Source organism: Caulobacter sp. FV2ps19 (assembly GCF_058681035.1).
Map to the genome: position 1 here is coordinate 1793694 of NZ_CM178729.1, position 56715 is coordinate 1850408.

Annotated in this window: 47 protein-coding genes, 1 other RNA gene and 3 pseudogenes (1 of these 51 cut by a window edge); 42 read left to right on the forward strand and 9 right to left on the reverse strand. The window is 66.8% G+C overall.

Going from position 1 to position 56715, the window contains the following annotated elements:
- Positions 1 to 234 precede the first annotated feature (234 nt).
- From ACW18B_RS08580 to ACW18B_RS08590, 3 genes are read left to right on the forward strand one after another with little or no spacing between them, the layout of a single operon-like run.
- A complete protein-coding gene (locus ACW18B_RS08580) occupies positions 235 to 1044 on the forward strand; it encodes a crotonase/enoyl-CoA hydratase family protein (RefSeq protein ID WP_492051175.1) in 810 nt (269 codons plus the stop codon).
- Positions 1045 to 1046: 2 nt separating this feature from the next.
- Entirely contained in the window at positions 1047 to 1697 is a 651-nt protein-coding gene (locus ACW18B_RS08585; RefSeq protein ID WP_492051176.1) for a DUF3052 domain-containing protein, read from the forward strand.
- 48 nt (positions 1698 to 1745) lie between these two features.
- Positions 1746 to 2606, forward strand: a complete 861-nt coding sequence (locus ACW18B_RS08590) for a DMT family transporter (protein ID WP_492051177.1) — start codon at positions 1746 to 1748, stop codon at positions 2604 to 2606.
- A 13-nt stretch (positions 2607 to 2619) separates the two neighbouring features.
- On the opposite strand, the gene ACW18B_RS08595 is transcribed toward ACW18B_RS08590, so the two are convergent.
- Positions 2620 to 4089, reverse strand: a complete 1470-nt coding sequence (locus ACW18B_RS08595; protein WP_492051178.1) for a flavin-containing monooxygenase — start codon at positions 4087 to 4089, stop codon at positions 2620 to 2622.
- Between the two features lie 162 nt (positions 4090 to 4251).
- On the opposite strand from ACW18B_RS08595, the gene ACW18B_RS08600 reads away from it, so the two are divergent.
- The 15 genes from ACW18B_RS08600 (at position 4252) to murG (ending at position 20190) form a co-directional block, all read left to right on the forward strand.
- Entirely contained in the window at positions 4252 to 5145 is an 894-nt protein-coding gene (locus ACW18B_RS08600) for a DMT family transporter (RefSeq protein WP_492051179.1), read from the forward strand.
- Positions 5142 to 5867, forward strand: a complete 726-nt coding sequence (locus ACW18B_RS08605) for an N-acetylmuramoyl-L-alanine amidase (RefSeq protein ID WP_492051180.1) — start codon at positions 5142 to 5144, stop codon at positions 5865 to 5867. Before ACW18B_RS08600 ends, ACW18B_RS08605 begins: the two co-directional genes overlap by 4 nt.
- Entirely contained in the window at positions 5867 to 6481 is a 615-nt protein-coding gene (locus tag ACW18B_RS08610; protein WP_492051181.1) for an FMN-binding negative transcriptional regulator, read from the forward strand. Before ACW18B_RS08605 ends, ACW18B_RS08610 begins: the two co-directional genes overlap by 1 nt.
- 293 nt (positions 6482 to 6774) lie before the next feature.
- Positions 6775 to 7159, forward strand: an RNA gene (rnpB, locus tag ACW18B_RS08615) — RNase P RNA component class A.
- A gap of 300 nt (positions 7160 to 7459) precedes the next feature.
- Positions 7460 to 7939: a division/cell wall cluster transcriptional repressor MraZ gene (locus tag ACW18B_RS08620; RefSeq protein ID WP_492051182.1), complete on the forward strand. Its 480-nt coding sequence runs from the start codon at positions 7460 to 7462 to the stop codon at positions 7937 to 7939.
- A 17-nt stretch (positions 7940 to 7956) separates the two neighbouring features.
- The gene (gene rsmH, locus ACW18B_RS08625; RefSeq protein WP_492051654.1) at positions 7957 to 8892 is read left to right on the forward strand and encodes a 16S rRNA (cytosine(1402)-N(4))-methyltransferase RsmH; all 936 of its coding nucleotides are present in this window, start codon (positions 7957 to 7959) and stop codon (positions 8890 to 8892) included.
- Positions 8889 to 9320: a cell division protein FtsL gene (gene ftsL / locus ACW18B_RS08630; protein ID WP_492051183.1), complete on the forward strand. Its 432-nt coding sequence runs from the start codon at positions 8889 to 8891 to the stop codon at positions 9318 to 9320. Before rsmH ends, ftsL begins: the two co-directional genes overlap by 4 nt.
- On the forward strand, positions 9317 to 11080 hold the full coding sequence (locus tag ACW18B_RS08635; RefSeq protein WP_492051184.1) for a peptidoglycan D,D-transpeptidase FtsI family protein: 1764 nt from the start codon (positions 9317 to 9319) through the stop codon (positions 11078 to 11080). Before ftsL ends, ACW18B_RS08635 begins: the two co-directional genes overlap by 4 nt.
- On the forward strand, positions 11077 to 12534 hold the full coding sequence (locus tag ACW18B_RS08640) for a UDP-N-acetylmuramoyl-L-alanyl-D-glutamate--2,6-diaminopimelate ligase (RefSeq protein ID WP_492051185.1): 1458 nt from the start codon (positions 11077 to 11079) through the stop codon (positions 12532 to 12534). The genes ACW18B_RS08635 and ACW18B_RS08640 overlap by 4 nt, the downstream gene beginning before the upstream one ends.
- A complete protein-coding gene (locus ACW18B_RS08645) occupies positions 12527 to 13915 on the forward strand; it encodes a UDP-N-acetylmuramoyl-tripeptide--D-alanyl-D-alanine ligase (protein WP_492051186.1) in 1389 nt (462 codons plus the stop codon). The genes ACW18B_RS08640 and ACW18B_RS08645 overlap by 8 nt, the downstream gene beginning before the upstream one ends.
- On the forward strand, positions 13915 to 15027 hold the full coding sequence (gene mraY / locus ACW18B_RS08650) for a phospho-N-acetylmuramoyl-pentapeptide-transferase (protein ID WP_492051187.1): 1113 nt from the start codon (positions 13915 to 13917) through the stop codon (positions 15025 to 15027). Before ACW18B_RS08645 ends, mraY begins: the two co-directional genes overlap by 1 nt.
- Before the next feature lie 13 nt (positions 15028 to 15040).
- Positions 15041 to 16456, forward strand: coding sequence for a UDP-N-acetylmuramoyl-L-alanine--D-glutamate ligase (gene murD, locus ACW18B_RS08655; RefSeq protein ID WP_492051188.1), 1416 nt, complete (start codon positions 15041 to 15043; stop codon positions 16454 to 16456).
- An 85-nt stretch (positions 16457 to 16541) separates the two neighbouring features.
- On the forward strand, positions 16542 to 17249 hold the full coding sequence (locus ACW18B_RS08660) for a DUF4145 domain-containing protein (RefSeq protein WP_492051189.1): 708 nt from the start codon (positions 16542 to 16544) through the stop codon (positions 17247 to 17249).
- 681 nt (positions 17250 to 17930) lie between these two features.
- Positions 17931 to 19103: a putative lipid II flippase FtsW gene (gene ftsW / locus ACW18B_RS08665; RefSeq protein ID WP_492051655.1), complete on the forward strand. Its 1173-nt coding sequence runs from the start codon at positions 17931 to 17933 to the stop codon at positions 19101 to 19103.
- Position 19104: 1 nt separating this feature from the next.
- Complete coding sequence (murG, locus tag ACW18B_RS08670; RefSeq protein ID WP_492051190.1) at positions 19105 to 20190, forward strand: undecaprenyldiphospho-muramoylpentapeptide beta-N-acetylglucosaminyltransferase; 1086 nt, start codon at positions 19105 to 19107, stop codon at positions 20188 to 20190.
- 11 nt (positions 20191 to 20201) lie between these two features.
- On the opposite strand, the gene ACW18B_RS08675 is transcribed toward murG, so the two are convergent.
- Entirely contained in the window at positions 20202 to 21041 is an 840-nt protein-coding gene (locus ACW18B_RS08675) for a DUF6065 family protein (RefSeq protein WP_492051191.1), read from the reverse strand.
- 129 nt (positions 21042 to 21170) lie between these two features.
- On the opposite strand from ACW18B_RS08675, the gene ACW18B_RS08680 reads away from it, so the two are divergent.
- Positions 21171 to 21500 (forward strand): hypothetical protein, encoded by a 330-nt coding sequence (locus ACW18B_RS08680; protein ID WP_492051192.1) that lies wholly within the window; start codon positions 21171 to 21173, stop codon positions 21498 to 21500.
- A gap of 97 nt (positions 21501 to 21597) precedes the next feature.
- Complete coding sequence (locus ACW18B_RS08685) at positions 21598 to 23943, forward strand: beta-L-arabinofuranosidase domain-containing protein (protein ID WP_492051193.1); 2346 nt, start codon at positions 21598 to 21600, stop codon at positions 23941 to 23943.
- 646 nt (positions 23944 to 24589) lie between these two features.
- Here the strand turns inward: ACW18B_RS08685 and ACW18B_RS08690 are convergent.
- Together ACW18B_RS08690 and ACW18B_RS08695 are read right to left on the reverse strand one after the other, a co-directional pair.
- Complete coding sequence (locus ACW18B_RS08690; protein ID WP_492051194.1) at positions 24590 to 26212, reverse strand: anti-phage dCTP deaminase; 1623 nt, start codon at positions 26210 to 26212, stop codon at positions 24590 to 24592.
- An 842-nt stretch (positions 26213 to 27054) separates the two neighbouring features.
- Positions 27055 to 27534 (reverse strand): hypothetical protein, encoded by a 480-nt coding sequence (locus tag ACW18B_RS08695; RefSeq protein ID WP_492051656.1) that lies wholly within the window; start codon positions 27532 to 27534, stop codon positions 27055 to 27057.
- A gap of 52 nt (positions 27535 to 27586) precedes the next feature.
- Between ACW18B_RS08695 and murC the strand changes: the two genes are divergently transcribed.
- The 9 genes and pseudogenes from murC (at position 27587) to ACW18B_RS08740 (ending at position 38076) form a co-directional block, all read left to right on the forward strand.
- Positions 27587 to 29008, forward strand: a complete 1422-nt coding sequence (gene murC, locus ACW18B_RS08700; RefSeq protein WP_492051195.1) for a UDP-N-acetylmuramate--L-alanine ligase — start codon at positions 27587 to 27589, stop codon at positions 29006 to 29008.
- Positions 29009 to 29159: 151 nt separating this feature from the next.
- Positions 29160 to 30065, forward strand: a complete 906-nt coding sequence (gene murB, locus ACW18B_RS08705) for a UDP-N-acetylmuramate dehydrogenase (protein ID WP_492051196.1) — start codon at positions 29160 to 29162, stop codon at positions 30063 to 30065.
- 350 nt (positions 30066 to 30415) lie between these two features.
- A complete protein-coding gene (locus ACW18B_RS08710) occupies positions 30416 to 31831 on the forward strand; it encodes a M20/M25/M40 family metallo-hydrolase (RefSeq protein WP_492051197.1) in 1416 nt (471 codons plus the stop codon).
- Positions 31832 to 32047: 216 nt separating this feature from the next.
- Positions 32048 to 32291, forward strand: a pseudogene (locus ACW18B_RS08715) (D-alanine--D-alanine ligase); the annotation flags it as partial.
- A complete protein-coding gene (gene ftsQ / locus ACW18B_RS08720; protein WP_492051198.1) occupies positions 32260 to 33171 on the forward strand; it encodes a cell division protein FtsQ in 912 nt (303 codons plus the stop codon). The pseudogene ACW18B_RS08715 and the gene ftsQ, both read left to right, overlap by 32 nt.
- Before the next feature lie 27 nt (positions 33172 to 33198).
- Positions 33199 to 34524 carry a cell division protein FtsA gene (gene ftsA, locus ACW18B_RS08725; RefSeq protein ID WP_492051199.1) on the forward strand — a complete coding sequence of 442 codons (1326 nt, stop codon included), beginning with the start codon at positions 33199 to 33201 and terminating at the stop codon, positions 34522 to 34524.
- Between the two features lie 306 nt (positions 34525 to 34830).
- Positions 34831 to 36381 carry a cell division protein FtsZ gene (ftsZ, locus tag ACW18B_RS08730; protein WP_492051200.1) on the forward strand — a complete coding sequence of 517 codons (1551 nt, stop codon included), beginning with the start codon at positions 34831 to 34833 and terminating at the stop codon, positions 36379 to 36381.
- A gap of 253 nt (positions 36382 to 36634) precedes the next feature.
- The gene (locus ACW18B_RS08735) at positions 36635 to 37105 is read left to right on the forward strand and encodes an Lrp/AsnC family transcriptional regulator (protein ID WP_492051201.1); all 471 of its coding nucleotides are present in this window, start codon (positions 36635 to 36637) and stop codon (positions 37103 to 37105) included.
- Positions 37106 to 37194: 89 nt separating this feature from the next.
- Positions 37195 to 38076 carry an AraC family transcriptional regulator gene (locus ACW18B_RS08740; protein ID WP_492051202.1) on the forward strand — a complete coding sequence of 294 codons (882 nt, stop codon included), beginning with the start codon at positions 37195 to 37197 and terminating at the stop codon, positions 38074 to 38076.
- Here ACW18B_RS08740 and ACW18B_RS08745 read toward each other — a convergent pair.
- A pseudogene (locus ACW18B_RS08745) lies at positions 38068 to 38234 on the reverse strand (hypothetical protein). The gene ACW18B_RS08740 and the pseudogene ACW18B_RS08745 sit on opposite strands and share 9 nt — an antisense overlap.
- Positions 38235 to 38464: 230 nt before the next feature.
- On the opposite strand from ACW18B_RS08745, the gene hisC reads away from it, so the two are divergent.
- The 5 genes from hisC (at position 38465) to ACW18B_RS08770 (ending at position 43474) form a co-directional block, all read left to right on the forward strand.
- Positions 38465 to 39586: a histidinol-phosphate transaminase gene (hisC, locus tag ACW18B_RS08750; protein ID WP_492051203.1), complete on the forward strand. Its 1122-nt coding sequence runs from the start codon at positions 38465 to 38467 to the stop codon at positions 39584 to 39586.
- Between the two features lie 23 nt (positions 39587 to 39609).
- A complete protein-coding gene (gene hppD / locus ACW18B_RS08755) occupies positions 39610 to 40686 on the forward strand; it encodes a 4-hydroxyphenylpyruvate dioxygenase (RefSeq protein WP_492051657.1) in 1077 nt (358 codons plus the stop codon).
- Between the two features lie 93 nt (positions 40687 to 40779).
- Entirely contained in the window at positions 40780 to 42066 is a 1287-nt protein-coding gene (hmgA, locus tag ACW18B_RS08760) for a homogentisate 1,2-dioxygenase (protein ID WP_492051204.1), read from the forward strand.
- A gap of 20 nt (positions 42067 to 42086) precedes the next feature.
- Positions 42087 to 43094 (forward strand): fumarylacetoacetate hydrolase family protein, encoded by a 1008-nt coding sequence (locus tag ACW18B_RS08765; protein ID WP_492051205.1) that lies wholly within the window; start codon positions 42087 to 42089, stop codon positions 43092 to 43094.
- A 2-nt stretch (positions 43095 to 43096) separates the two neighbouring features.
- A complete protein-coding gene (locus tag ACW18B_RS08770; protein ID WP_492051659.1) occupies positions 43097 to 43474 on the forward strand; it encodes a Rieske (2Fe-2S) protein in 378 nt (125 codons plus the stop codon).
- A 122-nt stretch (positions 43475 to 43596) separates the two neighbouring features.
- On the opposite strand, the gene ACW18B_RS08775 is transcribed toward ACW18B_RS08770, so the two are convergent.
- A complete protein-coding gene (locus ACW18B_RS08775; RefSeq protein WP_492051206.1) occupies positions 43597 to 45102 on the reverse strand; it encodes a spinster family MFS transporter in 1506 nt (501 codons plus the stop codon).
- A 439-nt stretch (positions 45103 to 45541) separates the two neighbouring features.
- Between ACW18B_RS08775 and ACW18B_RS08780 the strand changes: the two are divergent.
- Both ACW18B_RS08780 and ACW18B_RS08785 read left to right on the forward strand, forming a co-directional pair.
- Positions 45542 to 45630, forward strand: a pseudogene (locus tag ACW18B_RS08780) (hypothetical protein); the annotation flags it as partial.
- Between the two features lie 223 nt (positions 45631 to 45853).
- Positions 45854 to 46930 carry an ISAs1 family transposase gene (locus ACW18B_RS08785; RefSeq protein ID WP_492047290.1) on the forward strand — a complete coding sequence of 359 codons (1077 nt, stop codon included), beginning with the start codon at positions 45854 to 45856 and terminating at the stop codon, positions 46928 to 46930.
- A gap of 173 nt (positions 46931 to 47103) precedes the next feature.
- Here the strand turns inward: ACW18B_RS08785 and ACW18B_RS08790 are convergent, their stop codons facing one another.
- Positions 47104 to 48438, reverse strand: a complete 1335-nt coding sequence (locus ACW18B_RS08790; protein ID WP_492051207.1) for a spinster family MFS transporter — start codon at positions 48436 to 48438, stop codon at positions 47104 to 47106.
- 100 nt (positions 48439 to 48538) lie between these two features.
- Between ACW18B_RS08790 and ACW18B_RS08795 the strand changes: the two genes are divergently transcribed.
- Entirely contained in the window at positions 48539 to 49171 is a 633-nt protein-coding gene (locus ACW18B_RS08795; RefSeq protein WP_492051208.1) for a glutathione S-transferase family protein, read from the forward strand.
- Positions 49172 to 49223: 52 nt separating this feature from the next.
- On the opposite strand, the gene ACW18B_RS08800 is transcribed toward ACW18B_RS08795, so the two are convergent.
- Entirely contained in the window at positions 49224 to 49703 is a 480-nt protein-coding gene (locus tag ACW18B_RS08800; protein ID WP_492051209.1) for a DUF421 domain-containing protein, read from the reverse strand.
- A gap of 165 nt (positions 49704 to 49868) precedes the next feature.
- Here ACW18B_RS08800 and ACW18B_RS08805 point away from each other — a divergent pair, with 165 nt between their 5' ends.
- The 3 genes from ACW18B_RS08805 to ACW18B_RS08815 are packed head-to-tail and all read left to right on the forward strand — an operon-like array spanning position 49869 to position 53720.
- On the forward strand, positions 49869 to 51371 hold the full coding sequence (locus tag ACW18B_RS08805; protein WP_492051210.1) for an NAD(P)/FAD-dependent oxidoreductase: 1503 nt from the start codon (positions 49869 to 49871) through the stop codon (positions 51369 to 51371).
- Between the two features lies 1 nt (position 51372).
- Positions 51373 to 51813 (forward strand): GtrA family protein, encoded by a 441-nt coding sequence (locus ACW18B_RS08810; RefSeq protein WP_492051211.1) that lies wholly within the window; start codon positions 51373 to 51375, stop codon positions 51811 to 51813.
- Complete coding sequence (locus ACW18B_RS08815; protein WP_492051212.1) at positions 51810 to 53720, forward strand: hypothetical protein; 1911 nt, start codon at positions 51810 to 51812, stop codon at positions 53718 to 53720. Before ACW18B_RS08810 ends, ACW18B_RS08815 begins: the two co-directional genes overlap by 4 nt.
- On the opposite strand, the gene ACW18B_RS08820 is transcribed toward ACW18B_RS08815, so the two are convergent.
- A complete protein-coding gene (locus tag ACW18B_RS08820) occupies positions 53690 to 53866 on the reverse strand; it encodes a hypothetical protein (RefSeq protein WP_492051213.1) in 177 nt (58 codons plus the stop codon). The two genes, ACW18B_RS08815 and ACW18B_RS08820, sit on opposite strands and share 31 nt — an antisense overlap.
- Positions 53867 to 54129: 263 nt before the next feature.
- On the opposite strand from ACW18B_RS08820, the gene ACW18B_RS08825 reads away from it, so the two are divergent.
- On the forward strand, positions 54130 to 55479 hold the full coding sequence (locus ACW18B_RS08825) for a sugar MFS transporter (RefSeq protein ID WP_492051214.1): 1350 nt from the start codon (positions 54130 to 54132) through the stop codon (positions 55477 to 55479).
- Positions 55480 to 55684: 205 nt separating this feature from the next.
- On the forward strand, positions 55685 to 56715 hold the 5' portion of the coding sequence (locus tag ACW18B_RS08830; protein ID WP_492051215.1) for a dicarboxylate/amino acid:cation symporter. The gene runs 313 nt beyond the window's last position; the window shows 1031 of its 1344 coding nt (coding positions 1-1031); it begins with the start codon at positions 55685 to 55687; its stop codon lies beyond the right edge, outside the window.

Here is a 56715-nt window from a genome sequence, read left to right on the forward strand (position 1 = left end):
GTTCACCGGTTTTCAGGCGATTTTTGAGCGGTGAGGCTTCGCCCGACCATTGCTTGCGATCTCGAGTTGGTAGAGCATTCGCCGCCGCTGCATCGGGCCAGCAAATGCTCCGACGACCGTACCGGAATTGAGGACGATTCTTTTCGGTTCGGCGATCCCGCGACGCCCTCTTAAGGCGACGACCTGGGGCAATCCGCGCTATGCAGGCGAAAAAGCCCGCAGGAGCGTCCGCCCATGTCGCAAGACACCCCCCTGATCCTGACCGAAAAGCGCGGTCACATCGCCATCCTCACCCTCAACCGTCCCGACGCCATGAACGCCCTGGGGGCGCCCGGCGACGGCGATCAGGTGGCCGCCGCCTGCGAGGCGATCAATGACGATCAGGATATCCGCTGCGTGATCCTGACCGGCGCGGGCCGGGCCTTCTCGGCCGGTGGCGACGTCAAGGCGATGAAGGCCCGCGAGGGCGCGTTCGGCGGCAGCGGCGTCAAGATCCGCGACGGCTATCGCAAGAACATCCACCGCATCGTCCGCGCCATCTATGGCCTGGAAGTCCCCGCGATCGCCGCCGTCAATGGCGCGGCCATCGGCCTGGGCTGCGACGTGGCCTGCATGACCGACATCCGCATCGGGGCCGACACCGCCAAGTTCGGCGTCACCTTCCTGAAGCTGGGTCTGATCCCCGGCGACGGGGGGGCCTGGCTAATGCCCCGCACCATCGGCATGAGCCGCGCCGCCGAGCTGCTGTTCACCGGCGACGTCATCGACGCCGCCAAGGCCGCCGAGTGGGGCCTGATCAGCAAGGCCGTTCCCGCCGACACGCTGATGGACGAGGCCCTGGCCCTGGCCACGCGCATCACCGCCCAGCCGCCCCACGCCCTGCGCATGGCCAAGAGCCTGCTCCGGCACGGAACGACCGCCAGCTTCGACACCATCATGGAGATGAGCGCCGCGGCCCAGGCCATCGCCCACCACACCGAGGACCATATGGAAGGCGTCGACGCGATTCTCGAAAAGCGCGCGCCCGCGTTCAAGGGCGCATAGGGATGGGCAAGGAAGCCAGTGGCGTCTGGGGCCAACTCGCGGACGGCGAGAGCGAGGGCAAGCTTCTGTGGGAGCATCCCAAGCTGATCTTCCGCGGGGCCTATCGCGGCATCTATCAGGGCCACGCCCTGCGGGGCGTCCGCGCCGAGGGCGAGGACCTGGTGCTCAGCGACGGCACGCGCTTCACCCTGCCGCCCGGCCAGGCCGACAAGTGGCTGCACGCCATCCTCAACCCGCCCGGCCGCCTGGACAAGCTGGGCGTCAAGCCCGGCCAGACCGTGGTGGTCGAGGGTCTGGACGATCCGGAGTTCCTGGAGGAGCTGTCGAGCCGTGTCGAGCCGGTCGAGGCCTTCGAGGACATCGACCTGCTGTTCCTGGGCGTCGAGGATCTGGCTGATTTCGATCAGCTGGAAGACCTGGTCGGCGGCCTGGGGCCCAAGGGCGCAATCTGGATCGTGGCCCAGAAGGGCAAGGGCGCGCCGCTGAAGGATGTCGAGATCCTGGCCGCCGCGCGCGGTCACGGCCTGGTCGACACCAAGGTCTGTTCGTTCTCCAAGACCCACTCCGCCCTGCGGTTCGTCAAGCGCAAGGCTGGCGCGCCGGCGGCGGCCAAGTCCGTCGAGCCGGCCGCGGAGTTTGACGACGAGGTCTGAGTCTTCAAGCCCCTCGCCAAGCTTCACTGAATGCGGCAAGAGCCGCCCATGAACCGTCTGGCCCTTCTCGCCCTCGTCGTCGCAGGTCTCTCCTGGGGGCTGGGCTTTCCGTTGGGCAAGCTGGTGCTGCGCGAGACCGACGCCGCCACCATGGTGATGCTGCGGTTCGCGGTGGCGGCGATCGTGGCCGCGCCGTTCGCCCTGATGCGGGCCGAGGCGCGGGCGCTGTTCCGCTCGCCAGTGATCCTGCTGGCCGGGGTGCTGTACGGCGTGGCGTTCCTGGTGCAGTTCGAGGGGCTGGCCCATGTCAGCGTCACCCTGGCGGCGCTGCTGGTCGGCGCCATGCCGGCCCTGATCGCGGTCACAGCCAAGCTGCTGGGCGAGCCGGTCAGCCGCGCCTCGTGGGCGGGCGTGATCGCCGCCACCGTGGGCGCGGCCCTGATCGCTGGAAAGCCGGACGGCGCGGGATCGCCTCTGGGCGTGGCCCTGTCCCTGGGTTCGCTGCTGATCTTTCTGGCCTGGCTGACCGTGATGCGTCGCGCGCCCAAGACCCAGTCCGCCATGGCCATTCCGGCGGTGACCATGATCGTGGCGGCGATCACCGTCCTGCCCGTCGCCTTTTTCCAGGGACCGCCACGGCTGGATCTGAGCGCGACGGCGTGGGCCGGGGTGCTGGGACTGGGCGTGCTGTCCACCCTGCTGGCCACCGCCGCCTGGCAATATGGTTCGGCCCGCGTCGGCGCCGCCAGCGCCGGGGTGTTCATCAATATCGAGCCGCTGATGGGCGCGGTGATCGGCGTGATGCTGTTCGGCGACCACCTGACCCTGGCCCTGTGCGCCGGCGGCCTGCTGATCCTCACCGGCAGTTTCGCGGTGGTGCTGGGCGAGCGGGCGGTCGAGGCGGCCTAGGGCCGGAGTGGGCTCACGCCGCTTCCTTCGCCTTCTTCTTGCTGAACGTCATCGCCCCGTCGTCCACCTTGCCCATCCGCAGGGCCATCAGGTCCAGGGCGTAGTTCTGATAGGCCTTCCACGGCTTCTTGCTGCCCTGTTTGGGGAATTTCTCCATCGCCCGCTGGACGTAGCCGGACGAGAAGTCCAGCCAGGGTTCGGCCTCCATGCCGGCGTCATCCAGGCGCGGGACGCAATAGGCCAGACCGTGGCGGTCCATGTGGTTGATCAGCTTGCAGACATATTCCGAGGTCAGGTCGGCCTTCAGCGTCCATGAGGCGTTGGTGTAGCCGAACGCCGAGGCCAGGTTGGGCACGTCGCTGAACATCATGCCCTTGTAGCTCATCGACTTGGAGAGATCGGCGACTTGGCCGTCGACCACCACCTCCATGCCGCTGAACAGCTGCATGTTCAGGCCGGTGGCGGTGACCACGATATCGGCGTCCAGGGTCTGGCCGGACTTCAGGGTCAGGCCGGTCTTCGTGAAGGTGTCGATATGGTCGGTGACCACCGAGGCGGCGCCCGACTTGAGCGCGTCGAACAGGTCGGCGTCGGGCACCAGGCACAGGCGCTGGTCCCAGGGATTGTAGCGCGGGGTGAAGTGGGTCTCGACGTCGTAGTCCGGCCCCAGATGGCCGCGCACCAGATCGATCAGCTGCGCCTTGGTCTTTTCCGGCTTCTTGCGGGCGATGTTGAAGAACAGCATCTGCATCAGCACGTTCTTCCAGCGCGTGATCCCGTAGGCGGTCATGGCCGGCAGCTTGGCCCGCAGCCAGTTGGCGATGGGGTCTTCGGCCGGACGCGACACCACATAGGTCGGCGAGCGCTGCAGCATGGTGACGTGGCTGGCGGTCTTGGCCATTTCCGGCACCAGGGTCACGGCGGTGGCGCCGCTGCCGATCACCACGACCGTCTTGCCGGCATAGTCGAGATCGGCGGGCCAGTGCTGGGGGTGGACGATGCGGCCGCCGAAGGTCTCGACCCCGGCGAAGTCGGGCGTATAGCCGGCCGCATAGTTGTAGTAGCCGGCGCACATATAGAGGAAATGGCAGCTGACCTTGACCAGCTTGCCGTCGTGCTCGGCCTCGACGGTCCAGGTCGCGGTCTCGGAAGACCAGGACGCCCGTTTGACCTGGTGGCCGTAGCGGATCTTGCGGTCGATGCCGTATTCCGCGGCGGTCTCGCGCACATAGTTCAGGATCGAGGGGCCGTCGGCGATGGCCTTGGCCTGGCGCCACGGCTTGAACGAATAGCCCAGGGTGTACATGTCGCTGTCGGACCGAATGCCGGGATAGCGGAACAGGTCCCAGGTGCCGCCCATGGCCGCACGGCCTTCGAGGATGGCGTAGGTCTTGCCCGGGCAGTGGGTTTGCAGGTGATAGCCCGCCCCGACGCCTGACAGGCCGGCCCCCACGATCAGAACGTCGAAATGCTCGGTCGCCATGCCGTTTCGTCCCCGATGGATCGGTCCGGCGGTCCCGGACGCGTCTGTATCTGATCAGTGTTCAGCAACAAACGATCGTTTGAACCCAGCGTCAACCGTCGCGACGGGGCGGGGTGATGGTTTTTGTTTGGCGCCCTTCGGTGTCCCGCGTATGCGAGGATCATGTCCCTTCGCGATTTCGGTGTCCTGATCCTGATTTGCCTGGTCTGGGCCGGCAACAACATCATCTCCAAGATCGTGGTCGCCCACTGGGGCGTGCCGCCGCTGTTCTATGCCTCGGTGCGGTTTGCGCTGGTCGCCCTGGCCACCTTGCCGTGGCTGCTGCCGGCCCCGCGCCCGACCTGGCGGATCATCGCGGTGGCGCTGCTGATGGGCGCGGGCAATTTCGCGCTGCTGTTCATGGGCTTCAAGACCGCCTCGCCGTCGGCCGCTTCGGTGATCATCCAGCTGGGCGTGCCGTTCACCACCCTCCTGTCGATGTTCATGCTGGGCGAGCGCGTGCGCTGGAAGCGCGGCCTGGGCATTGCGCTCACCCTGTCGGGGGCGGTGGTGGTGATGTGGAGCCCGCATGGCCTGCAGCTGTCGGCCGGGCTGTGGCTGGTGGCCGCCGCCGCCCTGACCGGCTCGCTGGGCGCGGTGATGATGAAACAGATCGCGGGCGTGAAGCCGCTGCAGTTCCAGGCCTGGGTCGGCTTCTGCTCGGTCTGGCCCCTGGTCCTGCTGAGCGCGGTGACCGAACCGGGCGCGGCCACGGCGGCCCTGCACGCCGGCTGGCCGTTCGTGGCGGCGGTGCTGTTCTCGGCCCTGGTGGTGTCGGTGGTGGGCCACACGGCCTATTACGGCCTGATCCAGCGCTATGAAGCCAATCTGATCGCGCCCTTGACCTTGATGACCCCGCTGATGACCATCGGCCTGGGCGTGCTGATCACCCACGATCATTTCGACCTGCGCATGGGCGTCGGCGCCACCCTGGCCCTGCTGGGCGTGCTGATCATCGCGCTGCGCAAGAACCAGGTGATGCCGCTGCTGATGTCTCTCCGGAACCGTATTCAATGAGCCTGTCGCTGATCGAGGCCCCATCGCCCAATTTCGACGCCCGCAAGGCCGTGCCCGACAGTGTGATCCTGCACTATACCGGCATGGAAACCGGCGAGGGCGCGATCGCGCGGCTGCGCGATCCGGAGGCCAAGGTCTCGGCCCACTATGTGGTCGAGGAAGACGGCCGGATCTTCGCCCTGGTGCCCGAGGAGCGCCGCGCCTGGCATGCCGGGGCCGCCTTCTGGAAGGGCGTCAAGGACATCAACTCGGCCTCCATCGGCATCGAGATCGTCAATCCCGGCCACGAGTTCGGCTATCGCCCTTTCCCCGACGCCCAGATCGCCTCGGTGATCAACTTGCTGGCCGATGTGCGCACCCGCTGGATGATCTCCGACAGCCGGATCCTGGGCCATTCCGACATCGCGCCGGCCCGCAAGATCGATCCGGGCGAGCTGTTCCCCTGGAAGCGCCTCGCCGAGAGCGGCCACGGCCTGTGGATCGAGCCGCCGCCGTCGCCCGGCGCGCCGCTGGGCCAGGGCGAGGAGGGCACGGGCGTCTTCGCCCTGCAGGCTGGCCTGACCCGGCTGGGCTATAACTGTCCGCCGTCGGGCAAGTACGACGAATGGACCACCACCATCGTCTCGGCCTTCCAGCGCCACTGGCTGCAGAGCCGCTTTGACGGCATCGCCGACGGGGAAACCCGCGCCCGGCTGGTGGGTCTGCTGCGGGCCGGCGACTGATGCATCCGGCCCGTCCGTTCAGGGTCGAGGATCGCGACGCGCTGACCGCCTTCCTGCGCGCCCATCCGTTCGTGACGATCGCCGCCGGCGTCGGCCGCCGTCCGATGATCGCCCAGGCCCCGGCGGTGGTGCGGGCTTTGGGCGATGAGCTGGTCATCGACTTCCACCTGTCGCGCGGCAACATCCTGGCGCCGCACCTGGTGCAGGGTTTCCGCGCCGTAATGCTGGCGACCGGTCCCGACGCCTATGTCAGCCCCGACTGGTACGAGAGCGCCGACCAGGTGCCGACCTGGAACTATCTGTCGGTCGAGGCCGAGGGCTCGGTCGCCGTGCTCAGCGAGGCCGAACTGGTCGCCCAGCTCGATGATCTTTCGGCGCAGGAAGAAGCCCGCCTGCTGCCCAAGCCGCTGTGGACCCGCCACAAGATGGCGCCCGGCAAGTTCGACGCCCTGCTGCGCGGCATCCTCGGCGGCCGGCTGTTCGTCGACCGTCTGGAGGGGACCTTCAAGCTGTCGCAGAACAAGAACGCGGCGGACCGGCTGGGCGCGGCCAAGGGGCTGGGGCGGCATCCACTGGCGAAGATGATGCGGGGCAAAGGAACCCCTCTCTCATAGAGAGAGGGAGGGGCCCATGCGCAGCATGGGAGGGTGAGAGGTTTCACCCTCTGCCGGAAAATCCCTGACCCTTCCGCAGCGCTCAAGAGTGAACTCTAGAATCCATCTCTTGGCAGGGCCTTCACCACGCGCCGTCTTCACCGGAGCTCCGTTCTGAGAGTTTGTAACCTCTCACCCTCCCACCGCTTCGCGGCGGGCCCCTCCCTCTCTCTATGAGAGAGGGGTTCCGAGGGCCGCTTTTGGCGGATGAAAAGTTGACCTCCGCCCCATCCCCCGTCAAACACCGTCCCGGACCAGACGGTCGGGCGGTCGCGGTCCTCGCAAGAGGGTCGAGGAAAGTCCGGGCTCCACGGTGACAAGGCGGCGGGTAACGCCCGCCGGGAGCGATCCCAGGGATAGCGCCACAGAAAGCAAACCTCCTCCCTACGGGGCGGGAAGGGTGAAAGGGTGGGGTAAGAGCCCACCGCGGACCTGGCGACAGGGACGGCATGGCAAGCCCCGCCTGGAGCAAGACCGAATAGGGACCCCGCGTCGGCCTCGCGTCGACTAGGCCGTCACTGGCTGAGTAGGGTTCGGGTAGGTCGCGAGAACCGTCCAGCAATGGGCGGTCCAGAGGAATGATCGTCGCATCCTCGCAAGAGGGTGGCACAGAACCCGGCTTATAGACCGTCTGGTCCGTCTCCTTCCCCGTTCCCTCAAGAGGGGGAGCGGGGAGAGGGCGCTGACCTCCAATTCAACATCATCAAGAATCCAGACCGCTCGCTGCGCACTGCCTAGCCTGACCCTCAACACTTAACAGTTCTGTGTATGTTCTGTTGATAGCTTGTGGCTTCTAGTCACGAAGCGGTGCGACATCTTTGTTTTCGCGGCGAAACGGCGGTTAGTGTCATTGTTTCCCAATTCATCCCATGTTAACCCAGTTTGGTCAGCGGCGATCGGATTTCGCGCGCGGGGCGGGTCTGGCAAGGGTAGGGCGGGGTGTTCCTCTCGACGTTCGAGAAGCAGGTGGACAGCAAGCGGCGCATCGTTGTGCCGCAGGACTTCCGCGCGGCGGTCTCGGGCCCCTTTGACGGCGTGTTCTGTTTCCCCTCCATCGAGGCCGATTGCCTGGAGGGGGGCGGAAAAGCCCTGTTCGACCGTTATCTGGGCGTGATGGAGGAGATGCCGTTCGGCGATCCCGTGCGCACCGCCCTGGAGACCACTGTGCTGGGCGGCATGGCCAAACTGTCTTTTGATACAGCTGGTCGCATTACCTTGCCCGATCACCTGTGCGACATGTTCGGGCTGAGTGATTGGGTGACTGTCGTGGGTATGGGTGAGCGTTTTCAGATCTGGTCGCGCGAGGCCTTCCAGGCCCATCGCGCGGCGCAACGCGAGCTGGCCCGCGACGGTCTGGCCGCCCTGCGCACGCAGCAGCGCACGGCGCGGCTGGGCCCAGGTTTGGGAGCCGGGGCATGACCGAGGCTCCCGCCGAGATTGACGCCCCGGCGCATATCTCCGTCCTGCTGGCCGAGGTGGTCCAGGCCTTGGGCGCGGCCCCGGGCGAGACCATTCTGGACGGCACCTTCGGGGCGGGCGGCTATAGCCGCGCCATCCTGGCGACCGGCGCGACCGTCGTGGCCTTCGACCGTGACCCCACCGTGGCCCGCTTCGCCGAGGGTCTGCCGGCCGACCGCTTCCGCCTGGTCCAGGACCGCTTCTCGCGGATGGCCGAGCATTTCGAGCCCCAGTCGGTCGATGGCGTGGTGCTGGATATCGGCGTGTCGTCGATGCAGATCGACGAGGCTGAGCGCGGCTTTTCGTTCATGCGCGACGGCCCGCTGGACATGCGGATGAGCGACACCGGGCCGACGGCCGCCGATCTGGTCAATGGGCTGGATCAGGTGGAACTGGCCCGCATCCTTTATGTGTATGGCGAGGAGCACGCCTCGCGCCGCATCGCCAGTTTCATCGTCCGGCGTCGCGAAGAGCGGCCGTTCGAGCGCACCCTGGATCTGGCCCATGTGATCGAGCGGGCCCTGGGTGGCCGCAAGGGCGCCAAGGTGCATCCGGCCACGCGCTCGTTCCAGGGGCTGCGCATCGCGGTCAATGAAGAGCTGGCCGAGCTGGAGGCGGGTCTCGCCGCCGCCGAGCAGATCCTCAAGCCGGGCGGCCGCCTGGCGGTGGTGACCTTCCACTCGCTGGAAGACCGCATCGTCAAGAATTTCCTGGCCGAGCGGGCCGGGCGCACGCCGGGCGGCTCGCGCCACCTGCCGCAGGCGCCCGCCGGCGCGCCGGCCAGTTTCCAGCTGATCGCCAACAAGGCCATCGCCCCGGGCGAGGCCGAGCTGGCCGTCAATCCGCGCGCCCGCTCCTCCAAGCTGCGCGCCGCTGTCCGCACGACCGCCCCGATCTGGGAGGCGACGCCGTGAGCGTCTCGGGCCTGTTCAATCGCCGGATGCGCGGCTTTCGCGTGGTCGAGGTGGTCGGCATGGGCCTGCTGCTGACCCTGGTCACGGGCGTCTATCTGGCCAAGACCGTGGCCGGCCGCGAACGCAACGAGATCGCCCAGATCGAGCAGCAGATCGAGGACGAGAAGGCCCGCAAGCGCCTGCTCGAGGCCGAGGTCGCCTTCCTGGAACAGCCGCGCCGCATCGAGGCCCTGGCTGTGGCCATGGGTCTGCAGCCGATCGCGGCCAATCGCGAGACCACCGAGGACGCCCTGGTCGACGTGGCCCGTCACCATGAACTCGCCGCGCCGGTCGAGCTGCGCAGGCCGCCCGAAGACCCCTCGGTCCTGGCCGCCGACGCGCCCGAGCCGACGCCGGATGACGACGCGCCGCCGGAGCCGCACCAATGAGCCTGGCCAATCTGGGTCCTTCCGGGTTCCAGCCCGGCGCCTGGCGCTGGCTGATCGAGCGCGTCTGGCGCCTGGAGCACGCCTTCGAGCGCTCGCGCGCCGCGGCCAAGCCCGAAGATGACACCCGCATCCGCATCTTTTTCGTCATGGCCTTCTTCGCCGTGTGTTTCGTGGTGCTGGGCGTGGGCGCGACCATCGCGGCGGTGTTCAAGGACCCCAGCCGGGGCGCCGGCTATCTGGCCTCGACCGAGGGCGCGCGCGGCGACCTGGTGGATCGTGACGGCCGCCTGCTGGCCGTCGACCTGACCCACTACGCCCTCTATGTCGACCCCCGGGACGTCTGGGACAAGGTCGAGGCGCGCCGCGTCCTGGGCAAGGCCCTGCCTGAAGTCGCGGCCAAGCGGTTGGACAAGGTGGTGTTCGGCGATCACCGCACCTTCGTGGTGGGCGGCCTGACGCCAGCGCAGAAGGACGCCATTTTCGATCTGGGCCTTCCGGGCGTCTCGTTCGAGGAGCAGGGCCAGCGCATCTATCCGCTGGGGGCCACGGCGGCGCATCTGGTCGGTTTCGTCGACAGCGGCGGCAAGGGGCTGGCCGGCGCCGAGCGGGCCCTGGACAAGCCGATCCGCAAGGCGGCGGGCAGCGGCGCTCCGACCGTGCTGTCGATCGACATCCGCGTGCAGGCCGCCCTCGAGGACGAGGTGCGCAAGGCCGCCCTGGAGTTCCAGCCCAAGGGCGCGGTGGGCGTGGTCACCAATGTCCATACCGGCGAGATCCTGGGCCTGGCCAGCTATCCCGACTTTGACGCCAACAAGGCCGGGACCGCGTCCGACGAGCAGCGGCTGAACCGCGCGGCGGCGGCGGTCTATGAGATGGGCTCGACCTTCAAGGCCTTCACCGTGGCCATCGGTCTGGACACCGGGGTCGCCACCCCGGCCTCGACCTTCGACGCTCGCGAACCGTTCAAACTGGGCTATCGGACGATCCACGACTACCACGCCGCCAAGGCGATCCTGACCCTGGTTCAGGTCTTCAAGCACTCGTCCAACATCGGCACCGCCAAGCTGGCCGAGAGCGTCGGCGCGACGCGGCTGAGCCAGTATTTCGCCAAGCTGGGCCTGACCGAGCCGGCCCAGGTCGAACTGCTGGAATCGGCGCGCCCCCTGGTGCCGCGCAAGTGGGACATGGACGCTGTGGCCTCCACCTCGTTCGGTCACGGCATGAATGTCAGTCCGTTGGCCCTGGCCGGCGCCATGGGCTCGTTGCTGAACGGGGGAACCCATCCGCCGCTGACCATCCTGAAGATGCCTGCCGGCGTACGTCCCGAGGCCCCGCGCGTGGTCTCCGAAGAGACCTCGCAGCAGATGTTGCGCATCATGCGGGCCAATGTGATCCCCGGCGAGGGCGGCAGCGGCGGCAAGGCCGACGTGCCCGGTCTGTCGGTGGGCGGCAAGACCGGCACCGGCGAGAAATATGACCCGGCGATCAAGGGCTATAACCATCAACGTCAGGTCTCTTCCTTCGCGGCGGTGTTTCCGACCGAAGGCGCCTTGGAGGCCGACCGCTATTTCGTGCTGATCCTGCTGGACGAGCCCAAGGGCAACGCCGCGACCCATGGCTATTCGACCGGCGGCTGGGTCGCCGCGCCGGCGGCCGGCCGGGTGATCGCCCGCATCGCCCCGTTCCTGGGCGTGCGTCGCCGCGCCGAGATCATCACCGTCTCCAACACCACCAACACTGATCCGGGGACGGGCCTGTGAGTACGACGCTTTCCCAACTGCTGAACCTGAAGCTTGACGCCGATCCGGTGATCACCGGCGTCACCGCCGACAGCCGCAAGGTCGGGCCCGGAACCCTGTTCGCGGCCCTGCCCGGGACCAAGGTCGACGGCGCCCAGTTCGCGCCGGGCGCCATCGCCGCCGGGGCGGCCGCCGTTCTGGGGCCGCTCAGCCTGGAAACCTTCCCGGTCCCCACCGTCAAGGTCGAGGATCCGCGTCGCGCCTACGCCCTGGCCTCGGCCGCCTTCTGGGGCGCCCAGCCGGCGACCTGCATCGCGGTGACCGGCACCAACGGCAAGACCTCGGTGGCCGGCTTCTGTCGTCAGATCTTCGCCAAGTTGGGCCACAAGGCCGCCAGCATGGGAACCCTGGGCGTTGTGGTCAGTGGTCCCGGCCTGACGGACCAGCAATTGACCCCTCCGGGCCTGACCACCCCCGACGCCGCCGACGTGGCGGAGATGATGGCCAAGCTGGCGGGGATGGGCGTCACCCATCTGGCGGTCGAGGCCTCGTCGCACGGCGTCGACCAGCGCCGCCTGGACGGGGTGAGCCTGAAGGCCGCCGGCTTCACCAACTTCACCCAGGATCACCTGGACTATCACGGCTCGATGGAGAGCTATCGCGACGCCAAGCTGCGCCTGTTCGACGCCCTGCTGCCGATGGGCGCGACCGCTGTGCTCAACGCCGACAGCGACGCCTTCGAGGTGTTCGCCGCTCAGGCCGTGACCTCGGGCCAGAGCGTCTGTTCGGTGGGTGAGGGCGGGCAGGGGCTGAAGCTGGTCAGTCGCACGCCGACGCCGCAGGGCCAGACCCTGGTGGTCGAGGTCGCCGGCGCGACGCACGAGATCGCCCTGCCGCTGGCGGGCGCCTTCCAGGCCAGCAATGTGCTGGTCGCGGCCGGGCTGTGCATCGCCACCGGCGAGGACGCCACCGCCGTGCTCAAGGCGCTGGAGAGTCTTGAAGGCGCGGCCGGACGTCTTCAGCGCGTCGGACGCGGCGCCCGGGGCGGCGAGGCCTATGTCGACTACGCCCATACGCCGGACGGCCTGGAGACCGTGCTGGAAGCCCTGCGTCCGCACACGGCCGGCAAGCTGATCGTGGTGTTCGGCGCGGGCGGCGACCGCGATCGCGGCAAGCGACCCTTGATGGGCGAGATCGCCGCGCGGCTGGCCGATGTCGCCATCGTCACCGACGACAATCCGCGCTCCGAAGAGCCCGGCTCGATCCGCGCCGCCATCCTGGCCGCCGCGCCGGGCGCGAGCGAGATCGGCGACCGCCGCGCCGCCATCCGCGCGGCCGCCGCCCAGATGTCCGAAGGTGACGTGTTGGTCGTGGCCGGCAAGGGTCACGAGCAGGGCCAGATGGTGGCCGGCGTCAACCACCCCTTCGACGATGTGACCGAGACCCTGGCCGCGCTGGAGCAGGCCGATGTCTGAGCCGCTCTGGACCAGTGATGAGATCGCCGCCGCCACGGGCGGTGAGGCGCTGGCGCCGTTCGCCGCCACCGGCGTCTCGATCGACAGCCGCAGCATCGAACCCGGCGACCTGTTCGTGGCCCTGACCGGCGCGCGGGACGGCCACGAGTTCGTTGTTCAGACCAATGACAAGGGCGCGGCGGGCGCGCTCGTCTCCAAGCCGGTGCCCGTGCCCGCCGTGCTGGTGGAAGACACCTTCCGGGGCCTGGAGCGTCTGGGCGAAGCGGCCCGAATGCGCGCGACCCAGGCCCGTCGCGGCGCGATTACCGGCTCGGTCGGCAAGACCAGCGTCACCCGCGCCGTCGAGGCCGGCCTGCGCCTGGCCGGCAAGGCCCACGCCTCGGTCAAGTCGTACAACAACCATATCGGCGTCCCCCTGACCCTGGCCCGCATGCCGCGCGACACCGAGCGCGCCGTGTTCGAGGTCGGCATGAACCACGCCGACGAGATCACCCCGCTGTCGCGCTTCATCCGCCCGCATGCGGTGGCCATCACCACGGTGGGCCCGGTGCATCTGGAGAACTTCCCCAGCGGCGAAGAAGGCGTGGCCCGCGCCAAGGCCGAGATCTTCGCCGGTCTGGAGCCCAATGGCGTGGCGGTGCTGAACGCCGACAATCCCTGGTTTGGCCTGCTGAAGGCCGAGGCCGAGAAGGCCGGCGCGGCGGTGTGGAGCTTTGGGCTGTCGGCAGACTGCACGGCCCAACTGACCGGCTTCGAGGTTCAGCCCGGCGGCGCGACCGTTTCGGTCACGCTGCGCGGCGAAGAGATCCGCTTCCCGATCCTGCAGACCGGCGTCCACTGGGGCCCCAACAGCCTGTGCGTGCTGCTGATGCTGGAGGCCCTGGGCGTGTCGCGCGAGATCGCCCTGCAGGCTCTGGCGACCTTCGAGCCCATCGAGGGGCGTGGCGCCGAGAAGACCGTCCGCATCGAGGGCGGCGCCTTCACCCTGGTCGACGAGAGCTACAACGCCAATCCGGTCTCGATGCAGGCGGCGCTGACGACGCTGGGCGCCCGCAAGGTGGCCGGCAAGCGCATCGTCGTGCTGACCGACATGCTCGAACTGGGCGAGGGCAGCGCCCGTTTTCACGCCGAACTGGCAGGCCCGATCGCCGCCGCGAACATCGATCGTGTTTTTCTTGCAGGCGTCCACATGAAATCGCTGTGGGAGGCGCTTCCGCCGACTCGGCAGGGCGGCTACGCGGAAGTTACCGAAAGGTTAACGCCGCTGCTGGCTGCGGAGATCGCGCCGGGCGACGTTGTGATGGTGAAGGGGTCTAACGGCTCCAGAGCAGGGGCGGTCGCCCAGGCTCTGGCGGCGATGGATCTCGGGGGACGGGGCTGATGCTGTATTTTCTGTATGAGTGGCTGGCGCGCTCGCAAGAGCACGTTCCCGCGCTGAATCTGCTGAAGTACCTGACCTTCAGGACCGGCATGTCGATGCTGACCGCCTATGTGGTCGCCGTCGCCATGGGCTCGCGCTTCATCCGCTGGATGAAGAGCAAGCAGGGCAAGGGCCAGCCGATCCGCACCGACGGCATCGCCCGCCACATCACCGAAAAGGCCGGCACGCCCACCATGGGCGGCTTCATGATCCTGGCCGGCCTGTTCGCCGGCGCCCTGTTGTGGGCCGACCTGCGCAACATCCATGTCTGGGTGGTGCTGCTGATCACTGGCAGTTACGGCGTGCTGGGCTTCATGGACGACTATGCCAAGGTCACCAAGCAGACCACGGCCGGCCTCTCCAGCGGCCAGAAGCTGGTGGCCCAGTTCGTGGTGGCCATCGCCGCCACCGTGCTGCTGATCCTGTTCGCGCCCAAGTCGCCGATGACGCCGGGCATGGAGACCAGCCTGGTCTTCCCGATCTTCAAGGCCCTGGTGATCAATCTGGGCTGGTTCTACGTGATGTTCGCGGCGGTCACGATCGCCGGCTTCTCCAACGCCGTGAACCTGACCGACGGCCTGGACGGCCTGGCCATCGTGCCGGTGATGATCGCCGCCTCGACCTTTGGCCTGATCACCTATCTGGTCGGCAACTACAAGTTCGCCGAATATCTGAACCTGCACTTCGCGCCGGGCGTCGGCGAGCTGGCCGTGCTGTGCGGCGCGATCATCGGCGGCGGCATGGGCTTCCTCTGGTACAACGCGCCCCCCGCCAAGATCTTCATGGGCGACACGGGCTCCCTGGCCCTGGGCGGGGCCCTGGGCGCCATCGCCGTCTGCGCCAAGCACGAGCTGGTGCTGGGCATCGTCGGCGGCCTGTTCGTGGCCGAGGCGCTCAGCGTCATCATCCAGGTCGGCTACTTCAAGAAGACCGGCAAGCGGGTCTTCCTGATGGCCCCGATCCACCACCATTTCGAGAAGCTGGGCTGGGCTGAATCCACCGTCGTGATCCGCTTCTGGATCGTGGCGATGATGCTGTCCTTCGTCGGCCTCGCCACCCTGAAGCTGAGATAGGGAGCGCCGTATCATGATCCCCGTCCGAGGTTTCGAGGGCAAGACTGTCGCGGTGTTCGGCCTGGGCCGAACCGGCCTGACGGCCGCGCGCGCCCTCGTCGCGGGCGGCGCCCATGTGGCGGCGTGGGACGAGAAGATCTTCACCCGCGAAGCCGCCAAGGCCGAGGGCTTCACGATCGTCGATCTGCGCTCGGCCGACTGGAGCCAGTTCTCGGCCCTGATGCTGTCGCCCGGCGTGCCCCTGACCCATCCGCAGCCGCACTGGACGGTGAAGAAGGCCAAGGAGGCCGGGGTCGAGATCCTGGGCGACATCGAGCTGTTCGCCCGCACGGTCAACTCCGCCCCGCCGCACAAGCGGCCCAAGATCATCGCCATCACCGGCACCAACGGCAAGTCGACGACCACGGCCCTGATCGGTCACCTGTGCGCCTCCGCCGGGCGCGACACCCGGGTGGGCGGCAATATCGGAACCGGCGTCCTGGGCCTGGACGACATGCATGGCGGCGCCGTCTATGTGCTGGAACTGTCGTCCTACCAGCTGGACCTGACCAGCAGCCTGAAGGCCGACGCCACGGTGCTGCTGAACATCTCGCCCGACCATCTGGACCGTCACGGCGGCATGGAAGGCTATATCGCCGCCAAGCGCCGGATCTTCCTCAACCAGGGCAAGGGCGACACCGCCATCATCGGCGTCGATGACGCCTGGTGCCAGCAGATCTGCACCGAGATCACCGCCGCCAACCGCCGCACCATCTGGCCGATCAGCGCCGGCAAGGCCATGGGCCGTGGCGTGTACGCCCTGCAGGGCGTGCTGTACGACGCCACGGGCGAGCGGGTCACCGAGATGGCCGACCTGCTGCGCGCCCGCAGCTTGCCGGGCCGCCACAACTGGCAGAACGCCTGCGCCGCCTATGCCGCCGCCATCGCCATCGGCATCCCGACCCATGACGTGGTCGAGGGCCTGCTGACCTTCCCGGGTCTGGCCCACCGGATGGAGACCGTCGGCAAGATCGGCAAGGTCAGCTTCGTCAATGACAGCAAGGCCACCAACGCCGACGCCGCCCGTCAGGCGATGAGCAGCTATCCCAAGTTCTACTGGATCGCCGGCGGCGTGCCCAAGGCCGGCGGCATCGGCGGCCTGTCCGACCTGTTCCCCCGCGTGGCCAAGGCCTATCTGATCGGCGAGGCCGCCGAGGCCTTCGCCGTCAGCCTCGAGGGCAAGGCCCCGGTGCGGATGTGCGGCTCGATCGAGGTCGCCACGGCGGCCGCCTATGCCGACGCTCTGGACAGCGGCGAGGACGCCATCGTCCTGCTCTCACCGGCTTGCGCCTCGTTCGACCAGTTCCCGGACTTCGAAGCGCGCGGCGAGGCGTTCCGCGCGGCGGTCGAGGGGCTGGGGAAGATCGGGGCTAAGGCGGCGCGGGGGTAGGGCCGCAGGTCACATCCAACGATTACGTTGCGAGGGGTAGACGGAGGAGGGCTATGGTGAGTGGTCGTCCTCGCGGATTCTCCTCATGCCCTCCAACGAATACCCTCATTTCATCGCTACCTGTCCGCGCTGTGCCAACAACTTGGTGACCTTCGAGTTGATGGCGCATGTCCAAGATTACGATTCTCCCTCCGCAACCTGGGAAGTATTCGGGCGATGCAGAAAATGCTTCAAACCATCTATGTTTCGCGTCGAGCAGGAAATTCGTAACGCGCCTCAATTCTCTGATCTTCAGGGAGACTTTGTAGAGGGGTGTTACGGTATTCGGGATGTCGTTGTTGTAGTGCCGAATGTCGAATCCTGTCCGCTACATTCTCCAATTGAGCTCGAGAGACTCTTCAATGAGGCGACGCGCTGCCTGGCGGTGCAGTGCTACGATGCAAGCGGAGCTATGTTTCGTAAGGTTCTGGACGCAGCTACCCGAGATTTATTGCCAGAACAGCCCAGTGACACGAGCGATCCAACGTTCATTGCCTGGAAAGTCCGCAAAGACCTTGGATTGCGCTTGGCGTGGCTCTTGGATCGAGGGAGGTTGCCCGAACATCTTCGCGATCTGGCGACCTGCGTTCGAGAGGACGGCAACGATGCGGCGCACGACCTTGCAGGAATAGATAAAATGGAAGCGGAGGACCTTCGTGATTTCACGGTGGTGCTGCTAGAGACGCTCTATACGATCCCGGGTCAGATTGAGGACAACAAGCGACGCCGGATAGCGCGCCGCGAAGGTAAGTGATTGATCCGCTGGTCGACCTAGCCAACGTGAACATTGCCCATTTTTGACGGCCTCACTCGCCAACGCGGGTGCAGCCCGTCCTAAAACCCTTGGTGGAATTGGAGCTCTGGCTGACGGCCTCGTCAAGGACGGCCCCTGCGGGGCCGCCGCCTCGCGGCGACGCGAGAGCGTCGTCCTTGACGAGGCCGTCAGCCAGAGCAAGCTCGCCTCCAAGGGCTTCAGGGCGCGGCCTGGCCGCTTGGGCCGTTCTAGCGAAGCTCAACCCTATCAACCGTCATTCCCGCCCTTGTGGCGGGAACCCCTCTATCCGTTGCAGGCGCAGTGGGGGCGAAGGGCGCGCGCCCTTCGCTGGCGTCTCACGCGTCAGCTGAACCAGGGGTTCCCGCCACAAGGGCGGGAATGACGGCGGGGTGGGCGGTCGAGCGCGGGGATCGGCCGCATGACGATTACCCGAAACATCCGATCCTTCTCCCGCAAGGTTAGAAGGGCGGTCTAGTGTCCGCTGGCAAGGGCGTCGGCGTTCTTGGCGACGGCCGGCTCAAGGGGTTCAAGCAGGCCCATGGCCGCAATCGATGGGAAAGCGCCCATCCATGCTCGTTTCCCGCAAGCTTTCGCTGAATGCCCACCGATGACGAGCTTCACGGCAACGATCGATTAACCCTGCGGTCCGACTCTCCGGACATGGCCACCCAGACGACCCACGCCTTCGCCAGAACCGACCGCACCGCGCTGGGCATCTGGTGGTGGACCACCGATCGCTGGCTGCTTGGCGCCACCGCGCTCTTGGTCACGCTGGGGGTGCTGCTGTCGTTCGCCTCCAGCCCGGCGGCGGCGGCGCGGATCGGCATCGACGACCAGTTCCATTTCGCGGTCCGCATGTGCTTCTTCGCCACCATCTCGACAGGGGTGATGCTGGCGGTGTCGATGCTATCGCCCAAGGGCGTGCGACGCACGGCGTTCTTTGTCTATGTGGCGGCCATCGGCGTGATGATCGCCCTGCCGTTCATCGGCCACAACGCCAAGGGCGCCACCCGCTGGCTGCAGTTCGCCGGCTTCACCCTGCAGCCGTCGGAATTCATGAAGCCGGCCCTGATCGTGCTGGTCTCGTGGATGTTCGCCGAGGGCCAGAAGGGCGAGGGCGTGCCGGGCGTGTCGATCGCCTTCCTGCTGTATTTCATCGCCGTGGGCCTGCTGCTGGTTCAGCCCGATGTGGGCCAGACGGTGCTGATCACCGTGGCCTTCGGGGCGGCGTTCTGGATGGCGGGGGTGCCGATCAGCTGGATCATGGGGCTGGGCGGCGTGGCCGTGGCCGGACTGATGTCGACCTATTTCCTGTTCGACCACGTCCATGCCCGGGTGCAGAAGTTCCTCAGCCCCGACCGCGCCGACACCCACCAGATCACCCGCGCCGCCGAGGCCATCCACGCCGGCGGCCTGTTCGGGCGCGGACCGGGCGAGGGCGTCATGAAGCGCCACGTGCCCGACCTGCACACCGACTTCATCTATTCGGTGGCCGCCGAGGAATATGGCCTGGTGTTCTCCCTGGCCCTGATCAGCCTGTTCGCCTTTGTTGTGGTGCGCGGCCTGATGAAGGCCATGAAGCTTTCCGACAGCTTCGAGCAGGTTGCGGCGGCCGGATTGTTCGTGCTGGTGGGCCAGCAGGCGATGATCAATGTGGCGGTGAACTTGAACATGATCCCGACCAAGGGCATGACGCTGCCATTCATCAGCTACGGGGGATCATCGATGATCGCGATGGGATTGACGCTGGGCCTGGCCCTGGCGCTGCTGCGCAAACGCCCCGGCGCCTATGACGCCTCGGGCGAGTTCCTGCCTGACCACGCGTTCGACTGAGATGAGCAAGCTGGCTGTCGTCGCCGCCGGGGGAACCGGCGGCCACATGTTCCCCGCCCAGGCCCTGGCCCAGGTTCTGACCAGCCGCGGCTGGCGCGTCGTGCTGGCCACCGATGAGCGCGGCGCGATCTATGCCGACAAGTTCCCCGCCGAGGAGCGCCTGGAGCTGTCGGCCGCCACCGCCAGGGCCGGCGACCCGATCGGCATGATCAAGGCCGGTTTCGTCGTCGCCCAGGGCGTGCTGCAGGCTAGAGCCGCCTTCAAGCGCCTGGACCCGGCCGTGGTGGTGGGCTTCGGCGGCTATCCCGCCCTGCCGGCCCTGCTGGGCGCCCTGACCCAGGGCCGCAAGACGGTGATCCACGAGCAGAACGCGGTGCTGGGCCGGGTCAACCGCTTCCTGGCCCCCAAGGTCAATGCGGTGGCCTGCGCCTTCCCGATCCTGGAAAAGGCCACGCCCAAGGTCAAGGCCCGCGCCCATGTGGTGGGCAACCCCGTGCGCCCGCCGGTTCAGGCCCTGTTCGAGGTGCCCTATCTGTCGCCCGAGGTGCAGCTGCGCATCATGGTCACCGGCGGCAGCCAGGGCGCGCGCCTGCTGTCCGAGCTGATCCCCGAGGCGGTCGCCAAGCTGCCCGAGGATATTCGTGGCCGGCTCAAGGTGTTCCAGCAGGCCCGGGCCGAGAGCCTGGAGCACGCCCGCAAGGTCTATCGCAACGCCATGGTCGAGTGCGAGGTGGCCCCGTTCTTCCGCGACATGGCCGGCTATCTGCGCCAGTCGCACCTGGTGATCGGCCGCTCGGGCGCCTCGACCTGCACCGAGCTGGCGGTGGCCGGCCGGCCGTCGATCCTGATCCCGCTGAAGATCGCCGCCGACGACCACCAGCGCTTCAACGCCCGCCAGCTGGAAGAGGCCGGGGCGGCGGCGGTGTGCCTGGAGGACGAGCTGACCGTCGACGCCATGGCCGGGGCGCTGAACGCCCTGCTCAAGGACCCCGAACGCCTGGGCCGCATGGCCGCCGGGGCCCGCAGCGTCGCCCGACCCAAGGCCGCCGAGGACCTGGCCGATCTGGTCGAGTTCACGGCGCGCTAAAGGTTACGCCGTCAGTCGTGCTTCTTGACGGGGCACACGCGTCGCGAGCCGGTCTGGCGGAACGGCGACAGCCGCAGCTTGGACTCGTGGTCGGCCGCGCCGGCATGGCCCTCCGGGTGCAGGCCGCGATAATAGAGCTTCTGCCATTGATCGGCCGGGGTCTTGGGCTGGTTCTCCTGCACCCAGGCCTGGAAGGCGGCGCGCGAGGCGCTCCAGGCGTCGAAGGACTGCAGCAGCTCGGGCTGGTCCTCCATGGGCCGCAGCTCGGGCTTCAGCCGGTCCAGCACCCCGCGCGGGGTGGGGAAGAAGAAGCAGAACGGCTCGTTCTCCTCGAACCGGATCCAGTGGTCGGGCCGGGTGAAGCGCCAGTTCATCGTAAAGGTGTAGGGCGACCAGTCGGTCTCGATCACCCCGCCCATCGGGGCGATACCGTCCTTCATGGCGTTGGGCGGACCGCCCACCCACAGGTTCCAGCCCTCGGAGGTGCGCAGAATGCCTTCGACGTGGAAGGTCAGCGTGCCGCTGCCAAACAGCGAGACCGGGGCCTTTTGCGGGTCGGCCCCCTTGTCCAGCACGATCTCGACCGAGCCGGGGCCGACCTCGCCGGTCCAGCGGGCCGAGAAGCCGCAGGGGCTCAGCATCTCCCAGCCATGGGTGTTGGCGATGGCCAGGGGCAGGCAGCGATAGGCGAAGCTCTCGGGGGTGTCGGTCATCCAGTCGCGCTTGGGCGAGGCCGGCGCCACGCGCGGGGCCCAGCCCTCGCGCACATAACAGACCAGCTCGGTCTCGGCCGCCCGGGCGGGCGCGCCCCGGGGGCGCTCCGGCGCCGATCCCTTCAACCGCTTCCTCATCTCAAGCCCCCCAAGCACGCGACGCGGCCTTATGCCATGGGTCGCGCGGGCGAGTAAGGGCGGGGAGGCCTGGGCGGGGAGGGACCGGGCGGGGTGGTCTGGGGCGGCGCGCTGGGCTAACACCCTGAGATGGCGAGAAACAAGCAAGTTCCCGGGTTCGAGATCGTGGTCGACGGCGAGACCTATGTCTGGCGGCTGCACCGCCAGCCCGGCTGGTCCAGCGACAACGGACAGCGCCACGGCATGGCCATCGCCGTGCGCCACAAGGACTGGCAGCGCGAGGCTGTGGTCGAGTTTCCGCCCGGCCCCGAGCCCAAATACGGCGCGCCGCTGCTCAAGCCCGCCCAGATCGCGCCGATCCTGGTGACCAACGCCATCACCTCGGCCATCGCGGCGGGCTGGGACCCGGCCTCGCGCGGCAAGACCGTGGCGATCGTGGTCGACGCCTCCGGGGGCTGAGGAGCGGCCCGCGACCGCGCGGCAAGGCCGGTCTTGAACGGCCTCGAGACCCATGCTCTTTTGTCGCCAATTGTCAGACAAAAGGCGGGGCGGGACCATGGAACAGCAAGCAGCCGCGGCGGGCCTGACCCGTCGGACGATCCTGCTGGCCTCGAGCGCCCTGGGCCTGGCCGGGGCCACGGCGGCGTTCGCTGAGCCGGCGGCCAGCGGCCGAGTGCTGGCCGAGCCTGTCCCGGCCCGCCATGTCAGCCTCAAGCCCTCGATCTTCGCCCAGGCCCAGAGCGCCAACCGCGCCTATCTGGCGTCGCTGGAGCCCGACAGGCTGTTGCACAATTTCCACCTGGGCGCGGGCCTGCCGGTCAAGGGGCCGGTCTATGGCGGCTGGGAGGCCCAGAGCATCGCCGGCCACACCCTGGGCCACTATCTGACCGCCTGCGCCTTGCAGGTGGCCCATGACGGCGACCCGGTCCTGACCGATCGCCTGACCTATACGGTGGCAGAGCTCGCCCGGGTGCAGGCCGCCCACGGCGACGGCTACGCCGCCGGCACGACCCGCTGGGGCCAGGCCGACCCGGCCGGCGGCAAGGCGGTGTTCGAGGAGCTGCGGCGCGGCGACATCCGCGCCACGCGCTTCAGCCTCAATGACGGCTGGGTGCCGATCTACACCTGGCACAAGGTCCATGCCGGCCTGCTGGACGCCCACCGCCTGGCGGCGACGCCGGGCGCGCTGGACGTCGCCCTGGGCCTGGCCGGCTATCTGGGGACCATTCTCGAGGGGCTGAGCGACGACCAGGTGCAGGCGATCCTCGTGGCGGAGCACGGCGGGCTCAACGAGGCCTATGCCGAGACCTACGCCCTGACCGGCGATCAACGCTGGCTGAAGATCGCCCGCCGCCTGCGCCACCGGGCCGTGGTCGAGCCGCTGGCCGAGGGGCGCGATGCCCTGGCCGGTCTGCACGCCAACACCCAGATCCCCAAGATCATCGGCCTGGCGCGGCTGTATGAGGTGGCCGGCGATCCGGGCGAGGCGCGCACGGCGCGGTTCTTCCACCAGACCGTCACCGGCCGCCACAGCTATGTGATCGGCGGCAATTCCGACCGCGAGCATTTCGGCCAGCCCGGCGTCATCGCCGCCCACCTGACCGAGACCACCTGCGAGGCCTGCAACAGCTACAACATGCTCAAACTGACCCGGCGCCTGTGGAGCTGGGCGCCGGACGGGGCGCTGTTTGATGATTACGAGCGCACCCAGCTCAACCACATCATGGCCCACCAGCGGCCCAGCGACGGGATGTTCGTCTATTTCATGCCGATGGCGGCGGGCGGACGGCGCAGCTATTCCACCCGCGAGGACAGCTTCTGGTGCTGCGTCGGCTCAGGCATGGAAAGCCACGCCAAGCACGCCGACTCCATCTGGTGGCGGGGCGGCGACACCCTGTATCTGAACCTGTTCATCGCCTCGCGGCTGGACCTGCCCGGCGACGACTTCGCCATAGATCTGGATACCGCCTTCCCGCAGTCGGGCCAGGTCGACCTGACCGTGACGAGGGCCCCGCGCGCGGCGCGCGAGATCGCCTTGCGCCTGCCGGCCTGGTGCGCGGCGCCGCGGCTGTCGGTCAATGGCGCGCCTGCGTCCACCCAGACCCGGGGCGACGGCTATGCCCGCCTGTCGCGCCGCTGGAGTGCCGGCGACCGCGTCACCCTGCTGTTGCCGATGCGCGTGCGGGCCGAGCCGACGCCCGACGATCCCAACGCGGTGGCCTTCCTCAGCGGCCCGCTGGTGCTGGCCGCCGACCTGGGTCCCGCAGAGCGCCCGTTCGAGCAGCCGGTCCCGGCCCTGGTGGGCGCAGGCGCGGCGGAGGCCTTGCTGCAACCGGCGGCGGGCCGGCCCCACGTCTTCTCCGCCGCCATGGCCCAGGGCGGCACGGCGACCTTCTCGCCGTTCTACGCCCAGTATGACCGCCGCACGGCCGTCTATGCGCCGGTGTTCACGCCCGCCCGCTGGACGGCGGAGGGCCCGGCCTTCCTGGCGGCCGAACAGGCGCTGATCGCGACCGCCGCCCGCACGGTCGACACGGTCTATCTGGGCGAGCAGCAGCCGGAGGTCGACCATCAGGTTCGGGTGGAGAACGGCGAGATCGTCCAGGTCAATGGCCGCAGCAGCCGCAAGCTGCGCCCCGGCGGCCGGCTGGACATGACCCTGGCCCGCCGCCCCGGCCCCCTGACCCTGCAGCTGATCTATTGGGGCCAGGACGCCGGCCAGACCGCCACGGTCCGCGCCGACGGCGCCGTCATCGGTCTGTTCCAGACCCCCAGCGCCAAACGGGACGGCTTCTTCACCCTCGACCTGCCCCTGCCGCCCGGCGCCGCCCCGGCCCGCGTGCGGATCGAGGCCGGCGAGGCGGCGGTGGTGATCTATGAGGCGCGGGTGATGGCGGGGTGAGGGGGCACGCGCTGAGACTTTTTCGGAGGCGGCTTCTATCTGCGTATTTGAGCTGAGGCTTAAACGGCTTCCTCAATGTGCCAAGGACCTGTCATGCGCTCGGATAGGACCTTGGTCAGGTGCGACGCAATAGACCGAGCTTCATCGTGCTTGTAGACTAGAACAAATATGCATGCAGCCTTCTGTTCAGCGATTTCATGAACGAGTTTGTTGGATACCGGTCCGTCCAGCATCGCAAAAGTCCGTGCATCTAACCTGTGCCAAGGTAGAGGGTCTTTAACGTAGTAAGTGTGATGCGTCTGCAGGGTCCTAAACACATCTTCCCGACTCGTGCCTGGAAGATCAAACCGGATCAATTCCCTTAGATCGACAGCAGAGTTTGGCCGTCGTTCATTAATTAAACCGCGTAGGGTGGACCCATTCATCGTCACCATCGGAACGATTACAACGGTCGGGCCAATCCGAGTGTCGTCAAAAGGAAGTGGAAGTTGCCAGTCGCGAGGTGTTGCTGTGGCTTTGATTTTCTGCCGTTGACTCGGAGCGTCATCCCCATCCGCTCGCTCATCCCTAATAGGCAGCCCTAGCTCCGACCCATCACGTCCGGAAGGAGGGCTGCTATTCGGCACGATATAGAGGCGAGGGGGGCTCACGTTTGGGTCAATTTCGCTTCAATTTCCGGATAGCCTACAGTGAAAGGTGCCCAGCCGTCACCCCAGCCCGGTGCGGTCATCTTGAACTCGCCGGTCACTTTGTCTTTCAATCCCCAGGTTTTTTCGAAGGCCCGCTCATAGAGGCGAGGAGCTACGCCCTCAAATGGGCGAAAGAGGACCCGCCCTTCGTTCGCTGGTGCCTTCATACGTTTTTCAGCTGCAATCGAGATCACCTCCGGCGGAATCCAAGCTTCCGGGACCACCGAGATGGCATCGCTGTGAAGGTTTAGGGCGCGGCTTTTGGGGTAGGGTTCAATATATTGAACCTCATAGACTCCGGCGCTGACGATATGTCTCGCACAGTAGTGGCAAGGAAATGTTGTGACAAAGAGGCGAGCTCCCACTGTTGAAACGCCAAGGCGACCCGCCGAGAGGATCGCATCCATTTCGGCGTGAACAGCGCGGCTGAACTCGATTAGGCCACCCAAGCGCGTTTCGCGTATTCGCTTTGCGAGCGCGGCTCGATCTGTGGAGCTCGCAAGCTCGGGCAAATGATTGATCAGCTCATCTATTATTGCGTTCTGCTCTCGATTGCTGCTGCAATATTTCGTCGGCCGAAAGGCGCAACGTTCGTCGTGAGGCGGGAAGGCCGAGGTGAAATGCTCCCCATATACGCCCCCTCCAGCACGGGGGACCTCGTTCGTGCCCGTCGCGACGACTGTTCCGTTGGGGTCTATTAGTGCAGCGCCGACTTGGCGCGAAAGGCATGCGCTGCGCACTCGCGCGGAGTGGGCATGGTGCATTGCTGTTTCTTCGATCTTCGGACGAACAATTTCGTTGTGGGTAACGATGTTGATCAACCGACCAAGAGGATCGTCTAGGAAGTGGTTTTCATCCTGCTCGTCTGATCGCGTATTATCGACAAAAAAATCGGCTTGATGGAAAGCATCGCTGACGTGTTGTCCATGCTTGTTATTTGGATCATCGGCATCTCTCTGGATGAATTCATCTACACGCTTAATATTTTCGGGCTTTTTTTTCTCTGGAGTTGTAAAATATTTATCTAAAACGCGACTTTTTCTATTCTCTTCCTGGCAGACAACGCCAATCAAGGCGAACGCATGTCCATAGGTGCGACGTAGAAGCTCTATTTCTGCGGGATGGCGAATAGAGTCGATAAGGTAGGCGCGCTTCTTATTGTCTGGTTCGATGATGGTTCCTGGGGAATAATCGATGGACATTGCAGTTGCTCTGGCCTCCGCTATCTTTTGGATCACGGCTATTGCCACAGCTGCTTTGTCCGCCTCGCGCATCTTGTCACCGAGGTCCTGCATCCTTGAAACCGTCGTCAGAACCTTCTGGTCCCCGTCGGGCAAATCTATTTCATTCCCAGTTGCCCAAGCGCGGATGCATGTACTGGCTTTGATGTGGATTGGCTCATATGCAGCCGCCTTTAAGGCTCTCGCTAGCGCGGCCATAACCCGCGATCCGCCAGCGCCGACCGGTCCTACTACTGCGAAGAAAACCTCATTCGATCGGCTTGCTTTGATAATGGCCTCGGCGTCGATATCGCTCGATACCGTGCTGATGCTATTCTTGTTAGCTTGTGGAACCGCCACTGAACCCCCCGAAATTTTTCATCTAATCAATTGGCACGTGTCGGGACAGTTTCCAAGGTTGTAGGCCCACGCAGATGCTCGGCAATGCTTTGTCTACGAGCTCCACTGGGCGGTGGGGCGTTGAGGCTGGCTCAACGCCCCAATCCCCATCCCGCCACGAGCACCCACACCCCGCCGCCCCAGCAAATTCAACGCCCTAACCCCGCGAGCCAGCGTGACGATGGGAAATCGACGCATCACCCTCCAGAACGGCCGTATTCTTCTCCTCGCCCCATCGCGGGGGAGGGCGTTCAGCTGGCGACCTGACGTGCGATGGGGGTGGTCGAGCGGGTAGCGCCCGTCGGCCGTCGTCGAAGGCCCGGCGGGGTCTGGCGGAGCGGGAACACCCCTCGAGGATCGTCCCGTGTCGAGGCCAGGCCCGGACCGCCGGGAGCTCCCTTCTGCGACGCCCGGCAAGGCGCGCCAGGCGCGGGCTGAAATCGCCCGCGCGGTCCGGAAGGGTCGCTATCCCTTCCGCCCGCCGGGGGCCTAGCTACCGGAGCGGATTAACACCCCGCCAATCCCGGCGATGCTCCCGAAGAACGATCACGCGGAGCGCTCCGGCCACGGCCGAAACGGTACTCCATCTAAACTCATCCGGGCCTGGCCCGGACGCTCCGCCGCCTCCCCACTCGCCGGTGAAAGCCGGCGAGGGTGCGAACCCGTGCGCGCTCAAATCTTCGCTGTCATCCCGGACGAGCCGGCACGGCGAAGATCCGGGACCGACGCCTGAGCGCCGCGCTTCCGGCGGTCCCGGATCTGCGGCCCTGCGGGCCTTGTCCGGGATGACAGCCTTGGGGTCCTCAAGGCTCCGCCCCGGTCTCGATCAGCGGTCGGCCGATCGCCACCGCCTGTTCGAGGCTGGCGGCGACCGGGACGCCGGTGAAGGGCTTCCAGCCGTCGCAGACCACCTTCAGCACCGCCTCGTCGGTCCCGCCGGCGGCCGGAACGATGGCGGGGCGGCGGTCGCCCATCAGCGGGCCTTCGCGGCCGGTGGCGCGCAGGCTGGAAAAGCCGGCATGGGCCAGGGTGCGGGCTTGGCAGTCGAGGATCTCGTGACGCCAGCCGCCCCAATAGGCCTCGCCGGCCGCCTGGAAGTCGGCCTCGGCCACCTGCAGCACCCGGATCGCGACCGCCTCGCCCTCGGGCCGGGCGCTGGTCAGGTCCACGAAGCTGGCGAAGCGGCCCACATCGGCCAGGCGCAGCTCAAGCTGGGCTTGGGGCTGGGCGGGCGGCGGGGCAGGGGGCTCGACCTGGGCCAGGGCGGGGCTGATCCACAACATCAACGCCAACAGGGCGTTTCGCGGCGTGCGCAAATGGTCTAATCGGCTTTTCATGATCCAGCGTCGACGCCCCGTACCCTTCGAACTCGGCCCCGTGCACTTCATCGGCATCGGCGGCATTGGCATGTCCGGCATCGCCGAGATCATGATCCGTATCGGCTACACCGTTCAGGGCAGCGACGCCAAGGCCAGCGCCAATACCGAGCGGCTGGAAAAGTTGGGCGCGCGGATCTTCGTGGGCCATGACGCGGCCCATGTGGAGGGCGCCTCGGCCATCGTCTATTCGACGGCGGTCAAGGGCGACAATCCCGAAATGGTCGCCGGCCGCGACAAGCGCCTTCCCCTCGTCAGGCGGGCCGAGATGCTGGCCGAGCTGATGCGGCTGCAGTTCTCGATCGCCGTGGGCGGCACCCACGGCAAGACGACGACCACCTCGATGGTCGCCGCCCTGCTGGACGCCGGCGACCTGGACCCGACCGTGGTCAATGGCGGCATCATCAACGCCTATGGCACCAACGCCAAGGTCGGCGAGGGCGACTGGATCGTCGTCGAGGCCGACGAGAGCGACGGCTCGTTCCTGAAGCTGAAGTCGACCGTGGCCATCGTCACCAATATCGACGCCGAGCACCTGGACCACTGGGGCACGTTCGACGCGGTCAAGAAGGGCTTCCAGGACTTCATCGAGAACATCCCCTTCTATGGCTTCGCGGCGGTCTGCACCGACCATCCCGAGGTCCAGGCCCTGACCGCGCGGATCGAGAACCGGCGGCTGGTGACCTATGGCGTCAATCCCCAGGCCGAGGTGCGGGTTTCCAATATCGAGATGGGCCCCGACGGCTCGACCTTCGACATCATCGTCTCGCCCCTGAACGGCGAGCCGGTGCGCTATGAAGGCCTGAAGATGCCGATGGCCGGGCACCACAATGTGCTCAACGCCACCGCCGCCGTGGCCGTGGCCCGCGAGCTGAGCATCGGCCCCGACGCCATCCGCGCCGGCCTGGCCAGCTTCGGCGGGGTCAAGCGCCGCTTCACGACGACGGGCGTGGCGGGCGGCATCCGCGTGGTCGACGACTATGGCCACCACCCGGTCGAGATCGCCGCCGTGCTCAAGGCCGCCCGCGCCGTGACCCCCAACGGCAAGGTGATCGCCGTGGTCCAGCCGCACCGCTTCACCCGGCTGCGCGACCTGATGACCGAGTTCAGCTCGTGCTTCAACGACGCCGACACGGTGATCGTCGCCGACGTCTATACGGCCGGCGAGGCGCCGATCGAGGGCATCGACCGCGACGCCCTGGTCGACGGCCTCAAGAAGTTTGGCCACCGCCGCGCCCTGGCGCTGGAAAGCCCCACGGCCCTGCCGCGCCTGATCGCCGCCGAAGCCGTCAGCGGCGACCTCGTCGTGCTGCTGGGGGCCGGCGACATCACCACCTGGGCCTATGCGCTGCCGGGGCAACTGGAAGCGCTGGCGAAGTGAGATCCGCCGCCATCCCTCCCTTCTCCCCCTGCGGGAGAAGGTGGCCGCGCAGCGGCCGGATGAGGGGTCGCACGGCGGCGCCGAGAAACCCCTCATCCGTCAGCCTGCGGCTGACACCTTCTCCCGCAAGGGGAGAAGGGGAGAGCCATTGATGACCTGGAAAACCCATCTCCCCGCCGTTCGCGGCAAGCTGCTGTTTGACGAGCCCCTGGGCCCGTTCACCTGGTTCCGGGTCGGCGGTCCGGCCGAGGTGCTGTTCCTGCCGGCCGACGCCGAGGATCTGCAGGCCTTCCTCAAGGCCCTGCCGCCGGAGGTTCCGGTCCAGGCGCTGGGCGTGGGCTCCAATGTCATCATCCGCGACGGCGGCGTCGAGGGCGTGGTCATCCGCTGCGCCGGGCGGGCGTTTGGCGAGGTCACGGTCGATCTCGACGAGAACCTGATCATCGCCGGTCCCGCGGCGCTGGACGCCTCGGTGGCCCGGGCGGCGGCGAGGGCCGGGCTGGGCGGGCTGGAATTCTATGTCGGCATCCCCGGCACCGTCGGCGGCGCCCTGACCATGAACGCCGGCTGCTATGGCCGCGAGACCAAGGACATCCTGGTCAGCGCCTGGGGCTATGACCGCTCCGGCGAAATGCGGGTCTGGAACAACGAAGACTTCGGCTTCACCTATCGCCACACCGAAGTCCCAGCCAACAGCATGTTCTGGGTGCAGGCGATGTTTCGGGGAACCCCCGATGATCCGGCCGATGTCCGCGACCGGATGGCCGAAATCACCGCCCGCCGCGAAACCACCCAGCCGATCCGCGAAAAGACCGGCGGCTCGACCTTCAAGAACCCGCCGGGCCATTCCTCGTGGAAGCTGGTCGACGAGGCCGGCTGGCGCGGCAAACCGTTTGGCGGGGCGATGTTCTCGCCGCTGCATTCGAACTTCCTGATCAATACCGGCGAAGCCACGGCCGCCGATCTGGAAGGCCTGGGCGATACGGTTCGCGCCGACGTGCTGGCCAAGACGGGGATCCAGCTGGACTGGGAAATCAAGCGGATCGGGCGGGCTTAAGTCCAGAGATGCTCCCCCGGAGGGGCGCTGTCGCATATGGGGGCAAGCCTCGATCGAGGTCCTGCCTTCCTGGGCCTCGTGCCCAGGATCCATGTTTGCGGCACGCTTCGATTTCGGCCCCTTCGTGGCTGAACGTCCCGGAACACTGACCCAAACCCGCATCGGCGGCGCCATGGGTCCTGGGCGCAGGGCCCAGGAAGGCTGGGTCTTTTAGCGCCCAATCCTTAGGCGATAGCCTCCCCAGAGGGGGGATCTTGTTTTCCAAGCCGCCGCCACACTTCAGCGCATTGCTGACTTTTCCCGGCAAGCGTCAGTGCTATGACTAGCCAAACCCTGGAGAGTCTTCGCCTATGTTCCGTTCCCTGCTGACCGCCGCCGCCGTTTCCGCCCTGCTCGCCGGGACCGCCGCTCCCTCTTTGGCTTGGGCCCAAGACGTCAAGATCGCCGAAGCCCTGCGCGACAAGGCGCTGCGCGACTATCTGGCCTGGGACATCACCGAGGACCTGACCACCAATATCGGCCCGCGTCTGGTGGGCTCGCCGGCCATGGCCCGCGCCAAGGACTGGGGCGTCGCCAAGTTCAAGGCGCTGGGCTTCACCAACATCAAGGTCGAGGAGTTTTCCAAGCCATCCTGGACGCGCGGCGAGGAGAGCGCGCAGCTGGTCGCTCCCTATCCGATGAAACTGGACATTGTCGGCCTGGGCCGTACGCCGCCCACCCCGGCCGGCGGTGTCGAAGCTGATGTGGCCCTGTTCAAGACCTATGCCGATCTGATCGCCGCCCCCGAGGGCGCCGTGAAGGGCAAGATCGTCGTCATCACCCAGCCGATGGTCAAGACCCAGGAAGGGACCGGCTATGGCGTGGCCGGCATCTCGCGCCGGTCGGGTCCGGTCGAGGCCGCCAAGCGCGGCGCCGTGGCGGTGCTGATCCGCTCGATCTCGACCTCGGACTCCACCGTGCCCCACACCGGCGTCACCGCCTTCGGCGAGGGCGTCAACACCATCCCCTCGGCCGCCATCGGCGTGCCCGAGGCCGAGCAGCTGGAGCGCCTGGCCGCTAAGGGTCCGCTGCGCATCAAGATCAAGCTGGCCTCGACCACCGATCCCAAGGCCGTGGCCTGGAACATCTCGGGCGACATCAAGGGCTCGGAAAAGCCTGACGAAGTGATCGTCATCGGCGGCCACCTCGACAGCTGGGACGTCGGCACCGGCGCCCTGGACGACGCCACGGGCATCGCCATCACCACGGCGGCGGCCAAGCTTATCGGCGACCTGCCCAAGCATCCCAAGCGCACCATCCGCGTGGTGATGTTCGGGTCGGAAGAAAGCGGCGGCTCGTCGGAAGCCTATATCGAGGCCCACAAGGCTGAGGTTCCCAAGATCGTCATGACCGGCGAAAGCGACAGCGGCGCCGACCGCATCTATTCGCTGCGCCTGCCGGCCGGGGCTGGCGCCCACCCGCTGATCAAGACCGCCGCCGGCGTGCTGGCCCCGCTGAAGATCTATGTGGACCGCACGCCCAATAGCCATGGCGGCGCCGACATCGAAGGTCTGGAAGAGGCCGGCGTGCCGTCGTTTGGCCTGTCGCAGGACGCCAGCCGCTACTTCGACTACCACCACACCGCCGACGACACCCTCAACAAGGTGGATCCGGTGCAACTGGCCCAGAACGTCGCGGCCTGGACCAGCTTCGTCTATCTGGTGGCCGACAGCGACATCGACTTCCGGGCCCTGAAGGCCGCCGCGCCGGCCGCTCCGGCCCACTAAGGCCTGCGACCCTCCGTCACGTCCCGATGACGTGGCGGAGGGCTGACCTGCCTCCACCTTTTCCGGACCCGCAGAACGGGTCCGGCCAGACGGCCCCCGACCCGGGCGGTGCGCAATATCTAGGCGTCCACAGGTTTTTATCATCGCGACATCCCGATCGCGGGAGGGGCGCGATCTCCCTTCCAAAGGTGCAATCCCTGACGCGGCAAGGGCGGAGCCCCGCGTCAAAGGAAGCTCGACCATACAGCTCTTGGTTGCCAAGGCCTGACTCGGGCGGCTGTTCGTTATCACCACATTAACGACCTTCAGGGCCTTACTGGAGGTCAATACCAAACCCGAGATGACACCGACCGCGCTCGTCCTCGAGCAAGCCGATCAGGTCGGGATTTGGACTTATCAACCCGGACTCTGGATGGTGGAGGACGCTTATGCCCGCTGTAGTGCGGGGGGGACCGCCTAAGCCTAGGCGCCCTCGGGCCGAAGCGCCCGCAAGTCCAAACAAGGCTCGTTCGGCTCCGCGCAACGCCGCGCAGCCGGCCGCGAAGTTGCGCGCCGCTCGGGGCGTGGGTTTGTCGCCCACGTTGGCCCTGGGGGTCGCCGGCGCGGCCCTTGGCCTTGGGCTTGTGGTGATGCTTGCGACCGGCCATCGGGCCGAGCGCCTCGTCATGGCCGCGCGCCAGGGCGTGGCGAGCGAGTTCGCGGCCGCCGGTTTCAAGCTCAAGACCGTGCGGGTTCAAGGCGCTTCCGCCGAGGCGGACGCCGACATCCGACGGGCCTCCGGCCTCTATCTCGACCAACCGACCCTGGGCATGGATCTGGCCGAAATCCGCCGACGCGTGGAGACGGTGGGCTGGGTCCAGGAGGCCAAGGTCGTTCGCCTGCTGCCCGACACCGTGGTCATCGGCGTCAAGGAACGCCCCGCCCTGGCCGTCTGGCAGAGCGGCGGCCGCATGCGGGTGATCGACGGCGAAGGCCGGGTGATCTCCGAGGCCGACGCCGCGCGGTTCCCGCAATTGCCGCTGGTGGTGGGGCAGGGCGCTGATCAGGCCGCCGGCGCCATCCTGCCCGCTGTCGCCGCCCGTCCCCGGCTGCGCGATCGTCTCGAAGCGCTGGTGCGCGTCGATGATCGCCGCTGGGATCTTCGCCTGAAGGACGGATCGCTGATCCAACTTCCGGCGATCGACGAAGAATCCGCCCTGATCCAGCTGGATCAGTTGGACCAAAGACAAAGAATCCTCGATCTGGGGTTTGCGCGTATCGATCTGCGTGACCCCGAGATGGTGGCCGTGAGACCCCGCGACGCGGCTCTGCCTGGGCAGACTGCGGCAGGCGGGGCGTAAAGTGATGGTTTTGAGGTGACGATAGCGATGTCGCGTTTGGAAGATCGGAAACAGGCCCGGGACGGCTTGAAGGCGACGCTTGTGCGTCAGCCCGCCGTCGCCGCTGTCGATCTGGGCGCCTCCAAGGTCACCTGCTTCATCATGAAGGCGGACGGGATCCATCGGGATAACCGCACCCTGACCACGGCCGGCGTCGGCTATGTGCAGTCGCGCGGCGTGCGCGGCGGGGCGATCGTCAATCTGGACGAGGCCGCCCAGGCCATCGCCCAGGCCGTCGAGCGGGCCGAGACCGTGGCCGGCGTCAATGTCCAGGGCGTCAGCGTCTGCACGGCCGGCGGCCAACTGGCCAGCCATCGCGTCACCACGCAGGTTTCTCTGGGCGCCCGGCCGATCGCCGACGGCGATCTGAGCCGCGCCATCGGTTCGGCCCTGGCCCAGGTGCGCCTGCCGGGCCGCAAGCCCATCCACCTGCTGCCCATCGCCTGGTCGGTCGACGGCCAGAAGGGCATTCGCGACCCGCGCGCCATGTTCGGCCGCTCGCTGGGTCTGGAGCTGCTGGTGGTCTCGATCAACGAGAACATCTTCCATACCCTGGCCCACTGCGTTGAGCGCGCCCACCTGTCGTTCGAGGGCGTCGTCGCCGCCCCCTTCGCCTCGGCCCTGGCGGCCCTGGAAGAGGACGAGATGGACCTGGGCGCCGTCTGTATTGACATGGGTGGCGGCTCGACCTCCGTGGCCGTCTTCAACAACGGCGCCCTTTGCCACGTCGACAGCCTGGCTGTCGGCGGCGGTCACGTCACCCAGGACATCGCCCGCGGCCTGCAGACCTCGATCGCCGGCGCCGAACGCATCAAGACCCTGCACGGCTCGGCGATCGCCTCGGCCAATGAGGACCGCGAGATGATCGAGGCCCCGCCGCGCGGCGACGATCCGGGCGCCGGTCCGGTCATCGCGCCGCGGTCCCTGCTCAAGGGCATCATCCAGCCGCGCGTCGAAGAGACGCTGGAACTGCTGCGCGAGCGCCTAAAGGCCTCGGGCGCGCCGGTCGAGCCGGGCGCCGGCATCGTGCTGACCGGCGGCGCCAGCCAGCTGGCCGGCGTTCGTGAAGTCGCGGTGCGGGTGTTCGACCGTCCGGTGCGTCTGGGCCGTCCCCGCCGGGTGCCGCATCTGGCCGACGCCGCCTCGGGCCCGGCCTTCTGCGCCGCCGCCGGGGTGCTGCATCGCTCGGCCTTCGGCCCGCGCGAAGTGGTCTCGCCCAAGGCCCTGGCGACGGCCGCCCTGCGCAAGCGCCCGATCGATCCTAACGCCAGCCCGATGGCCAAGGCCGCCGCCTGGTTGCGGGACAACCTCTAGCGTTGCGCCAAAGGCGACGCTTAAGTTCTGCGGCCAAGCTGTACACGCCGTAAAAATTATAGGTCGCGGCGTTCCGTCGCATTCATTTGATCACGCCGCGCCGAACCCTTGGACTGCCAAGAGATTCTGTTGATGGAGGGGGTTTTGTGACGCCTGAGCGCTCGACGGGACCCCGACTCATATTATGCAGTTAACCGCCGATTAACGATGGTGGTTGTTTTGTTAACCCGATCGTCGAGGCGTTCCCGGCGATTGAACCGCTGGGGTCCTGTTTGACGATTTCGGCGTAAGGTCGCGAGGGTTTCCATGGCTATTTCACTTTCGGCGCCGCGCACCACTGAACTGAAGCCACGTATCGTCGTGTTTGGTGTCGGTGGCGCGGGCGGCAATGCTGTCAACAACATGATCGAGGCGGGTCTCGAGGGTGTTGAGTTCGTGGTGGCCAATACGGACGCCCAGCAACTGCAATTCGCCAAGACCGACCGCCGCATCCAGCTTGGCGTGCAGGTCACCCAGGGCCTGGGCGCCGGCGCCCATCCCGAAGTGGGCATGAGCGCGGCTGAGGAAAGCTTCCCCGAGATCGGCGAGCACCTCGACGGCGCCCACATGGTGTTCATCACCGCCGGCATGGGCGGCGGCACGGGCACCGGCGCGGCCCCGATCATCGCCAAGTGCGCCCGCGAGCGCGGCATCCTGACCGTCGGCGTGGTCACCAAGCCCTTCCACTTCGAAGGCCGTCACCGCATGCGTCTGGCCGACGCCGGCATCGGTGAGCTGCAACGCTATGTCGACACCCTGATCGTCATCCCCAACCAGAACCTGTTCCGCGTCGCCAATGAGCGGACCACCTTCGCCGAAGCCTTCGGCATGGCCGACCAGGTGCTGCACTCGGGCGTCCGCTCGATTACCGACCTGATGGTGCTGCCGGGCCTGATCAATCTCGACTTCGCCGACGTCCGCACCGTCATGACCGAAATGGGCAAGGCGATGATGGGCACCGGCGAGGGCTCGGGCGAAGACCGCGCCCTGATGGCCGCCCAGAACGCCATCGCCAACCCGTTGCTGGACGAAGTGTCGCTGAAGGGCGCCAAGGCCGTGCTGGTCAACGTCACCGGCGGCATGGACATGACCCTGCTGGAAGTCGACGAGGCGGCCAACGCCATCTCCGACCAGGTGGATCCGGAAGCCAACATCATCTTCGGCGCGGCCTTCGATCCGTCGCTGGAAGGCGTGATCCGCGTTTCGGTGGTCGCCACCGGCATGGACGGCGCCTCGATCGCCCAGATCGAACCCAAGCCCGTGACGCGCAACACCACGACCGCGCCGCTGATCGCCGACACCGGCCGCGCCGCGCCGGTCCCGGCGCCGCAGCCCGAGCCTGTCCGCGCGACCTCGCGCTACGAAGCTCGCCCGTTCGAACGTCCTACGGCCCAGTCGACCGCCTATGCGCCGGAGCCGGCCTACGCGCCCGAGCCCGAGCCGGAGGCCGATACGTCCCAGGCGGACCTGTATTTTGACGAGCCCGCGATCGCGGAAGCGCCCGAGCCCCGCATCACCACGCCGGCCCCGCGCAATGTGTCGCGAGTCGTCGATCCGATGGTCGAGGACACTGCGGAAACGCCGCTCTATGCCGAGCCCCGCTATGCCGAGGCTCAACCGCAGAAGTCCGGCTGGATGAGCCTGTTTGGCGGCGGTCGTCAGCGCTATGATCAGCAACCCGCGCCGCAGCAGACCCAACAGCCGCAGGCGCGCGCCAACACCGGCGCCCGCCCGGTTCTGCAGCCGATCGAGACGCCCCAGATGGACGAAGGCGAGGACCTGGAGATTCCGTCCTTCCTGCGTCGCCTGGCCAACTGATCGGTTCGATCACGGTTTGAACTTCAGGCGCCCGGGGTGAAAGCCCCGGGCGTTTTACTGTTTGGCGGCCGCACTGGCCCCCTACGGGCTGCTGCGCAGCCGTATTCCCCCGGAGGGGGAAGATGAGGTCCGCGCGTTTCATCTTCCCCCTCCGGGAGGAGGATGCGCAGTATCCGGAGGGGGGCAGTGGCGCTAGGGCGCAACTGCTATAAGCTCGTCACATCCTGCCAGCCCTTCGCCAAAACCGGTCACGATGAAGCTCACCCGCGCCGATCGCAAGATTCTCGAGATCCTTCAGCAGGACAGCGCGGTCACCAATGTCGAACTGGCCGAGCGGGTGGGCCTGTCGCCCAGTCCGTGCCTGCGGCGGGTCAAGCAACTGGAGGCCTCGGGCCTGATCGCCGGCTATGTGGCCCTGCTGGACCGCCGCAAGGCGCGGCTGGATCTGCTGGCTTATGTCGAGGTCCAGGTCGACCGCCATAGCGAAACCGCCGCCGACGCCTTCGCCGAGGCCGTGCGCCGCGAGCCGATGGTGGTGGGCTGCCACGCCATGACCGGCGGCTATGACTACCTGCTGCGGGTCGTGGCCCCCAATCTGGACGCCTATGCCGAGTTCACCATGAAGCGTCTCTTGAAGATGCCGGCGGTCAAGGACATCCGCTCCAGCTTTGTGCTCGAGACCATCAAGGACGATACGGCCCTGCCGCTCGACTATCTGGATTAGGTCGCGACCGCCCTCAACACCGCAAGATCGGTCGAGCGCCGCAGGCCCGTGCGGGCCAAGCTGAGATCGTCACGAGGAACAAGAGGACGATGACCATCGCGCTCAACCCCTACCTTGCCCGGATGCAGCGGGTGCTGGATCACATCGATCGGCATCTCGACGGCGATCTGGACCTGGACGCCCTGAGCGATGTCGCCGCGTTCTCGAAGTTCCATTTCCACCGGCAGTTCACGGCGACCTTCGGGGTGTCCGTGCACCGCTATGTCCAGTTGGCTCGGATGAGGCGCGCCTCATACCGGCTGGCGGACGGCGCGGGGCCCAGCGTCACCGATATCGCCCTGGATGCCGGCTACGAGACGCCCGACGCCTTCGCCCGCGCCTTTCGGCAAAGGTTTGGCCAGTCGCCGTCGCGGTTTCGGAAATCTCCCGACTGGGAGCCGTGGCTCGCGGCCTTCGGGCCGCTCAACGCAGCCAGGAGCAAGCTCATGCAGACCCCCTTCACCCCCGACAAGGTCATGATCCGTGACGTCGCCCCGACCCGCGTGGCGATGTTCGAGCATCGGGGCGATCCCGAGACCCTCGACGTCACCATCCAGCGGTTCATCGCCTGGCGCAAAGCCGCCGGGATGTCGCCCAAGACCCACCCGACTTTCAACATCTGGCATTCCGAGCGGCGCCCGGCCGACCCCGCCGACTACCGCATGGATCTCTGTGTCGGGATCGGCCCCGATCAGCCGATCGACGCCCGTGACGAGGGCGTCAGGGTCGGCGAAATCCCCGGCGGCCGTTGCGCCATCCTGCGCGTGACCGGCGACACCCATAATCTGGAGCCCGCCGCCACCTATCTGTATCGCGACTGGTTGCCGGCCAGCGGCGAGGAGATGCGCGACTTTCCCATCTACTGCCAACGCTTCTTCCTGGATGAGCCGGAGCAGGGCACGGCGGCGGAGCTGCATCTGCCGTTAAAGTGAGGCGACGCCAGCCCCTAGCGGGCGGTAACGCAGTGCGTCCTTTGAGGCCCGCTGCGCGGGCGCCTCAGGATGAGGTGGGATATTCCATTGCAGTCCTCATCCTGAGGTGCGAGGCGAAGCCGAGCCTCGAAGGACGCAAGGTGGTGACCGCTCGCCACACTCGAGCGCCGCTCGGAACGTTTGCTTCCTGGCCTCGCTGCCGTCGCCCCGGCTCGGCCTAGCGGACGGATCGCGGGCCCGGCCTTCTCGAAGGCTGGGCTGTCGTGCCGCAATGTGGATGTATGTTAGCATTATGTGACCTTCGCTATTGGTATCTTAGTCCACATCGCCACACGTCACCTTGCCTGTCGTCCTATCCTGACCGCCGATCCTGGGAGGAACGAACGTCATGCTGGTTGTCGATCAAAAGCCGCTGGCCTCGGCCACGCCGTCGCCCGTGCGCGCCGCTCTGGAAACCGTTCAGGCGTACAAGTCCGGCATGACTCTGGCCGAGGCCGGTCGCCGCGCGGGTCGGCATGACCTGTCGAAACTGGCCAGCAACGAGAACCTGCTGGGCCCCAGCCCGATGGTCGCCGACGCCGTGATGGCGGCCATGGCTCATCCGGAGATCTATCCCGACCCCTATTGCGAGACGCTGCGCGGCGCCCTGGGCGCGCATCTGGCCGTTGATCCGGCCCGCGTTGTGGTCTCGCCGGGCTCCGAAGCCCTGATCGACTATCTGTTCCGCGCCGTGATGGCCCCGGGCGACTCGATCCTGATGTCCACCCCGACCTTCCCGGCCTACGAGATCTTTGCCACATGCGCTGAAGCGACCATCATCGACGTGCCGCGCCTGGCGAATTTCGATCTGGACGTCGAGGCCTTCAAGGTCGAGGCGGCTAAAGGCCCCAAGCTCCTGGTGCTGTGCACGCCCAACAATCCCACCGGCAACGCCCTGACCGGCGTCGATATCGGCGAGATCCTGGCGGTGACCCCGCGCTCGACCCTGGTGTTCGTCGACGAGGCTTACCGCGAATATCACGAGGTGTTGGACACCTTCGCCCTGCTGGAAGCCTGGGGCGGGCCCTGGGTGTCGGCCCGTACCTTCTCTAAGGCCTATGGCCTGGCCGGGATGCGGGTGGGTTATGGCGTCGCCTCGTCGGCCGAGCTGGTCGGCTATCTGGACCGCCTGCGGCCGCCCTTCAACGTCACCGCCATCTCACAAGCGGCGGCCCTGGCCGCCCTGGCCGATGTCGAACACCTGGAGCGCACCGTCGCCCTGACGATCGCCGAGCGTGGCCGGGTCGAGGCGGCGCTGGTCGCCCTGGGGATCGAGCACACCGCCAGCCAGGCCAATTTCGTGTTCCTGCGCACGCCGGCGGGTCCGGAAGCGACAGCTGAGCGTTTGCTGCGCGAAGGGCTGATCATCCGTCCGACCCCGGTGGCCGGCGGCTGGGTCCGCATCACCATTGGCCGTCCGGCCGACAATGACCGCCTGATCGCAGCCTTGCCGGCCGCGCTCGCACGCTAAGTCTGGGAGACGCCGCCATGTCCATGACACCGCAAAACCCGCCCCATAACCCCTTGGGTCTCGACGGCTTCGAATTTGTCGAGTTCACCAGTCCCGATCCGGCCGCCATGAAGGTGCTGTTCGAGCAGCTGGGCTTCGTCGCCGCCAGCACCCATCCGACCAAGGCCGTGACCCGCTACAAACAGGGCCGCATCAACCTGCTGGTCAATGACGAGCCCGCGGGTCAGGCCGCCGACTTCCGCGCCGCCCATGGCCCGTCGGCCAACGGCATGGCCTTCCGGGTCGAGAACGTCGAGTCCGCCTACGCCGAGGCCCTCAAGCGTGGCGCGATCGCCGCCGATCCCGGCCCGACCGTGCTGGGCGAGGGCGCGCGGGTGCTGGAAGGCATCGGCGGCTCGATGCTCTATCTGGTCGAGCGCCATGGCGATCTGGGCACGATCTATGACGGCTGGGACCAGGTTCCGGGCGCGGCCCTGGCCGAGGCCAAGAACAATGTCGGCCTGGATCTGCTTGACCACCTGACCCACAACGTCAAGCGTGGCCAGATGGGCGCCTGGTCGACCTTCTATCGCGACGTCTTCGGTTTCGAGGAGCAGAAGTATTTCGACATCAAGGGCCAGGCCACCGGTCTGTTCAGCCAGGCGATGATCGCCCCCGACAAGGCCATCCGCATCCCGCTGAACGAAAGCCAGGACGACAAGAGCCAGATCGAGGAGTTCATCCGCCAGTATAATGGCGAGGGCATCCAGCATCTGGCCCTGACCACGCCCGACATCTACGAGACCGTCGAAAAGCTGCGGGCCCGGGGCGTCAAGCTGCAGGACACCATCGAGACCTATTACGAGCTGGTCGACAAGCGCGTGCCCGGCCATGGCGAGGACCTGGAACGCCTGCGCAAGAACCGCATCCTGCTGGACGGCAATGTCGGCGAGGAGGGCCTCTTGCTACAGATCTTCACCGAGAACCTGTTTGGCCCGATCTTCTTCGAGATCATCCAGCGCAAGGGCAACGAGGGCTTCGGCAACGGCAATTTCCAGGCCCTGTTCGAGAGCATCGAACTGGACCAGATCCGCCGCGGCGTGATCACGGTCGAGGCCTGATCCACCACGGTTGTCATCCGGGACAAGCGCGCTTCGCTTGTCCCGGATGACAGCGTTAGGGTGTCTCCGAGAAAACGAGCCAGGGACCCAACCATGGACCTCCAATACCAATCCGGCTTCGGCAATCACTTCGCCACCGAGGCCGTCCCCGGCGCCCTGCCGGTGGGCCAGAACGCGCCGCAGCAGGTTCCGTTCGGGCTCTATGCCGAGCAGCTGTCGGGGACGGCCTTCACCGCGCCCCGGTCCGAGAACCGCCGCAGCTGGCTCTACCGCCTGCGGCCCAGCGCCGGCCATGGCCGCTATGAGCCCTATGCCCAGCCGCGTCTGGCCGGCGGTCCGTTCGAAGGCCCGGTAACGCCCAATCGCTTGCGCTGGGATCCGATCGAGGTCCCGACCGTCCCCACCGACTTCGTCGACGGCCTGCTGACCCTGGCCGGCAATGGCGATGTGGCGACCCAGGCCGGGATCGGCGTTTACCTCTATCTCGCCAACGCCTCGATGCGGAACCGGGTGTTCCAGAACGCCGACGGCGAGCTGTTGATCGTGCCGCAGCAGGGCGTGCTGACCCTGGTCACCGAGCTGGGCGTCCTGACCGCCGGCCCGGGCGAGATCGCCCTGATCCCGCGCGGCGTGCGCTTCCGGGTCGAAGTCGAGGGCCCGTCGCGCGGCTATGTCTGCGAGAATTACGGCGCGGCGTTCAGGCTGCCGGAGCTGGGGCCGATCGGCTCGAACGGCCTGGCCAATCCGCGCGATTTCCTGACCCCCGTCGCGGCCTTCGAGGATGTCGAGGCGCCGACGGAGGTGATCCAGAAGTTCCAGGGCGGCCTGTGGGCCTCGCCGTGGGATCACAGCCCGCTGGACGTTGTGGCCTGGCACGGCAATTTCGCGCCCTGCAAATACGACCTGGCCCGCTTCAACACGATCGGCACGGTCAGTTTCGACCATCCCGACCCGTCGATCTTCACGGTGCTGACCTCGCCCAGCGAGATGCCCGGCACGGCCAATTGCGACTTCGTGATCTTTCCGCCGCGCTGGATGGTGGCCGAGCACACCTTCCGGCCGCCGTGGTTCCACCGCAACGTGATGAGCGAGTTCATGGGCCTGATCCACGGCGCCTATGACGCCAAGGCCGGCGGCTTCTCGCCCGGCGGGGCGTCCCTGCACAACGCCATGAGCGATCACGGCCCCGATCTGGCCAGTTATCAGGGCGCGGTGGCGGCCGAGCTGAAGCCGCACAAGATCGAGAATACCCTGGCCTTCATGTTCGAAAGCCGCTGGGTGATCCGGCCCACGCAATTGGCGCTGGAGCATTCGTCGCTTCAGGCGGACTATGACGCCTGCTGGTCGGGCTTTCCCAAGGCCGTCCTGCCAAAACCATAACGACAAAAGAGGAAGCGCCCATGAAGCTCGCGTCTCTCAAAGGCGGCCGTGACGGCCGGCTGGTGGTGGTCTCCAACGACCTGGCCTGGTTCACCGACGCGGCGACCATCGCCCCGACCCTGCAGGCGGCGCTGGATGACTGGGGACGCTGTGAGGCGCTTCTGCGCGGCCTGGCCGAAAGCCTGGAGCATGGCGGGGTCCCCAAGGAGCGCTTTCATGAGCACGAGGCCCTGAGCCCGTTGCCCCGCGCCTATCAGTGGCTGGACGGCAGCGCCTATGTGAACCACGTGCAGCTGGTGCGGCAGGCGCGCGGGGCTGAAATGCCCGAGACCTTCTGGACCGATCCCCTGATGTACCAGGGCGCGTCGGACGGCTTCCTGGCGCCGCGCGAGGACATCCCCCTGGCCGACGCCGCCTGGGGCTGCGACCTGGAAGCGGAGGTGGCGGTGATCGTCGGCGACGTGCCGCTGGGCGCCACCCGCGAGGAGGCCCTGGCGGCGATCCAGCTGGTGATGCTGTGCAATGACGTGTCCCTGCGCAACCTGATCCCGGCCGAACTGGCCAAGGGTTTCGGCTTCGTGCAGTCCAAGCCGGCCAGCGCCTTTTCGCCGGTCGCCGTGACCCCGGCCCTGCTGGGCGAGTCCTGGAAGGACGGCAAGCTGCACGGCGCCCTGCTGGTGTCGCTGGACGGCGACGATTTTGGCAAGGCCGACGCCGGGGTCGACATGACCTTCGATTTCGGGACCCTGGTGGCCCATGCCGCCAAGACCCGTCCGCTGTCGGCCGGCACGATCATCGGGTCGGGCACGGTCAGCAACCGGGGCGCCGACGGCGGGCCGGGCAAGCCGATCAGCGCCGGCGGGCTGGGCTATTCGTGCCTGGCCGAGCTGCGCACGGTCGAGACGATCCTGCACGGCGCCGCCAAGACCCCGTTTCTGCTGGCGGGGGACACCGTGCGGATCGAGATGAAGGACGCCAAGGGCCATTCGATCTTCGGGGCCATCGAACAGACGGTCGAGCGGGTTTGAGTCTGGACGGCGATCCGGTCGAGCCGGCAGGACGGGTCTGGGCCACGCGGGCCGGGATCGGTCTTGGCCCGCTGGACCTGATCGCCGACGGCAAGGCTCGCAATTACGTCCTGCAGGTCGGCGAGAACCGCTTCCACGGCTTCGTGGTCCGGCGAGGGGAGGCGGTGTTCGGCTATGTCGACCGTTGCCCGCATGCCGGCCTGCCGCTGGCCCAGACGCTGGATCAGTACATGACGCAGGACCGGGCGCTGATCGCCTGTTCCTGGCATGGGGCGCTGTTCGCGCCGGAGACAGGGACCTGCGTCGGCGGTCCCTGCGTGGGGCGCGGCCTGACGCCGTGGCCGGTGGCTGTGAGCGACGGGCGGGTGGTGACGCTTTAAAACTTGTCATCCCGGCCGCAGCGAAGCGGAGCGCCGGGACCCAGGGGCGACCGCGATGCGCCGGCCCCTGGGTCCCGGACAGCCTCTGCGAGGCTTCCGGGATGACAAGATTTAGGAGCGCTTCAAGCCTGGGCCACCGCCCGCTCCTTCATGTGCTTGACCATGCCGATGGCGGCCAGGGCGTAGTGCAGGGCGGCCCAGGCGTAGAAGCAGATCGAGATGATGATCCCCTGCTGGCTGGAATGGGCCAGGACCAGGCGGCAGTGGTCGGCCAGTTCTGCCGGCGAGCCCTTGGGCGCGACCCCGCCCGGGCAGCTGGCGGCGAAGCTGGCGGCGGTGTCGGGCAGTCCAAACGACCCGATTAGGCTGGAGACGATGCCGCCGCTGTTGGCGGTGTTGAAATTGTACTGGGCCAGATGGTCGATCAGCCAGCCGGTGAACACCGGCCCGCCGCCCAGGGCGATCAGGTTGAGGAAGAAGAACAGCAGGGCCGTGGCCGTGGCCCGGCGATGCGGCGCCACCGAGTTCTGCACCACGCCGAAAGTCGGGGCCAGATAGGTGTAGTGGAAGATCCCCGGGATCAGCAGGATCAGCGCCATGGTCTGCCAGGTGGTCTGCAGATAGGCCAGGATGTAGATCGGCGTGCAGATCGCCAGGCCTATGGCGGGCGTCAGGGCGTACCATTTGGCGCTCTTCTTGCCGGCCCAGTCGCCCAGAAATCCGCCGACCAGCGTGCCGATACCGGCCGAGAAGCCGGCCACGACCCCGGTGATCAGGCCCACCTGGGCATAGCCGAGGTCGAAATTGCGCACGAAGAACGAGGGCACGAAGGCGTTAGAGCCATAGGAGCCGAACGAGGCGATGGTCACCCCGATCATCATGTGCAGCACCGGCCACTTGCCAAACAGCGTCTTCATCACCGCGCCGATTTCCCTGAACTCGGTGGCGAGTGAAAAGGCTGGGGCCGGCGGGACGACGAGGTCCTCGGCTTCCAGCGGGTGTTCCTTGGCTTCGGAATGGCCGCGCGGCGGCTCCTTGATCACCAGCTTGACGATGACGGCCAGCAGGATGCCGGGCAGGCCGACAATGACGAAGGCCACGCGCCAGCTGAACTCCTGGGCCAGCCAGCCGCCGGCGATGGCGCCGAACATGGTGCCCAGCGGGATGCCGAACGAATAGATCGACAGGGCCGAGGCGCGCTGCTTGGGGGCGTAGTAGTCGCTGATCAGCGAGTGGCTGGGCGGCGAGCAGCCGGCCTCGCCGACCCCGACCCCGAAACGATACAGGGCCAACTGGGCGAAGCTGGCGGCCGAGCCGCAAAGCGCCGTGAAGCCCGACCAGACCACCAGCGACACCGAGATGATCGTCACCCGGTTCCAGCGCTCGGCCATACGGGCGATGGGGATGCCCAGCAACGTATAGAGCAGGGCGAAATAGAGGCCGCCCAGCAAACCCAGCTGGGTGTCGGTCAGCTGCAGGTCGACCTTGATGGCCTGACCGATGGTGGCGATGATTGTCCGGTCGATGAAATTGAAGGTGTAGGTGGCCAGCAAAAGGCCCAGTACGCCGGCCTTGTAGCCATTTGAATATAGCGGCTTCACACCGCCGGACGCCGTCGCGTCGACCATCCTGTCACTCCCTTCAAACATTTGTTCTAATTCTTGAGGCGACTGTAGACGTAAGGGAAGTCGGAAGGCCAGAGGGGATTTTGAGGCGTCCTTCGAGGCTGCGTCGGACACGGCCTGGCGGCCTCGCGCGGGAGCCGCCGAAGGGATGGAAAGGGTCGCGGAGCGTCCGGACCACGTCCGGATGAGAGATAGAGAATACCGTTTCGACGAAGCCGTCCGCTCCGCGTGACCGTTATCCGAAAGCGCTTCCGACTCGGCGATATTAGCGCCTCCTCATCCACGCCTCCGACGGGCAGGCGGGAGAGCGACTCCCACCTGGACCGCGAACCTTTCAGCCCGCCTGCCGCTCGCTCGACCCTCGTGGCCACGTCGTTTCTGTGTTCCAGGGCCGACCGCCGCCAGAGACCACGAGGTTGACGGCCCGGAGCGCAAAGCCCTCCTCCCGCCATCGATTGAGCTGCCCGCTCGATCACCCCCCGCCGCCGCAATGGTCGCTGGCCTTGCGCCCTTCCCGTGCGGCGAGGTGGGAGCATTATGCGCCAGGTTTTCAGGGGGCTGCGTCGATTGTCTGGACGCCCGTGTCGGCGCCCAGGAGCGTGACGCTCAAAAAAGCCCGTCATCCCGGGACTTGTATGCGAGGGCTCGTGATCTCCCCCCTTCGGGGGCAGGGCTATCGCATATGGATTTGGAGTCGATTTTTTAGGTCGAAGCGGATTCTGAAGGGCGTCTTCTGTTGTGTGGAGACGGCGCGGTGGAGACGTTTTCGAGCTTTTTTTCGGAAGTTGAAGATCCTCGGGCGGGCAATGCCCGGCACGATCTGCTGGAGCTGATGTTCGTGTCGCTGGCGGCGCTGCTGTGCGGAGCCGAGGACTGCACCGACATGGCCTTGTTCGCGCGCGCCAAGCTTGATTGCCTGCGTCAGGTTCTGAAGCTGGAGCATGGTCCGCCCAGCCACGACACCTTCAGTCGGGTGTTCCGCCACCTTGAGCCCGAACCCTTCGAGGCGGCCTTCGCCAAGTTCACGGCCGCCTTCGCCGGGGCTCTGAAGGGCGTGGTGGCCATCGACGGCAAGGCGCTGCGCGGGGCCTATGAGCGCGGGCGCAAGGCCACGCCACTGCATCTGGTCAATGTCTGGGCCGTCGAAGCTCGACTGGTCATCGGCCAGCGCCTGGCGCCGGGCCGTAACGAGGTGCTGGGAGCCCAGCAGGCCCTGGCCCTGTTGGATCTTCAGGGCTGCATCGTCACCGCCGACGCCCTGCATTGCCGCAGGGACACCGCTCAGGCCATCCTCGACGCTGGCGCCGACTATGCCCTGGCGCTGAAGGCCAACCAGCCCAAGCTGCTGGCCCAGGCTCAAGTCCTGACCCAGGCCGCCGACGCCGCTTGCGGCGCCGTCGATGGGCCTGAACGCGCCCACGACCGGCTTGAGGGCCGCACCGCCATCGTCGTTGCGGCGACAGATATGGACTTTCCTGGCCTGGCCGCTGTCGCTCGCGTCGAGACCCGCCGAAAGCCAACTGATCAGCCTCAGGATACCATCGTACGCTGGTTCCTGCTCTCGACTCCACTGTCCCCCCAAAGGGTGCTGCAGGTCGCCCGAGCCCACTGGACCATCGAGAACCAACTCCACTGGGTCCTCGATGTCGCCCTCGATGAAGACGCCTCCCGAAGCCGAAAGGACCATGCCCCCCAGAACCTCGCCCTCCTGCGAAAACTCGCTCTCAACACCCTCAGGCAGCACCCCGACAAGGGCTCCATAAAGGGAAAGATCAAGCGCGCCGGCTGGGACGACACCTTCCTCTTCTCCCTACTCGGCCATATGCGATAGCCCTGCCCTCCGGGGGGAGGGCTATCGCCTATGGATCTGGCGCTAAAAGGCCCAGGAAGGCAAGATTTTTGAGTTTGTTAAAGGCTTGTGTCCGTCAGCAACCCATAGGCGATAACCCTGCCCTTCAGGGGGAGGATTTGCGCAGCCAATCCCCGTTCGTTCGCGGGGATAGGCTACCCCACCATCTCCTCGCGGATGGTCTTGCGGGCGGTCCAGAACAGGCCGAACGCCACCACGCCCAGCGAGGCCGACAGGATCAGCGCCCAGCGCACGCCCTCGGCCTCGCCCAGTCCGCCGGGCCCGGCCAGCACGTCGCTGAGCAGGCCCACGGCCACGGGGCCGATGCCCAGGCCGATCAGGTTGATGGTCAGTAGCAGCACCGCCGAGGCCGTGGCCCGCATGTGGGGTTCGACGATGCTCTGGGCCGTGGCGTAGACCGGGCCGTACCAGAGCGTGGCGAGCAGGGCGTTGATCGCCAGCAAACCGATGGCGGCCATCGGGGCGTCCAGGCTCACAGCGGTGATGAAGATCGGAATGGTGAGCAGCGAAGCGATGGCCGGCACGGTCACATAGGCCCGTAGGTCTCGCGCGCCCAGCCGGTCAGCCAGCAGCCCGCCCAGCCAGGCCCCGACCACCCCGGCCGTGCCGCCGATCAGGCCCAGGGCCAGGCCCAGGAAACCGGCCGACTTCAGGCCAAAGTTCGCGGCCAGCTGGGCGAGCTCCGGTCCGTGATTGCGGAAGAAGAACGAGGCGATGAACGGCGCGTAGCCATAGCCGATAAAGGCCTTGATCGAGGCCGCCAGGGCCACCAGCCAGAAGGTCTTCTTGGTGGCCAGCACCGCCAGGGCGGCGGCGAAACTGATCTGCGAGGCGGCGCGCGCGGCGATGTCGGCGGCCAGCTGGCGCCGCGGTTCGATCAGGGTGAAGGCGGCGATCAGGGCGAAGATCACCCCCGGCGCGCCGGCCACCATGAAGGCCACCCGCCAGCCATGGGCGTCGGCGACGAGGCCACCCATGGCCATGCCGACCAGGGTGCCCAGCGGCGTGCCGATCGAATAGAAGGCGATGGCGCTGGCCCGCTTTTCCTTGGGCACATAGTCGGTGATCAGCGAGTGGGCGGGCGGCGTGCAGCCGGCCTCGCCGACCCCCACGCCGATGCGCGCCAGGATCAACTGCCAGAAGTTCTGGGTGAAGCCGCACAGCACCGTGAAGCCGCTCCACACCGCCACCGACACGCCGATGATCATCGGCCGGTTCTTGGTTTCGGCCAGACGGGCGATCGGAATGCCCAGCACGGTGTAGAAGATCGCGAAGGCCAGCCCGGTCATCATGCCCAGCTGCCAGTCGGCCAAACCGAGGTCGCGCTTGATCGGCTCGGCCAGGATATTGACCACCTGCCGGTCCAGGAAGTTCAGGGTGTAGATGATCAGCAGCACCCAGAGGGCGTAGCGGCGATAGCCGGTCGAGACGGGGTTGATAACCGGCGACGGTGTGGCCGTTTCCGCCATGGACGCGCTCCCTCGAACAGTTGTTCTAATTATTGTCGCCACCTTAGACGCAGGCTAATCGGAATGGCTACCCGCCATCTGCCCCTAGGGAAAACGCGTCATGGAAATCGTTATCGGCACCCGGAAATGGTCAAGCTGGTCGATGCGCCCCTGGCTGGCGCTGAAGCGCACCGGCGCCCCGTTCACCGAAACCCTGATCCAGCTGCGCCAGGTCGGGCTGTCGGAAGAGATCGGCAAGCACTCGCCCAGCAAGCTGGTGCCGGTGCTGAAGGACGGCGACCTGGTGCTGTGGGACTCGCTGGCGATCTGCGAATATCTGGCCGAGGTCTATCCAGACGCCGGGTTGTGGCCGAAGGACAAGGCCCTGCGCGCCCTGGGCCGCTCGGCGGCGGCCGAGATGCATTCGGGCTTCGGCGCCCTGCGCACCGAATGCCCGATGGCGCTGGAAACCCGCGACAAGGTCATCGACCTGTCCGAGGCGGCCCGAAAGGACATCGGCAAGATCGTCGAGCGCTGGAACCAGCTGCTGGAGCGCTCCGGCGGACCGTTCCTGGTGGGCGAGTGGTCGATCGCTGACGCGTTCTACACGCCCGTGGCGACGCGCTTCCGTACCTACGGGATCAAGCTGTCCGACTATGGCGACGCCGGCGCGGCGGGGGCCTATTGCGAGCGACTGCTGGAGACGCCGGACTATCTGCAGTGGGAAGCCGAAGCCTTGGCGGGGGAGGGGTAGGCCGCGCCGACGATCCGGCCGCCCATTCCGCCTCGCGGCCAAGGCGGGCGGATCATCGCTCCCGCAGGAGCGCCGTCAGGGTGCCGTCCGACTCCAGAATGACGGCCGAGGCGCGGGCGAATTCCGAGCCGCCGGCGTCGCGGATCGCCGACATCACCTCATCTGGCGTGATGCGCTCGCGTTTCATGACCTCGTGCAGCAAGGCGCCGTCCCTGAGCAGGAGCGAGGGCTCCGACTTCATCAGACGGTCGAACGGTTCGCTCCGGACCGATGTCCAGGTGACCGCCAGTTGCAGGCCGACCAGCAGAGCCAGGGCGACGACCCCCTCTGCGAGACTGACGTCCTTGGAGGTGAGAATAGAGGCGAAGGTGGAGCCCAGCGCGATGGTGATGACAAAATCGAATGCGTTCAGCTTGGACAGCGTCCGCTTACCCGACACCCTCAGCAGCACCACAAGCGCGACATAGGCCGCGGCGCCGATGACCAGCACCCGGCCGATATCGCTCCAATTGCTAAACAGCGCGCCGTTCATCCCAAGCTCCCTCTGTGAGGGAACGCGTCCAGGGAGGGGCGGTTCACCCGCTCTCGGCTGCGCCCCATCGCCCCCGTTCACAATTAACAGGGATTCACCACGCCTCGCGACCCGGCCTTAACCAAGGGCCTGCATTCTTGTCTCGAAACGGGATGGGAAGCAGTCATGGCGCAGCACGTCGAAACCCTGGTGATCGGCGCAGGCCCCGCGGGCCTCACCACCGCTTACACCCTGGCCAAGGCCGGGCGGGGCGTGACGGTGCTGGAGATGGACCCGGTCTATGTCGGCGGCATCAGCCGCACGGTCGACTACAAGGGCTTCAAGTTCGACATCGGCGGCCACCGCTTCTTCTCGAAGAGCAAAGAGGTGGTCGATCTCTGGAACGAGATCCTGCCCGACGACTTCATCGACCGGCCGCGCCTGTCGCGCATCTATTATCGCGAAAAGTTCTACGCCTATCCGCTGAAGGCCTTCGAGGCCCTGGCCAATCTGGGCGTCTGGACCGCGACCAAGTGCATGGCCTCGTTCGGCTGGGCCAAGCTGAACCCGATCGAAAGCCCGACCACCTTCCACCAGTGGGTGCGCAACCAGTTCGGCGAAAAGCTGTTCTCGATCTTCTTCAAGACCTACACCGAGAAGGTGTGGGGCATGAGCTGCGACGAGATCTCGGCCGACTGGGCCAGTCAGCGCATCAAGGGCCTGGACCTGGCCGCCGCCATCCTCGACGGCGTCAAGCGCTCGCTGGGGATCCGTCCCAAGGCCGGTGCGGAGGGCGCGCCCAAGACCCTGATCGAGAGCTTCCGCTATCCCCGCAAGGGCCCCGGCATGATGTGGGAGGCCTGCGCGGCCAAGGTCGCCGAGCAGGGCGGCGAAGTGCTGATGGGCCGCAAGGTCGACGGCCTGCACTATGACAAGATCGCCAAGCTCTGGACCGTCAGCGTCACGACCGCCGACGGCAAGGCCGAGATCTATACCGCCGACGACGTGGTCTCCTCGGCCCCGATCCGCGAGCTGATGAGCGCGATTTCCCCCGCTCCGATCAGCCTGTTCCACGCCGGCGAGCTGATGTATCGCGACTTCATCACCGTGGTGCTGATCGGCAAGCCGCAGAAGGAACTGCCCGACAACTGGATCTATATCCACGATCCGTCGGTGAAGGTGGGCCGGGTGCAGAACTTCCGCTCGTGGTCGCCCGAGATGATCCCCGACGGCGTCTCGACCTGCCTGGGTCTGGAATATTTCTGCTTCGAGGGCGACGGCTTGTGGACGTCCAGAGATGAGGATCTGGTCGCCCAGGCCAAGCAGGAGATCGCCAAGATCGGCCTGATGAACCCCGACGAGGTCTATGACGCCTGCGTGGTGCGCCAGCACAAGGCCTATCCCGTCTATGACGACGCCTATGCCGAGCACATCAAGATGATCCGCCTGGACCTGAAGATGCACTTCCCGGGCCTGCACCTGGTGGGCCGCAACGGCATGCACAAATACAACAATCAGGACCACGCCATGATGACCGGCCTGCTGACGGCCGAGAACATCATCGCCGGCGAGACCCTTCACGACGTCTGGGACGTCAATGAAGACGCCGAATATGGCGAGGCCGGCGTCTCGGGGGCCCGCGAGGCCCTGCGCAGCGAACGCGCTGTGCCGCAGAAGGTCGCCGCCTAGGATGTCGACCCCGGTTCGGCTTTGGGTTCGGCTCCGGGAACGCCTGCCGGCGGGCCTGCGCGAGCTGGGCCTCTACGGCCTGGCCAGCGCCGCCGCCCTGGCGGTGGACTGGGGCCTGCTGCTGGCCCTGACCGGCGCGGGCCTGGACTATAGGATCGCCACGGCCATCGGCTTTACCGCCGGCATCGCCGTGACCTATGGCCTGAGCGTCTCGGTGGTGTTCCGCAACCGCGCGATCGCTGATCGGCGGCGGGAGTTCGCCGGCTTTCTGGCGGTCGGGATCGCCGGTCTGGCGCTGACCCAGGTGCTGATGGCTCTGTGGGTCGAGCGCCTGCACATGGCTCCGAGTCTGGCCAAGATCCCGACGGCGGGTCTGGTGTTCGGGTTCAATTTCCTTGTCAGGCGCGCGCTGCTGTTTCGTGCGCCCACAAGCGCGTCATGAAGGCGCTGCAGCGACTTTCCGGTCGCTGGCTGGGGTTGCTGGCGGCCTTCAGTCTGTTCATGCTCAGCCGCCCCTATCAGGGCGTGCGGCATGACGGTCGGCTGTATGTCGGCGACGCGCTGGCCAAGCTGGATCCGGGCGGCATCGGCCGCGATCTGATGTTCGCCCATGACGGTCAGTTTGGCTTCAGCCTCTATACGCCGCTGCTCAGCCGCCTGATCGCGGCGATGGGCCTGTCGAACGCTTCAATGATGGTCGTCGCCGTGAGCCTCTGCCTGTGGTTCGCGGCGCTGGCGCTGTTGGTCGAGCGGCTGGTTGCGGATCGGCCGCCCGCCATCCGCTGGGCGGTGATGATCTTCGCGATCGTCCTGCCGCCTTACTATGGACCCTTGAGCGCGCTCAGCTTTGGCGAACCCTTCGTTACGCCGCGCATCCTGGCCGAGGCGGCCGGCATGGCCGGCATGGCGGCCTATCTGGTCAATCGCCGTCTTCTGGCCTTCGCCCTGTATGCGCTGGGCATGGTCTTCCATCCCATCATGGGTCTTTGCGGCCTGGCGGTGGTCTATTTCGCGCTATGCTTGGAGGACCGTCGCTGGCTTTGGCTGGGCGGCGCCGGCGCGACGGTGGTGTTGCTGGCGGCTCTGCTGAAGCTGCCCGTCGCCGATCGTCTGTTGGTGGCGATGGACCCCGAGTGGCTGAGTCTTGTGAAGACCCGCAGCCCGATCGTGTTTGTCGAGCGTTGGCCGGCGGAGGCCTGGGCTCGCCTGGCCGTACAACTGGCCACCCTGATCGTCGGCGCCGGTCTGCTTCAGGGGAGGGCGCGATGGCTGGTGCTGGGCGCTCTGATCGCCGGCGTGTTTGGCGTGGTCGTCACCGCCGGGCTGGGTGACGGGCTGTCGCGGGTTCTGGTGCTGCAATTGCAGACCTGGCGGATGCTGGACGGCATGGCCTTGTTGGCCTGCTGTTGCCTGGCTCTGGCGGTGATCGAACTGCCCAGGCGCGGCGCATGGGGGCTTGCGACCCTTGCGGTGCTGATCTGGGGCTGGCTGTTCATCAACTTGGGCGCGGTCAGCTTTTTCACGGCGCTTGTCGCTGTGGTCATGAGCGGTCTCCGCGACCGGGTGACGCTCAGCCGCCCGGATCGGGTCTCGCAAGGGGCCTTGGCGCTGATTGGCGTGGCCCTGGTGATCTATCTGGCTATGTGCGGCGCGGCCTTCGCGGGGCTATTGGCCGCCTTGCCCCCGTCGAGCCCGTTCAGCATGGGCCTTGTGTGGAAAAGCGGTGCGCCGGGCGTGATGATCGCGCTTGGCGTTGGACTATGGCGGGCAAGGGACTGGGGTCCAGTGCGCCCCGCCGCGGCGCTGGTCGCAACGCTGATCCTGACGGGGTTTGCGACGGCGTTGTGGGATGACCGCACCGACTATGTGAAATTTCGCGACAGAGGGCCTGATGCGCACCTGAAGGCCATCATGGCGTCACGCCAAGGCGACGTGCTTTGGCTCTCGGGCGACATGGAGCCCTGGGTCCTGACCGGACGCCCAAGCTGGGCCAGCAAGATCCAGAGTTCGGGCGTTGTCTTTTCGCGCAGCCTGTCAATGTCGTTGAGGGCCAGGGTGGACCGGCTGATGGCTATCGGTCTGGTGGGGGCTGACTGGCTGGATCCCCTGACGGCCTCGACATCCTTGCCCGGTTTGCCGACGCCGGACAGTTTGGCCCCGTTCTGTGCGGCGAAGGATGCGCCGGCTTGGATCGTATGGCCGCAGTTCGGGGCTACGCGCCTGGATCCTGCGCTAAAGGCCGTTGATTGGAGCTCGCCGGCGCCGTTTACCGCCATTCTGGTTGGACCGGACGGCGCGAGCGGAGTCGCGACCGATCGCTACGCCGTGATACCCTGCGCCGAGCCCTGAGCGACCTCGTCTCGACGATCGCTCATCGCTAAGGGGGTTCGGAGCGATCGGGCGCTCCAGCACACCATGTGCACGAACAGGTCGATCAGGCCGATGGTGGCCAGCAAAGCGAAAAGTCCGGAAATCAGGACGATAACGGGTGTCATTGGAGTTCTCCCACAGCGCAAAATAAGCGTGGAAGAACGGCTTTGGTTCCTGTCTGGTAGCGCTCTGGCGCGACGCATTGTCACGCCAAGTCTTGACAACGTTGTCACGCATCGAAGGAATGCGCTCGCTTCGGTGAAGACGGGGCCCGCGAAGACGGACAGGGAGTGAAAGAATGACAGGCAAGGGTATCGGCGCGCCCGGGGTGGACGCGTCTGTAAACGGGCTGGCGGGTCGCCGGTCGCAGCGGAACGAGGGCTGATCGATGGTCGACACCGCGATCCCCACCAAGAAGGCCGGCGGCTTTGGACTGGCCGTGGTCTATGTGACCTGCCTGTTCTTCATCTGGGCCCTGGTCACCAACCTGCTCGATCCCCTGCTGAAGACCATGAAGACGGTCTTCACACTGACCCCCGTCGAAGCCAACCTGACCGGTTTCGCCTTCTTCATCGCCTATGGCGTGATGTCGCTGCCCTCGGCGGCGTTCCTGTCCAAACTCGGCTATGCCAAGTCGGTCATGGTCGGCCTGGGCGGTATTGTCGCCGGCTGCTTCATCGCCATCGCCGCCGCCAAGCTGCACACCTTCGGTGTTTTCCTGGTGGGGCTGTTCGTGATGGCCTCGGGCGTCACCCTGCTGCAAGTCGCCGCCAATCCCCTGATCGCCTCGATGGGCAAGCCGGAGGATTCGTCCTTCCGCCTGAACCTGTCCCAGGCCTTCAACTCGCTGGGCGCGGCCTGCGGACTGTGGTTCGGCGCCAACTTCCTGCTCAAGGGCGACATCTTCAAGCCTGAGGTCGTGATCACCGACGCCCTGCGCGAACAGGCTCTGGGCTTCGTTTCCAACGTCTATCTGGCCATCGGCGTGGGCCTGGCCCTGTTTATCGTCGCGATCTATATGGTCCGCCACAAGATCACCGAGGCGGCGCCCAAGACCGGTCATCTGGTCAGCCCGTTCTCGGCCCTGACGTCGAAATGGGCCAATCTGGGCGCGATCGGCATCTTCCTCTATGTCGGCGCCGAGGTGGCGATCTCGCTGAACCTGCTGCTGTTCATCGAGCAATCGCACGTTCTGAACATCCCGGCCGAACAGGCCGGCAAGCTGACCACCTTCTACATGCTGTTCGCCATGATCGGCCGCTTCGGTGGTTCGGCCCTGCTGAAGAGCGTGAAGGACTACGTGCTGCTGACGGTCGTGGCTCTGGGCGCAATCGCCCTGTGCCTGGTCGTGATCCTCACCAAGGACATGAGCCCGTCGACGCATACGGGCGTGCTGAACCTGCTGATTGCCCAGGCTCCGCTGACCAGCGGCCTGATCCCGGCCTTTGCAGCTTTGCTGATCGGCCTTTTCAACTCGATCATGTTCCCAACCATCTTCACCCTGACCCTGCAGCGCTCCACCGCCCCGACGTCGGCGACCTCGGGCCTGCTGTGCATGGCGATCGTTGGCGGCGCCTTCCTGCCGCTGGTTTTCGCCTCGATCGAGCAGGCGACGGGCTCCAAGGCCTTGGCCTTCGCGGCGCCGCTGCTCTGCTACGTCTATGTCCTGTGGTTCTCGTTCGCGGCAAAGAAGGCCCCGACCCACGAGATCACTGAAGCGGTCGCCGGCGGCCACTAGCGGCCACGCATCGGTTCCAAGAACCAGAAGACCCGCCGGCGCTCTTGCTCCGGTGGGTTTTTTCTTGGCCGGCGCGATGATCTTGCAGCCTCGTCGCGCAAGGGTAGGCGATTAGTTTTGCTATACCCCACCTCGGGAAAAGCTTGCTGGAACTTCCCACCTGAAAGCACGACATTGGCGTCTAGATGCAGTTTCAGGAATGATCATGGCCGCCGCTCCCACCAAGACCCGCTTCATCAGCGGCTTCGGCTTCCAGGTGCTGGCCGCTATGGTCATCGGTCTGGGCCTGGGTCTGCTGGCCCGGGAGCTGGGACCGGACAAGGGGCAGGCGGGTTATGTCCTGGCCGAGATCCTGCGGCAGGTCGGCTCGATCTTCGTGCAACTGCTGCGCACCCTGGTGCCGCCGCTGGTGTTCACGGCCATCGTCGCCAGCATCGCCAATCTGGCGCAATTGCAGAACGCCGCGCGCCTCGTCTGGCGCACCCTCTTCTGGTTTGCCCTCACAGCTCTGATCGCCGTGCTGATTGGCATCACCCTGGGCCTGGTCCTGCAGCCGGGTCTGCACACCACGGTCGCCGCAGCCCAGGCGCATGCGCCCAAGACCACCGGTTCTTGGCTCGATTTTCTCACGGGGTTCGTTCCCTCCAATGTCCTGGGCCTGACCGCCGGGACCACGATTGACGCTACCGGCGCGGCCAAGACCACGCTGTCCTTCAACGTCCTCCAGATCCTGGTCATCGCCCTGGTCACCGGCGTCGCGGCCCTGAAGGCCGGCGAGGCGGCCAAGGGCTTCCTGGCTCTCAACGCCTCGGCCCTGGTGGTGGTGCGCAAGGTGCTGTCCTGGGTGATCCGGTTGACGCCGATCGGCACCATCGGCCTGCTGGGAACTGCGGTGGCGCAGTATGGCTGGACCACCCTGGGCCAGCTGGGGGCCTTTACGGGCGCGATCTATATCGGCCTGGCCCTGGTTTTGCTGGTGGTTTATCCGAGCCTTCTGGCCCTGAACGGCCTCAATCCCCTGAAGTTTTTCGCCGGCGCCTGGCCCGCGATCCAGCTGGGCTTCGTGTCGCGCTCCTCGGTGGGAACCCTGCCGGTGACCCAGGCTGCGGCCGAGCAGAGCCTGGGCGTGCCGCACGCCTATGCGGCCTTCGCCGTGCCCCTGGCCGCGACCACCAAGATGGACGGCTGCGCGGCCATCTATCCGGCGATCTCAGCGATTTTCGTGGCCCAGTTCTT

Excerpts from the sequence above, each read along its gene's own strand:
- ACW18B_RS08645 (WP_492051186.1), top strand. The coding sequence starts at position 12,527 with ATGTCTGAGCCGCTCTGGACCAGTGATGAGATCGCCGCCGCCACGGGC.
- hppD (WP_492051657.1), top strand. The coding sequence starts at position 39,610 with ATGACACCGCAAAACCCGCCCCATAACCCCTTGGGTCTCGACGGCTTC.
- ACW18B_RS08790 (WP_492051207.1), bottom strand. The coding sequence starts at position 48,438 with ATGGCGGAAACGGCCACACCGTCGCCGGTTATCAACCCCGTCTCGACC.
- ACW18B_RS08600 (WP_492051179.1), top strand. The coding sequence starts at position 4,252 with ATGTCCCTTCGCGATTTCGGTGTCCTGATCCTGATTTGCCTGGTCTGG.
- hmgA (WP_492051204.1), top strand. The coding sequence starts at position 40,780 with ATGGACCTCCAATACCAATCCGGCTTCGGCAATCACTTCGCCACCGAG.
- ACW18B_RS08695 (WP_492051656.1), bottom strand. The coding sequence starts at position 27,534 with ATGTTGTGGATCAGCCCCGCCCTGGCCCAGGTCGAGCCCCCTGCCCCG.
- ACW18B_RS08740 (WP_492051202.1), top strand. The coding sequence starts at position 37,195 with ATGACCATCGCGCTCAACCCCTACCTTGCCCGGATGCAGCGGGTGCTG.
- ACW18B_RS08810 (WP_492051211.1), top strand. The coding sequence starts at position 51,373 with ATGTCGACCCCGGTTCGGCTTTGGGTTCGGCTCCGGGAACGCCTGCCG.
- ftsZ (WP_492051200.1), top strand. The coding sequence starts at position 34,831 with ATGGCTATTTCACTTTCGGCGCCGCGCACCACTGAACTGAAGCCACGT.
- ftsA (WP_492051199.1), top strand. The coding sequence starts at position 33,199 with ATGTCGCGTTTGGAAGATCGGAAACAGGCCCGGGACGGCTTGAAGGCG.
- murG (WP_492051190.1), top strand. The coding sequence starts at position 19,105 with ATGAGCAAGCTGGCTGTCGTCGCCGCCGGGGGAACCGGCGGCCACATG.
- ACW18B_RS08580 (WP_492051175.1), top strand. The coding sequence starts at position 235 with ATGTCGCAAGACACCCCCCTGATCCTGACCGAAAAGCGCGGTCACATC.
- ACW18B_RS08680 (WP_492051192.1), top strand. The coding sequence starts at position 21,171 with ATGGCGAGAAACAAGCAAGTTCCCGGGTTCGAGATCGTGGTCGACGGC.
- ACW18B_RS08660 (WP_492051189.1), top strand. The coding sequence starts at position 16,542 with ATGCCCTCCAACGAATACCCTCATTTCATCGCTACCTGTCCGCGCTGT.
- ACW18B_RS08635 (WP_492051184.1), top strand. The coding sequence starts at position 9,317 with ATGAGCCTGGCCAATCTGGGTCCTTCCGGGTTCCAGCCCGGCGCCTGG.
- ACW18B_RS08825 (WP_492051214.1), top strand. The coding sequence starts at position 54,130 with ATGGTCGACACCGCGATCCCCACCAAGAAGGCCGGCGGCTTTGGACTG.
- ftsW (WP_492051655.1), top strand. The coding sequence starts at position 17,931 with ATGGCCACCCAGACGACCCACGCCTTCGCCAGAACCGACCGCACCGCG.
- ACW18B_RS08605 (WP_492051180.1), top strand. The coding sequence starts at position 5,142 with ATGAGCCTGTCGCTGATCGAGGCCCCATCGCCCAATTTCGACGCCCGC.
- ACW18B_RS08585 (WP_492051176.1), top strand. The coding sequence starts at position 1,047 with ATGGGCAAGGAAGCCAGTGGCGTCTGGGGCCAACTCGCGGACGGCGAG.
- ACW18B_RS08765 (WP_492051205.1), top strand. The coding sequence starts at position 42,087 with ATGAAGCTCGCGTCTCTCAAAGGCGGCCGTGACGGCCGGCTGGTGGTG.
- ACW18B_RS08595 (WP_492051178.1), bottom strand. The coding sequence starts at position 4,089 with ATGGCGACCGAGCATTTCGACGTTCTGATCGTGGGGGCCGGCCTGTCA.
- mraY (WP_492051187.1), top strand. The coding sequence starts at position 13,915 with ATGCTGTATTTTCTGTATGAGTGGCTGGCGCGCTCGCAAGAGCACGTT.
- ACW18B_RS08685 (WP_492051193.1), top strand. The coding sequence starts at position 21,598 with ATGGAACAGCAAGCAGCCGCGGCGGGCCTGACCCGTCGGACGATCCTG.
- ACW18B_RS08775 (WP_492051206.1), bottom strand. The coding sequence starts at position 45,102 with ATGGTCGACGCGACGGCGTCCGGCGGTGTGAAGCCGCTATATTCAAAT.
- ACW18B_RS08675 (WP_492051191.1), bottom strand. The coding sequence starts at position 21,041 with ATGAGGAAGCGGTTGAAGGGATCGGCGCCGGAGCGCCCCCGGGGCGCG.
- ACW18B_RS08610 (WP_492051181.1), top strand. The coding sequence starts at position 5,867 with ATGCATCCGGCCCGTCCGTTCAGGGTCGAGGATCGCGACGCGCTGACC.
- ACW18B_RS08800 (WP_492051209.1), bottom strand. The coding sequence starts at position 49,703 with ATGAACGGCGCGCTGTTTAGCAATTGGAGCGATATCGGCCGGGTGCTG.
- ACW18B_RS08735 (WP_492051201.1), top strand. The coding sequence starts at position 36,635 with ATGAAGCTCACCCGCGCCGATCGCAAGATTCTCGAGATCCTTCAGCAG.
- ACW18B_RS08590 (WP_492051177.1), top strand. The coding sequence starts at position 1,746 with ATGAACCGTCTGGCCCTTCTCGCCCTCGTCGTCGCAGGTCTCTCCTGG.
- murC (WP_492051195.1), top strand. The coding sequence starts at position 27,587 with ATGATCCAGCGTCGACGCCCCGTACCCTTCGAACTCGGCCCCGTGCAC.
- ACW18B_RS08820 (WP_492051213.1), bottom strand. The coding sequence starts at position 53,866 with ATGACACCCGTTATCGTCCTGATTTCCGGACTTTTCGCTTTGCTGGCC.
- hisC (WP_492051203.1), top strand. The coding sequence starts at position 38,465 with ATGCTGGTTGTCGATCAAAAGCCGCTGGCCTCGGCCACGCCGTCGCCC.
- ACW18B_RS08710 (WP_492051197.1), top strand. The coding sequence starts at position 30,416 with ATGTTCCGTTCCCTGCTGACCGCCGCCGCCGTTTCCGCCCTGCTCGCC.
- murD (WP_492051188.1), top strand. The coding sequence starts at position 15,041 with ATGATCCCCGTCCGAGGTTTCGAGGGCAAGACTGTCGCGGTGTTCGGC.
- ftsQ (WP_492051198.1), top strand. The coding sequence starts at position 32,260 with ATGCCCGCTGTAGTGCGGGGGGGACCGCCTAAGCCTAGGCGCCCTCGG.
- ACW18B_RS08795 (WP_492051208.1), top strand. The coding sequence starts at position 48,539 with ATGGAAATCGTTATCGGCACCCGGAAATGGTCAAGCTGGTCGATGCGC.
- murB (WP_492051196.1), top strand. The coding sequence starts at position 29,160 with ATGACCTGGAAAACCCATCTCCCCGCCGTTCGCGGCAAGCTGCTGTTT.
- ACW18B_RS08815 (WP_492051212.1), top strand. The coding sequence starts at position 51,810 with ATGAAGGCGCTGCAGCGACTTTCCGGTCGCTGGCTGGGGTTGCTGGCG.
- ACW18B_RS08805 (WP_492051210.1), top strand. The coding sequence starts at position 49,869 with ATGGCGCAGCACGTCGAAACCCTGGTGATCGGCGCAGGCCCCGCGGGC.